General features: G+C 32.9%; 36 protein-coding genes, 2 tRNA genes and 2 rRNA genes (2 of these 40 cut by a window edge). 24 read left to right on the top strand and 16 right to left on the bottom strand.

Going from position 1 to position 57,671, the window contains the following annotated elements; all coding sequences use genetic code 11:
* Together CELLY_RS03510 and CELLY_RS03505 are read right to left on the bottom strand one after the other, a co-directional pair.
* Positions 1-203, bottom strand: the 5' portion of a protein-coding gene (locus CELLY_RS03510) for a MerR family transcriptional regulator (protein ID WP_013620277.1). Its footprint begins 127 nt before the window's first position; only the first 203 of its 330 coding nucleotides appear in the window; it begins with the start codon at positions 201-203; its stop codon lies beyond the left edge, outside the window.
* Entirely contained in the window at positions 203-1,180 is a 978-nt protein-coding gene (locus tag CELLY_RS03505) for a M23 family metallopeptidase (RefSeq protein ID WP_013620276.1), read from the bottom strand. The genes CELLY_RS03510 and CELLY_RS03505 overlap by 1 nt, the downstream gene beginning before the upstream one ends.
* Before the next feature lie 200 nt (positions 1,181-1,380).
* On the opposite strand from CELLY_RS03505, the gene alaS reads away from it, so the two are divergent.
* Genes alaS through CELLY_RS03490 form a run of 3 tightly spaced genes read left to right on the top strand, consistent with a single transcriptional unit; the run spans position 1,381 to position 5,591 of the window.
* Positions 1,381-3,996, top strand: coding sequence for an alanine--tRNA ligase (gene alaS, locus CELLY_RS03500; protein WP_013620275.1), 2,616 nt, complete (start codon positions 1,381-1,383; stop codon positions 3,994-3,996).
* A 9-nt stretch (positions 3,997-4,005) separates the two neighbouring features.
* Entirely contained in the window at positions 4,006-4,962 is a 957-nt protein-coding gene (locus tag CELLY_RS03495; protein ID WP_013620274.1) for a GSCFA domain-containing protein, read from the top strand.
* A 2-nt stretch (positions 4,963-4,964) separates the two neighbouring features.
* Complete coding sequence (locus CELLY_RS03490) at positions 4,965-5,591, top strand: DUF4230 domain-containing protein (RefSeq protein WP_013620273.1); 627 nt, start codon at positions 4,965-4,967, stop codon at positions 5,589-5,591.
* A 1-nt stretch (position 5,592) separates the two neighbouring features.
* Here CELLY_RS03490 and CELLY_RS03485 read toward each other — a convergent pair whose 3' ends face one another.
* The 3 genes from CELLY_RS03485 to CELLY_RS17040 form a co-directional block, all read right to left on the bottom strand.
* Positions 5,593-7,344 carry an aromatic amino acid hydroxylase gene (locus CELLY_RS03485; RefSeq protein ID WP_013620272.1) on the bottom strand — a complete coding sequence of 584 codons (1,752 nt, stop codon included), beginning with the start codon at positions 7,342-7,344 and terminating at the stop codon, positions 5,593-5,595.
* A gap of 154 nt (positions 7,345-7,498) precedes the next feature.
* Positions 7,499-8,053 (bottom strand): DUF4136 domain-containing protein, encoded by a 555-nt coding sequence (locus CELLY_RS03480; RefSeq protein ID WP_013620271.1) that lies wholly within the window; start codon positions 8,051-8,053, stop codon positions 7,499-7,501.
* A 79-nt stretch (positions 8,054-8,132) separates the two neighbouring features.
* A complete protein-coding gene (locus tag CELLY_RS17040) occupies positions 8,133-8,300 on the bottom strand; it encodes a C1orf53 family protein (protein ID WP_161633467.1) in 168 nt (55 codons plus the stop codon).
* A gap of 168 nt (positions 8,301-8,468) precedes the next feature.
* Between CELLY_RS17040 and CELLY_RS03475 the strand changes: the two genes are divergently transcribed.
* The 4 genes from CELLY_RS03475 to hemL are packed head-to-tail and all read left to right on the top strand — an operon-like array spanning position 8,469 to position 11,841.
* Complete coding sequence (locus tag CELLY_RS03475) at positions 8,469-8,798, top strand: hypothetical protein (protein ID WP_013620269.1); 330 nt, start codon at positions 8,469-8,471, stop codon at positions 8,796-8,798.
* Positions 8,799-8,810: 12 nt separating this feature from the next.
* Positions 8,811-9,716: a 1-aminocyclopropane-1-carboxylate deaminase/D-cysteine desulfhydrase gene (locus tag CELLY_RS03470; protein WP_013620268.1), complete on the top strand. Its 906-nt coding sequence runs from the start codon at positions 8,811-8,813 to the stop codon at positions 9,714-9,716.
* A complete protein-coding gene (locus CELLY_RS03465) occupies positions 9,709-10,551 on the top strand; it encodes a glucosaminidase domain-containing protein (RefSeq protein WP_013620267.1) in 843 nt (280 codons plus the stop codon). The genes CELLY_RS03470 and CELLY_RS03465 overlap by 8 nt, the downstream gene beginning before the upstream one ends.
* Positions 10,552-10,560: 9 nt before the next feature.
* Positions 10,561-11,841: a glutamate-1-semialdehyde 2,1-aminomutase gene (gene hemL / locus CELLY_RS03460; protein ID WP_013620266.1), complete on the top strand. Its 1,281-nt coding sequence runs from the start codon at positions 10,561-10,563 to the stop codon at positions 11,839-11,841.
* Positions 11,842-11,891: 50 nt separating this feature from the next.
* On the opposite strand, the gene CELLY_RS03455 is transcribed toward hemL, so the two are convergent.
* From CELLY_RS03455 to CELLY_RS03435, 5 genes are all read right to left on the bottom strand, one after another.
* Positions 11,892-12,404, bottom strand: coding sequence for a hypothetical protein (locus tag CELLY_RS03455; RefSeq protein ID WP_013620265.1), 513 nt, complete (start codon positions 12,402-12,404; stop codon positions 11,892-11,894).
* Between the two features lie 154 nt (positions 12,405-12,558).
* Positions 12,559-12,738, bottom strand: coding sequence for a hypothetical protein (locus tag CELLY_RS03450; protein ID WP_013620264.1), 180 nt, complete (start codon positions 12,736-12,738; stop codon positions 12,559-12,561).
* A 331-nt stretch (positions 12,739-13,069) separates the two neighbouring features.
* Positions 13,070-15,550 carry a zinc-dependent metalloprotease gene (locus CELLY_RS03445; protein ID WP_013620263.1) on the bottom strand — a complete coding sequence of 827 codons (2,481 nt, stop codon included), beginning with the start codon at positions 15,548-15,550 and terminating at the stop codon, positions 13,070-13,072.
* A 341-nt stretch (positions 15,551-15,891) separates the two neighbouring features.
* Positions 15,892-17,322, bottom strand: coding sequence for an SLC13 family permease (locus CELLY_RS03440; protein WP_013620262.1), 1,431 nt, complete (start codon positions 17,320-17,322; stop codon positions 15,892-15,894).
* Positions 17,323-17,423: 101 nt separating this feature from the next.
* Complete coding sequence (locus CELLY_RS03435; protein WP_013620261.1) at positions 17,424-18,929, bottom strand: hypothetical protein; 1,506 nt, start codon at positions 18,927-18,929, stop codon at positions 17,424-17,426.
* Positions 18,930-19,078: 149 nt separating this feature from the next.
* Here CELLY_RS03435 and yiaA point away from each other — a divergent pair, with 149 nt between their 5' ends.
* Positions 19,079-19,558: an inner membrane protein YiaA gene (yiaA, locus tag CELLY_RS03430; protein WP_013620260.1), complete on the top strand. Its 480-nt coding sequence runs from the start codon at positions 19,079-19,081 to the stop codon at positions 19,556-19,558.
* 118 nt (positions 19,559-19,676) lie between these two features.
* Here the strand turns inward: yiaA and lysS are convergent, their stop codons facing one another.
* Positions 19,677-21,368 (bottom strand): lysine--tRNA ligase, encoded by a 1,692-nt coding sequence (lysS, locus tag CELLY_RS03425; protein ID WP_013620259.1) that lies wholly within the window; start codon positions 21,366-21,368, stop codon positions 19,677-19,679.
* Positions 21,369-21,639: 271 nt separating this feature from the next.
* On the opposite strand from lysS, the gene CELLY_RS16860 reads away from it, so the two are divergent.
* Both CELLY_RS16860 and lipB read left to right on the top strand, forming a co-directional pair.
* Positions 21,640-21,798 (top strand): YqaE/Pmp3 family membrane protein, encoded by a 159-nt coding sequence (locus CELLY_RS16860; RefSeq protein WP_013620258.1) that lies wholly within the window; start codon positions 21,640-21,642, stop codon positions 21,796-21,798.
* Positions 21,799-21,813: 15 nt separating this feature from the next.
* Entirely contained in the window at positions 21,814-22,518 is a 705-nt protein-coding gene (gene lipB / locus CELLY_RS03420; protein ID WP_013620257.1) for a lipoyl(octanoyl) transferase LipB, read from the top strand.
* A 4-nt stretch (positions 22,519-22,522) separates the two neighbouring features.
* Here the strand turns inward: lipB and CELLY_RS03415 are convergent, their stop codons facing one another.
* The 3 genes from CELLY_RS03415 to CELLY_RS03405 form a co-directional block, all read right to left on the bottom strand.
* Positions 22,523-23,200: a TapB family protein gene (locus tag CELLY_RS03415; protein WP_013620256.1), complete on the bottom strand. Its 678-nt coding sequence runs from the start codon at positions 23,198-23,200 to the stop codon at positions 22,523-22,525.
* Between the two features lie 125 nt (positions 23,201-23,325).
* Positions 23,326-25,746 (bottom strand): hypothetical protein, encoded by a 2,421-nt coding sequence (locus tag CELLY_RS03410; RefSeq protein ID WP_013620255.1) that lies wholly within the window; start codon positions 25,744-25,746, stop codon positions 23,326-23,328.
* A 39-nt stretch (positions 25,747-25,785) separates the two neighbouring features.
* Positions 25,786-26,382, bottom strand: coding sequence for a ribonuclease HII (locus tag CELLY_RS03405; RefSeq protein ID WP_034646455.1), 597 nt, complete (start codon positions 26,380-26,382; stop codon positions 25,786-25,788).
* 339 nt (positions 26,383-26,721) lie between these two features.
* Between CELLY_RS03405 and CELLY_RS03400 the strand changes: the two genes are divergently transcribed.
* From CELLY_RS03400 to CELLY_RS03365, 9 genes are all read left to right on the top strand, one after another.
* On the top strand, positions 26,722-29,859 hold the full coding sequence (locus tag CELLY_RS03400) for a SusC/RagA family TonB-linked outer membrane protein (RefSeq protein ID WP_013620253.1): 3,138 nt from the start codon (positions 26,722-26,724) through the stop codon (positions 29,857-29,859).
* Between the two features lie 28 nt (positions 29,860-29,887).
* The gene (locus CELLY_RS03395; protein WP_013620252.1) at positions 29,888-31,501 is read left to right on the top strand and encodes a RagB/SusD family nutrient uptake outer membrane protein; all 1,614 of its coding nucleotides are present in this window, start codon (positions 29,888-29,890) and stop codon (positions 31,499-31,501) included.
* A gap of 434 nt (positions 31,502-31,935) precedes the next feature.
* Positions 31,936-34,683, top strand: coding sequence for a SusC/RagA family TonB-linked outer membrane protein (locus tag CELLY_RS03390; RefSeq protein ID WP_244847040.1), 2,748 nt, complete (start codon positions 31,936-31,938; stop codon positions 34,681-34,683).
* A 21-nt stretch (positions 34,684-34,704) separates the two neighbouring features.
* Positions 34,705-34,992 (top strand): hypothetical protein, encoded by a 288-nt coding sequence (locus CELLY_RS17215; protein ID WP_244847038.1) that lies wholly within the window; start codon positions 34,705-34,707, stop codon positions 34,990-34,992.
* A 5-nt stretch (positions 34,993-34,997) separates the two neighbouring features.
* Positions 34,998-36,374: a RagB/SusD family nutrient uptake outer membrane protein gene (locus tag CELLY_RS03385; protein ID WP_013620251.1), complete on the top strand. Its 1,377-nt coding sequence runs from the start codon at positions 34,998-35,000 to the stop codon at positions 36,372-36,374.
* A 395-nt stretch (positions 36,375-36,769) separates the two neighbouring features.
* Positions 36,770-40,033 (top strand): SusC/RagA family TonB-linked outer membrane protein, encoded by a 3,264-nt coding sequence (locus CELLY_RS03380; RefSeq protein WP_013620250.1) that lies wholly within the window; start codon positions 36,770-36,772, stop codon positions 40,031-40,033.
* Between the two features lie 4 nt (positions 40,034-40,037).
* Complete coding sequence (locus CELLY_RS03375; protein WP_013620249.1) at positions 40,038-41,552, top strand: RagB/SusD family nutrient uptake outer membrane protein; 1,515 nt, start codon at positions 40,038-40,040, stop codon at positions 41,550-41,552.
* Positions 41,553-42,080: 528 nt separating this feature from the next.
* Entirely contained in the window at positions 42,081-45,269 is a 3,189-nt protein-coding gene (locus CELLY_RS03370; RefSeq protein WP_013620248.1) for a SusC/RagA family TonB-linked outer membrane protein, read from the top strand.
* Positions 45,270-45,279: 10 nt separating this feature from the next.
* Positions 45,280-46,809, top strand: coding sequence for a RagB/SusD family nutrient uptake outer membrane protein (locus CELLY_RS03365; RefSeq protein ID WP_013620247.1), 1,530 nt, complete (start codon positions 45,280-45,282; stop codon positions 46,807-46,809).
* Positions 46,810-46,959: 150 nt separating this feature from the next.
* Here the strand turns inward: CELLY_RS03365 and CELLY_RS03360 are convergent, their stop codons facing one another.
* Together CELLY_RS03360 and CELLY_RS03355 are read right to left on the bottom strand one after the other, a co-directional pair.
* A complete protein-coding gene (locus CELLY_RS03360; protein ID WP_013620246.1) occupies positions 46,960-47,664 on the bottom strand; it encodes a hypothetical protein in 705 nt (234 codons plus the stop codon).
* Between the two features lies 1 nt (position 47,665).
* Positions 47,666-51,928: a T9SS type A sorting domain-containing protein gene (locus tag CELLY_RS03355; RefSeq protein WP_013620245.1), complete on the bottom strand. Its 4,263-nt coding sequence runs from the start codon at positions 51,926-51,928 to the stop codon at positions 47,666-47,668.
* 280 nt (positions 51,929-52,208) lie between these two features.
* Between CELLY_RS03355 and CELLY_RS03350 the strand changes: the two genes are divergently transcribed.
* The 5 genes from CELLY_RS03350 to CELLY_RS03330 form a co-directional block, all read left to right on the top strand.
* Positions 52,209-54,182 (top strand): putative porin, encoded by a 1,974-nt coding sequence (locus CELLY_RS03350; protein WP_013620244.1) that lies wholly within the window; start codon positions 52,209-52,211, stop codon positions 54,180-54,182.
* A 686-nt stretch (positions 54,183-54,868) separates the two neighbouring features.
* Positions 54,869-56,388 (top strand): 16S ribosomal RNA (locus tag CELLY_RS03345).
* Positions 56,389-56,502: 114 nt separating this feature from the next.
* Positions 56,503-56,576: transfer RNA gene (locus CELLY_RS03340), tRNA-Ile, on the top strand.
* A 183-nt stretch (positions 56,577-56,759) separates the two neighbouring features.
* A tRNA-Ala gene (locus CELLY_RS03335) sits at positions 56,760-56,836 on the top strand.
* Between the two features lie 214 nt (positions 56,837-57,050).
* A 23S ribosomal RNA gene (locus CELLY_RS03330) occupies positions 57,051-57,671 on the top strand; it runs 2,206 nt beyond the window's last position.
* The 16S and 23S rRNA genes sit together here with 2 tRNA genes alongside, the layout of an rRNA operon.

Raw genomic sequence — 57,671 nt, 5'->3', positions numbered from 1 at the left:
CCTCTTTCTTTAACTAAGTGATAAATTAGCTGCAAGTTTTTAATGTCTTGCGGTGTAAATTTACGGTTGCCCTTAGCGTTTTTTTTTGGTTTTAAAACATCAAACTCCTTTTCCCAAAAACGTATTAAAGACGTATTCACGTTAAAAGCTTTGGCAACTTCGCCAATACTATAATATCTTTTTTCTGGAAGCTCTATATGCATTAATCCAATGATTGATTTTCTTGAGTTGCGTGTTTTAATAAGTTTTCAAACTCTAGAGCAGAAAGGTTACCGTAGTAAAAGTTAATAGGGTTAATTCTGTCACCATCTTTCCAAACTTCATAATGTAAGTGTGGAGCTTCAGACCTACCTGTACTGCCAACAAAGCCAATAAGGTCTCCTCTTTTTACTTTTTGTCCAGCAGTAACATTGTATTTGCTTAAGTGTGCATAAAGTGTTAGGTAGCCATAACCGTGATCTATACGTATGTGTTTACCGTAACCAGTAGAGCTGGCGTCTGCTCTTGTAACTGTACCATTACCAGAGGCATATATTGGTGTTCCTCTAGGAGATGTAAAGTCCATACCCCAATGCATTTTACGAACTTTGGTGAAGGGGTCAGACCTCCAGCCATAACCAGATGCCATACGTGTTAGGTCTTCGTTACTTATAGGTTGTATGGCAGGTATTGCTTCTAAAAACTTTTCTTTTTCTTCAGCAAGTTTGGTAATTTCATCTAAAGACTTAGACTGTATTACCATTTGTTTTTGTATAATTTCTAAACGTTTAGTAGCATCAATAATCATATCAGAATTATTAAAACCTTCTAAAGATTTGTATCTATTTACACCGCCAAAACCAGCGCGTCTTTGTTCTTCTGGTATTGGGTTAGCTTCAAAATATAAGCGATAAATGTTATTGTCTCTATCTTCTATATTGGCTAAAACTTGTTCCATTTGCTCCATTTTTTTGTTAAGCAACTCAAACTGAAACTCGTAATTATGCAACTCTCTTTGTAAAGATAGCTCTTTAGGTGTGTTCACTAAATTGGTATTTAATAGGAGTAATAAACCTAAAAAACCCAATATAGCAGCACCAATAAACATTAACGCTACATTGCGAAACTTTTTAGACTTTTTATGCTCTATCTTTCTGTAAGATAGGGTGTCTGGATCATAATAATATTTAACTTGAGACATAAAGGGAATTTATCCTATTTTTGCATTTTTAATTTATCAAAACAAACAAATATAAAAATTGTTTTGCAGAAATAGTTAATTTTATAAAAAGCTTACCATTTCAGAGTGGTATAAGCCATATAATTATGTGTTATTTGCGTTAAATATAATGCTTTTTACAAAACTATAGCAGCCAATTAAATTTACAAACATAGCAACGGATGAAATCTCAAGAAATAAGATCTCAGTTTTTAGAATTTTTTAAGAATAAAACACATAAAATTGTTTCTTCTGCCCCAATGGTCATTAAAGATGATCCTACTTTAATGTTTACTAATGCTGGTATGAACCAGTTTAAAGAATTTTTTCTTGGAAATACCGAAGCAAAAAACACAAGGGTAGTAGATACCCAAAAATGTTTGCGTGTTAGTGGTAAGCATAACGATTTAGAAGAGGTTGGTAAAGATACTTACCACCATACTATGTTTGAGATGTTGGGGAACTGGAGTTTTGGAGATTATTTTAAAGAAGACGCTATCTCTTGGGCTTGGGAACTGCTAACAAAGGTTTTTAAAATAGATGAGTCTAGCTTGTATGTTACCGTTTTTGAGGGTAGTAAAGACAAGGATAATTTAGAAATGGACCAAGAGGCGCTAGATTTATGGAAAAAAATTATTCCAGAATCTCAAATTCTTTTTGGTAATAAAAAAGATAACTTTTGGGAAATGGGAGATCAGGGGCCTTGCGGACCTTGTTCAGAAATACACGTAGATATTAGATCTGCAGAAGAAAAAGCAAAAGTTTCTGGTGCAGAATTGGTAAATATGGATCACCCACAGGTTGTAGAAATATGGAATCTTGTATTTATGCAGTACAACCGTAAAGCAAACGGAGAATTAGAAAACTTACCTGCTAAACACGTAGATACAGGAATGGGGTTTGAGCGTTTGTGTATGGTAATGCAAGGTGTACAGTCTAACTATGATACTGATGTTTTTACGCCTATAATTAGAGAAATAGAAACAATTACCAACGCAGAATACAATAAAAACGAAGATACTAATATTGCAATACGCGTTATTGCAGACCATATTAGAGCTGTTGCTTTTTCTATAGCAGATGGTCAGTTGCCAAGTAATACTGGTGCTGGTTATGTAATACGTAGAATTTTAAGAAGGGCTATACGTTACGGATTTACGTTTTTAAATACCAAAGAACCATTTATGTATAGGTTAGTAAATGTATTAACCAATACAATGGGTGATGCTTTTCCTGAGCTTAAAGAACAAAAACAACTTATTGAAAATGTAGTAAAGGAAGAAGAGCATTCTTTTTTAAAGACACTAGACCAAGGCTTGGTATTATTAGACAGTGTTATTAATAGTGCGTCTTCTAAAACTATTGATGGCAGAAAAGCATTTGAATTGTATGATACATATGGTTTTCCTATAGATTTAACCGCTCTTATTTTAAGTGAGCGTGGTTATACGTTAGATGAAAAAGGTTTTGATGCAGCAATGCAAGAACAAAAAAACAGATCTAGGTCTGCTTCTGAGGTTTCTAAAGAAGATTGGGAAGTGCTTTTACAAGATGCAGAACAAGAGTTTGTTGGTTATGATGTATTAGAAACTAATGTGCGTTTAGTTAAATACAGAAAAGTAACCTCTAAAAAAGAAGGTAAACAATACCAGTTGGTGTTTAATATTACTCCATTTTATGCAGAAGGAGGCGGACAAGTAGGTGATAAAGGGTATTTAGAAGCACAAAACGGAGATGTTGTTTACATATTAGATACTAAAAAAGAGAATAACGAGATTATTCACTTTGCAAAGAATTTACCAAAAAATACTACAGATATTTTTAAGGCTGTTGTAGATGTAAAACAACGCCAAAGAACGGCAAGTAACCATACTGCTACACATTTACTACACCAAGCATTAAGAGAAGTTTTAGGTACACACGTAGAGCAAAAAGGTTCTGCTGTACACTCTAAATATTTACGTTTTGATTTTTCTCACTTTTCTAAAGTAACTACAGAGCAACTAAAAGAGGTTGAGGATTTTGTAAATGCAAGAATAGAAGGTAATTTACCATTAGAAGAAAAACGTAACATACCAATGCAAGAAGCTTTAGATGCTGGTGCAATGGCTTTGTTTGGAGAGAAATACGGAGATACGGTTAGGCTTATACGTTTTGGGCAGTCGGTAGAACTTTGTGGTGGTACGCACGTACAAAACACAGGAGATATTTGGCACTTTAAAATTAAGTCTGAAGGTGCAGTTGCCTCTGGAATACGTAGAATAGAAGCTATTACTTCTGATGCTGTTAAAGATTTTTATGCAGATAATAATGAGGTGTTAACAGATATAAAAGAAGTTTTAAACAATGCTAAAGACCCTGTAAAAGCTGTAGTTTCTTTACAAGAAGAGAATAACAAACTTAAAAAGGAGATAGAGCAACTATTAAAAGATAAGGCTAAAAACTTAAAGGGCGATTTGCTTAACGAGTTACAAGATGTAAATGGCGTGCAATTTTTGGCTAAAAAGGTGGATTTAGATCCTGCAGGTATAAAAGACTTGTGTTTTAATATGGGAGCTAATGCTACTAATATGTTCTTGCTTTTTGGAGCAGAAAATAATGGTAAAGCAACCTTGTCTTGTTACATATCTAAAGAACTGGCTGCAGAAAAAGATTTAAATGCAGGTGCAATTGTACGTGAATTAGGTAAGTATATTCAAGGTGGCGGTGGCGGACAACCGTTTTTTGCTACAGCAGGTGGTAAAAACCCAGGAGGTATTGCAGAAGCCTTAGATAAAGCAATAGCATATATTAAATAACAACAGTGTATGAAACTACAAACTAAAGTACCACTTAAGCCAAGTACGTTTCAAATAAACTATTCTAACAAATTATTGTTGTTAGGTTCTTGTTTTGCAGAACATATAGGTAATAAATTTTCCTATTATAAAATGCAAGCTGTAACCAACCCGTTTGGGGTGTTATTTCATCCACAGGCAATAACACAGCTGGTTAAAAATGCTGTTTTAGAAGAAAAATACACAGAAAAAGATATCTTTAATCAAAATGAGCGTTGGCATAGTTTCAATGCTCATTCTGTTTTAAGTACACCCTCAAAACAAAAACTAGTACAAAATTTAAATGCAGCAGTTGCAGAAACTAGGCAGGTTTTAACTAATGCTACACACATTGTAGTTACCTTGGGAACGGCTTGGGTGTACAAACATTTAGAATTAAATAAAGTAGTTGCTAACTGCCATAAAGTTCCGCAGAAAGCTTTTAATAAGCAATTGTTAACAGTTACAGAAATAGAGGCTAGTTTACAAGAGCTTATATCATTAGTAAAAAGTGTAAATACTAATGCTAAATTTATTTTTACGGTGTCTCCTGTTAGGCATATTAAAGATGGTTTTGTAGAAAATCAGCGTAGTAAATCTCATTTGCTAACCGCTGTGCATAATACCATAGAATTAGAAAAAAACAGGGGTGATGCTTTTTATTTTCCTAGTTATGAAATTATGATGGATGAATTGCGTGATTATCGTTTTTATAAAGAAGATATGGTGCACCCAAGCAAATTAGCGGTAGATTATATTTGGGAAAAGTTTAGTGATGTATGGTTAACTAAAAAGGCCTTAGAAACTACTGTAAAAGTTGGCGCTGTACAAAGAGGTTTGGAGCATAGACCTTTTAATTCGGAGTCAGAGGAGCATCAGAAGTTTTTAAAAAACATTCAAGAAAAAATTACGTATCTTCAAAAAGAATATCCTTTTATTTCGTTTTAATTATGAAGAGAATCCTTGTAGGAATTATTATTGTTTTAGTGGCTTTACTTGTATTTAAAACTTGTTCAGATAAAAAAGAAGAACAATCTATTTTACAAGAAAACTCAATGTTAATACAGCAGCAAATACAAAATGTATCTAAGCTTGTAGTAACCGAGGGTCACTTTGCAGAAGTATATAATTATAAAGATTCTCAGCAGCTTTTTGGACCGCTAATTACAGCAGAAAAAAAAGCGTTGGTTGTAGTTAATGCAGATGTTACTGTTGCTTATGATTTAAGTAAAATTGTTTTTAAGGTAGATGAAGAAAACAAAATATTACAAATTACAAGCATTCCGGAACCAGAAGTAAAAATAAGTCCAGATTATGAGTATTATGATGTTACGGCCGATTTTTTAAATCAGTTTGATGCTAATGATTATAATAAAATAAAGAAAAGCGTTAAAGCATCACTACTTAAAAAAGTTGAAAATTCTACCTTAAAAACAAATGCGCAAAACAGACTTTTAAGTGAGCTGTCTAAGTTCTATGTACTAACAAATTCTTTGGGTTGGACATTGAAATATAATGACAACCCAATTAATGAAATTGAAGAATTAAAAGCTATAAAAGAGCTAGAGTTGCAGTAAATTATACAACCAAACTTTTATCTACCAACTCTAATCCGTCATCAATTAAATGCCCAACTTTAGGGTTGTTTTGTTTTACAGTCTCTAGGTGTTCAATAATTTCTACTGCAAAATCATCATCGTTATTAGATTTGGCTAATTCATACAATTCTACAGGGAGCAACCAATCTGTTGGGTAGTTGTTTTTTACCTCTTGAAACACTTTATTTCTAGAAATTGTAATATTAGTACCTTCTCTAAACTCACGTACTTGTTTGTATAAGTTTTCTAGCTGTGTTTTAGCTTCTGTTTGTTTAGGCTTTATTGTTTCTTCGGTAATGCTGTGTGTAATTAAATCAAAACTATGCAAATCTGCTGGTCCGTTAAAAGCAGAAACAATTTTCTCGCCCACAGCCATATGGTACAATCCCCATTCTGGTTTAAATAATATAGTTTCATCCTGCGTAACCGTACAGTTTTCAAAAGTTATAAGTACAATTTCACCTTTAAGGTTACGTGTGCCAGTTATAATGCTTCCTTTAACCTTAATACCGCCAACAAATTCTAAAGTAATGGTTTGTCCTTCAAAAATATTATATGCTTTTAAGTCGCGCGGACTCATATCTTCTATGGCCAAGTTAATACCTTTTAGCTTGCCAATAGGAGAGCCAAAACCATCTGAGTGGTGTTTTGTACTGTGGCCAACTAATTCTTTTTCTCTGTAAGATAAAGCAGTTTTACCAGTAGTTTGTATGTAACTAGGTTTTCCTTTATGTGTAAGTACATTTGTAAATACACCAGATATTTGTAGGCCTGTACTAAGTTCTACAGTTCCTAAAGCTTTAGAGTCTATAAGTTTGTTTACACCATCTAAACCACCAGTGCGTAGTGCCATTGTGTTAGCAAATTCTTCTAAAACCTGACTTAAATAGGCAAAGTCTGGTGTTACAAAAAGCTGAGGTTGTGGCTGTGTAATGTCAAAAGACTTATGAGCTGCTTCAATAGAGTAGTTTAGTTTTTTAACTTGGTCTGTCATACACCAAGCACTTTCACCAATAGAAGAAAGCAAGCCTGCACCATAAATTTTAGGGTTATCTGTAGTGCCAATTAGGCCATATTCTACAGTCCACCAGTGTAAATTACGAATTAACGCCATTTCACTAGGTTCTCCCATATTTTGTTGCAAGTCTTCAACGTGTTTTTCTGCTTTTTCTATTTCTTCTTCATCAGAGTCAGCAGCCTCTTTTATAATAGATAAATGCCTAACAGCTTCATACAATTCATAATCTTTTCCACTAGAAATTGCTTTGCATCCTATTTCTCCAAATCGTCTTAAATACTCGGCGTATTCAGGATTTGCTATAATAGGAGCGTGGCCAGCACCTTCATGAATAATGTCTGGTGCAGGTGTGTATTCTATATTTTCTAATTGTCTTATGTCAGATGCAATAACCAGTACATTGTAAGCTTGGAACTCCATAAAAGCAGAAGGAGGTATAAAACCGTCTACTGCAACAGCAGCCCAACCTATTTCTTGTAAAATACGGTTCATACCGTACATATTAGGAATGTTTTCTATAGAAATGCCTGTCTTTTTTAAACCATCTAAGTAAGATGTGTGTGCAACTTTACTTAAATAATCTACATTTTTACGCATAACATAACGCCAAACAGCTTGATTAATTGGAGTGTAATCCTCATAATTTTGCGGTTTTATGTATTGCTTTAAATGCGTTGGTAGTTTATCTAATATATAATTGCTTGTGTAAGACATTGCACGTTATGTTAGGTATTTACTAATAGGCAATAAAGATACAAAATTGGAAAATAATGTACGTTTTTATTTAGCTCTAATGTGTAATTATAACGTGAAACAATTTTTTAGTGCAAAGCAAAAAAAAACCGCTATTAGTAGCGGTTTTGATTTTTTAGTTAGATGCAATTGCTGGCGGATATGCTTCTAGTATTTGAGAAACAAACTCTTTGATGCGTTGTTCCTTTTTTTCTATGTTATTTGTATTGTTTAATGTGCCAATACCGCGGCCTTGCCAAACTAGTTCCTTATTTTTAGCATCAATTAAGTCTATATATAAAGATCCTTCTGTACTGGTAGAAACATTGCTTCTGTTAAAGCCATTGCCAAAATAGTAAGGATTCCAACCCCAACCAAAGCCACCGCCCCAGTAATTATTGTAAATATCTACGCGTTCTTTTTCTTTAGTAAAAATACTAACCAAGATATCAGGAGTACTAGATTTTACAAAACCTCTAGAACTCATTTCAGCATCAATAGCCTTTAGAATTCTTTTTTTGTCTAAGTCAGATATTTGCGCCTTATCTATACCTGTTTTATAAAAAGCATACGTTTTATAAGTATTAAAGTTTGCTTCTTTATCATAGTCAGACAAAACACGTACAGAGGTACAAGAACTAAATAGTACCAATGCAAATATTGGTGCCAGTGCCATTTTTAATGCTTTCATATTTTTTGATGTTTTAGTTTAGGTTTAATATCACAAAAATTGTGCCGTTACTTTGTAATTGCTTGTTTTTGAGCAAATTTTAAGATTTTTTTCTGCTATTTGTTTTGGCATTATAGCCATAGGGACAATGCCTACATCCACTTTCACAACAATAACCTCTTCTTTTATGGTATTGCTCTGTAAATACTCTGTAGCCTTCTTCAGATAAATAATAGTCGCCTTCTATGGGTTGAAGAATTTTTTTCATACTTGTAAAATTACGAGTTTTTAAGTTAAGTATATAAATACACAATTGTTAAAAGTTAAAAATAGTTGGTAGTCGGTGTTTTATAGTTTTTAATCGTTTTAAGTCTTAAAAATGGTATAGTTTCTGTACTAAGTTGTTAAATTTGAAATTGTTAATTAATAAGTGCGTATGATTTTAGTTTCAAAACTCTTCTTTAGAAAAAATTATGTAGGCCTATCTTTGTGGCCTTTTATAATTTTAAAGAGTGATGCGCTAAGAGATGATGACTCTTTAATTAATCATGAAAAAATACACTTAAGGCAACAGCTAGAACTTTTAGTTTTGCCTTTTTATATAGTGTATTTATTTGAGTTTTTAATACGTTGTTTGTTTTATTGGGATAGTTATAGGGCTTATCAAAATCTTAGTTTTGAGCGTGAAGCCTATTTTAATGAAGATAATCCTAATTATTTAAATGAACGTAAACCCTTCAGTTTTATTAAATATCTTTGGCGCTGAAAATTATAAAACGTGAAAGTTTTAAATCAGCAAGTAGATTTACCTATTTTATCAGAAAAAAAGATATCACTCTATATTAAAAGAGAAGATACGCTACATCCTTTTATTTCTGGAAACAAGTACAGAAAACTAAAGTACAATTTACAGCACGTTAAGCAAGTAAAAGCACAAACTATAGTAACCTTTGGCGGTGCATTCTCTAACCATATAGCTGCTACGGCCTATGCAGGAAAAGAGAACAGTATTAAAACTGTTGGTGTTATTAGAGGTGAGGAGCTTGCAGATAAGTGGCAACAAAATCCAACCTTAGCTTTTGCTAAAGAAAACGGAATGGAGTTTAAGTTTGTAAGCAGACAAACTTATAGAGAAAAAAATACACCAGAATTTTTAAGCGCTGTAAAAAGAGATTATCCTAATAGTTTTATTTTGCCAGAAGGTGGTGCCAATGAGTTGGCTGTACAAGGTTGTGAAGAAATTTTAACTCCAAAAGATACTATGTTTAACGTAATTTGTAGTGCCGTTGGTACTGGAGGTACTATAGCAGGTATTATAAATGCAAGTAATGCAAGCCAAAGAGTTTTGGGTTTTCCTGCGTTAAAAGGTGATTTTTTAAAAGAAGATATTTGTAAATTTGCCAATAATGCAAATTGGGAGCTTATAAATAGTTATAATTTTGGGGGTTATGCCAAAGTAACATCAGAATTAATAAATTTTATAAACTCTTTTAAAGCAACAACCAATATACCTTTAGACCCTGTATATACAGGTAAAATGCTTTTTGGTATTTTAGATCTGGTACAAAAAAATTATTTTGCACCTAGCACTAAAATTGTGGCAATACACACAGGAGGATTACAAGGTATAAAAGGAATGAATAGTTTATTAGTTAAGAAAAAATTACCACTTATAAATGAATAAAAATACACCTAAAAATAGTTTAAGATTAGTTTATAAGACGTTCTTGTTAGTACTACTTGTTTCTTACACTAGTTGTAAATCAAAAAGAAGCGTAACCAGACAATCACATAAAAAAGTATCTACGGTTTCGCCAAAAAATAATACCAATAAGGGTAATGCTCCTTATGCTTTGCCTAAAGATGAAGGGCATTTTGTAAGTTTTGCCATAGAAAATACAGAAGATTACATAAATACATTTGCAGCTATAGCACAAGATGAAATGAAAGCTTACGGTATACCTGCAAGCATTACAATAGCACAGGGTATTTTAGAAAGTGGTTCTGGTAAAGGAGAATTGGCTCGTAAAACCAACAATCATTTTGGAATTAAATGTCATACAGGTTGGGAAGGTGATTTTGATTATCATGATGATGATGAAAAAGGAGAATGTTTTAGAAAATACAACCACCCTATGTACTCTTTTAGAGATCATAGTTTGTTTTTAACAACAAGGGGTAGGTATTCTTCTTTGTTTGATTTACATATTAATGATTATAAAGGCTGGGCAAAAGGTTTGCGTAAGGCAGGTTATGCTACAGATCCTAAATACCCACAAAAACTAATATATTTAATTGAAAAATACAAGCTTCATAAGTTTGATGGCAAGCATAAAGCAGTGCGTACAGCTCCAAAAGAATATGTTGTAAAAAAGCACAAGGTAGAAGCAGGAGAAACCCTGTACGCTATATCTAGAATGTATTTTATGGGTGTGCCAGAATTAATGAAGTTAAATAATTTAAAAAATACAAACCTACGCATAGGTCAAGAACTTATTGTAAAATATACTAAAAATTAAATCTTAAAAATGATTTATAAAAGAAGCAGTGCTTTATTTAATGAAGCAAAAAAATATATTCCTGGAGGGGTAAACTCACCTGTAAGAGCCTTTAACGCTGTTGGCGGAGAACCTATTTTTGTTAAGGAAGCAAAAGGCGCTTATTTATATGATGAAGACGGAAACAAAATTATAGATTATATAGCATCTTGGGGACCATTAATTTTAGGTCACGCTTATGATCCTGTAATTAACGCAGTAATAGAAAAAGCTAAAAAAGGAACTTCTTTTGGAATGCCAACAGAAATAGAGACAGAGTTAGCTAAACTAGCAGTTTCTATGGTTCCAAATATAGATAAAATTAGATTTGTAAACAGCGGCACAGAAGCTTGTATGAGTGCTGTACGCTTGGCAAGAGGCTTTACGGGTAAAGATAAAATTATAAAGTTTGCTGGTTGTTACCACGGTCATTCAGATTCGTTTTTAATACAAGCGGGTAGTGGTGCGGTAACTTTTGGTAGTCCTAATAGTCCGGGTGTAACACAAGGTACAGCCAAAGATACATTGTTGGCTAATTATAACGATTTAGCAAATGTAACATCATTGGTAGAGGCAAATAAAGGCGAAATAGCAGCTATTATAATAGAGCCTGTTGCAGGTAATATGGGCTGTATAATACCGTCTAAAGAATTTATAACAGGTTTAAGAGAGCTGTGTACAAAAGAAGGTATTTTGCTAATTTTTGATGAGGTTATGACTGGCTTTCGTTTAGGAAGAGGTGGGGCACAAGAAATTTTAGGTATAGATGCTGATATTGTAACGTTTGGAAAAGTTATTGGAGGTGGTTTACCTGTAGGTGCTTTTGCAGCTCGTAATGAAATTATGGATTATCTAGCGCCAAATGGTCCCGTATACCAAGCGGGTACGTTAAGTGGTAATCCTTTAGCAATGAGCGCAGGTTTGGCTATGTTAACAGAGTTAAATAACAATCCAGATATATTTAGAAGTTTAGCAGATAAAACAGAGTATTTACACAAAGGATTAAAAAAGGCTTTGGATAAAAAAGGAATTGCATACCAAATAAATAGGTTTGGAAGTATGATTTCTGTTCACTTTACAGATGAACCTGTTGTAGATTTTGCTACTTCTGCAAAAGGGAATAATGATACATTTAAAAAGTATTTTCACGGAATGTTAAGTAAAGGGGTGTATTTGCCACCTAGTGCTTTTGAAAGTTATTTTTTAAACGATGCATTATCATATAAAGATTTAGATGATACCATTGCTGCTCTTGAAGACTTAGAGCTGTAATAAATTAAAGCATATAAAAAAAAGGAGCCGTTAATGGCTCCTTTTTTGTTTTAAGACTTCATAGTCTTATTCTTTTTCATCATCATTTGTCTCCTGTGCATTTTTCTTTTTTCAGGAGAATGAGATTTTCTTTTGTGCATTTTACTCCACTGTGCATATTGGTCTTTAGATAAAATTTTCTCTAAAGCTTTCTTTTGAGCAATTTGATGGTCCAATTTTTCATTTTCCATTGCAAATCTTTCTTCAGAAGTTAATTTTTTGTCAGCTTCTTTTTTTGCTTTTCTTTTTTCCATCTTTTCTTTGAAAAATTTTGCATTTTCTAAATTCAATTTTTCAATTTTTGATTGTTGATCTTCAGATAAATCTAAAGCAAGGGTCATTTTTTTGGTTTGTAAAATGGCCATTTGTTCTGGAGTAAATTTTGCCATTCTGTGCATAGCTCTTTTGCTATCCTTTCTCTTATGCATTTTGTGTTTTGCATCTTTAGAATTCTCCTTACTTTCTTGTGCTGATATAGTTAAAACGCTTAGCATTAAAACCATTACAAATGTTATTTTTTTCATATTACTATTTTTAATTGTTTGTTATTTTGACAATCATTTTTATAAATAGTTTAATCTGTAGTTGTTTTTTAGGAGCATTTTAACATTAAAAATAGGTCAAAAAAAAAGTCTGAAACCATAAAGTTTCAGACTTTTTCTGTATTATAAAATACGTTTACTCTTCTTCAGATAACTGTACAATTAAGTCGTTACTGTTTGTGTTCTCTTCAATATTTTGAAGCTCTACCGTGTTGTTATTTTCCTCTAAAACGTTTTCGTTGTCAACTTGCAAATAAGCAAAAATTGCAACAACTAAACAAGAAAAATAAACTAAGCTTTTAAGTTTGTATGACATAAGATTTGGGGTTTTTATATCGGTTCTATATCAAAGATACCTAGGTTAATTAATTTATTATAACTCTTGTTGTGTAACAACCATTTTTTAGTTGTGAAACACTTATTTTTTGTTGTTTGTTACCTGCAATATATTAAAAAAAATGAATAAACAAGATAAAATGCATAATTTTATAGATGAAATACACACTTATTTGTAGTTTTTATTCCAGTTTGTTGTAAAGTTGTTGTGTAAATGTGGTAAACTGTAGTGTGTTGTTGTTAAGTATATTACATAAAAAAGGCTGTAATGTACTATACATTACAGCCTTTAACTTAAAAGGTATTTTTTTTTATTTAGGATCTAAAATTGCTTCTATTCTTTCTTGTATATCTTTTAAGTGTGCTCTTCTAATACCAGAAGAATTTGCGGCAGCAGATTTTACAGAACGTACTAACGTTTGCAATTCAGCTCTTACTACAGCTCTAATATCAGACTGACTAACATTTACGGCAGTACCAAATCTAGAAGCTTTTGGATCTTCTGTCATTAAATATTCCATACGGTCCACATAGGCACGTTGTAAATTACGTCTGTAGGTGTCTATAGATCTTCCTGTGCTTAACTCTTTCCAAATACCTTTTCTAACATCAGACATCATTGTGGTTAGGTTGTAAGCTTTAGAGCCATTTAATGCTTCATTTTCAATCATACGGGCCATTCTGCCTGTATTTAATAGATTGTTTAATGTTCTAGACTGTGTACTTCTAATGCGTTCTACAGCTCCAGCATTTTCAATTTTGTTTAAAATATTATTATCTATTAGCCAAGTAGGTGTAGAAAACAATTGTTTGTGTAAAAATTGCACTGCTCTTTTTTGTTTTTCTTTTGGTACGTGCGTGTATACAGCACCTTCTTGGTCGTATGTTTTGTAGTTTTCATAAACACCACCAACATTGTTAGATACGTGCCCCATATACCTGTTGTATTGTCCTAAAACTTGTCCGTATAGCTCATCTAAATCATCATAAGACTTGCCGTCTTCTGCTGTCCATTTAATTAAGTTAGGAACAATTCTTTTTAAGTTAGCAATACCATAGTCACTAGCTTTCATAGCATCATCACCTAAATCTTCGGTTTGTGAGCTTGGGTCTATTACACTAAATTGTTGTTTTCCAAAACGGTAAAGAGGATCACCAGCGTGCTTTAAAATCCAGCTATCTAAAGTTTTCTTTTCTTCCTTAGCAGATTTATCTAAAATAGGACGGTAACCCCAGCTAATAGAATATTTATCATAAACACCAATGTTAGGCATTAATGCAACACCTTCATCACCAGGCTGTGCTACGTAGTTAAAACGTGCATAATCCATAATAGATGGTGCTGTACCATATTTTTTAGTAAAAGAAGCAGAGCGTAAAGAGTCTACAGGGTATGCAACACTACTTCCCATATTATGAGGTAAACCTAAGGTATGGCCAACTTCATGAGAAGATACAAAACGTATTAATCTACCCATAACCTCAGTTTTAAACTCAACACCTCTTGCATCTGGGTTAATAGCTGCAGTTTGTACAAAGAACCAGTTACGTAATAAAGTCATTACATTGTGGTACCAGTTAATATCAGATTCTAAAATTTCTCCAGTTCTAGGGTCACTTACGTGAGGACCATTTGCGTTTGGAATAGGAGAAGCTAAATACCTAACAACAGAATATCTAACATCCTCTGCAGACCATTCTGGATCTTCTTCTGGAGTAGGAGGCGTTTTAGCAACAATTGCATTTTTAAAGCCTGCAGCTTCAAAAGCAACTTGCCAATCTTCTATACCTTGCTTAATAAAAGGTACCCATTCTTCTGGTGTAGCTCTGTCTATGTAATAAACTATTTGCTTTTTAGGTTCTACAAGTTCACCTCTTTTAAACTTTTCTACATCTTCATCTTTAACTTCTAGTCTCCAACGATCTAAATAGGTAACAGATTTGCTTTTTTGAGCATCCAAACCATAATCTACTTGGCTACGAGCAAACCAACCTACACGTTCATCAAAATAACGTCTTTTCATTGGGTTGTTAGGAAGTAAAATCATAGAGTTATTTATCTCTATTGTAATAGATCCTAAAGCTGAGTTAGATGGTGGGTTGCCAGCAAAGTATGTTTTAACGTGTCTAGCTTCAATATTTAACGGGTAACTTTTTACGCTTTCAATATAACTTCTACTATCATCTAAACGGCTAACTTTATATTGCTTTCTGTTGCGTTCTGGCAAACCTAGAGTTTTAACGTCTTTCTGAAAAAAGTCATTTATTTGTATAACTGTAGTAGGGTTTAGAGAATCTTTTTTTAGCGCTTTAATATCAAAAGAATATAAAACTGGCTCTAAATTAGAGTTCATTACGGCTTCATGTACAGGAAGTTTTTCATCTGCAACAATGTTTGTAGACATAATACGTAGAAGAACTTTTTTATCTTTTTTCTCCCAACGTAGCATTTGAGTGTTAATTTTTCCACCGCCAAAACCTAATCCGGTTGCTGTTTTTGCTATTCTGCTTACCATTAACATTTCTTTGTTAAACAAAGAGTCAGGAATTTCATAATAACGTTTGTCGTCTACGGTGTGTACGTTAAACAAACCAGTGTCTGTTTTAGCATCTTTTGTAATTACCTTGTTATAAGGTAAAATAGCTCCTTTTTTTGGCTTTGCAGCAGGAGTTTCTGTTTTAGCATTCTTCTTGCTTTTCTTGTTCTTCTTTTTAGATTGAGCTTCTAAATTGGTAAGGGAGCCAAATAGAAAAACAACTAATAGAAGTTTGGTGAGTAAATTTTTAATCATTGTTAGTTTGAGTTAATTTTTTTGAATAAAAACAAATAACCGCAAAAAAATCCTAATTCTATGTTAATAATATCATAACAAAATAGCAGGTGTATTAAAATTGCATTGCATTTATGTTATTGATTTACAGCGATTTAATTTAAAAATTAACATAACTTAACATTTGTTAATTAAATTGCGATTTAATTGTTATTATGTTAAAATTTTGCATTTATTGTAACTTTTGCAATTTTTTTTCGTCTATTTATATAACAATCAACAACAAAAAGGAATTACGATATCTCTTTGTAAGATTGAATTAGTCGATTGAATAGCCTTTGCATTGCAGAGGCTATTCTGTTTTAAAAAAGTATAGGAAGTACAAATTGGAATAGTAATATTAGTAATGCTACAGCTATTAGGTTTAAAATAATACCAACTCTTGCCATTTGTTTTACTTTAATATAGCCGCTGGCGAATACTATTGCATTTGGTGGTGTAGCCATTGGTAGCATAAATGCACAACTACTAGCTATTGTAACTGGTATAAGTATATGTAACATTGGTATGTTTAAACCAATTGCAATACCAGCTACAATAGGAGCTAAAACAGTTATTAAAGCAACGTTGCTCATAAGCTCTGTCATAAACAACATTAGTAATATTAATAATGAAACTGTAAAAAAGATATTAATGTTGCTGTTAGATATTGCTTCTGTAACAGTAGTAACTATACCTGTTGTAGCCATACCATTTGCTAATGCTAAGCCTCCGCCAAAAAGTACTAATATTCCCCAGGCTAACTTTTCTGTGTCTTTCCATTTTAAAATAAAATCTCCTTTTTTTAAGTTGTAAGGCACAGCAAATAAAGATACTGCAGCTATCATACTAATTACAGTATCTGACAATCCTATGCTTGGAAAAACGGAATTAATTAGGGTTCTAAAAATCCATAAGAATACTGTAATTGCAAAAATTACCAGTACCATTTTTTCCTTTTTACTAGTTGGTCCAAGTTTTTTTAATTCAGAATTGATAACGTCTTTTGATGCAGAAAACTCAAGTTGCTTGTTAGGAAACATCCACTTTACAAGCACAAAGTAAATAACAGTTAGTAATACAATTGAAAAAGGTAAACCAATAATCATCCACTTTAAAAATGATATCTCTATGTTATATTGTTCTTCTAATAGCCCTATTAAAACAGAATTTGGAGGTGTACCAATAATGGTAGCAATACCGCCTGCATTTGCAGAAAAAGCAATACCAAGCATTACGCTTAAGGCAAAGTTTTTATCGCTTTTTGTAAAACCATCTTTATCATTAACTAATAATTTTATTACAGATACAGCTATTGGTAGCATTACAACTGTACTTGCAGTGTTACTAATCCACATACTTAAAGTTGCAGTAGCAATAATAAAACCCAGTACTACTTTATTGGGTGTAGTGCCAGTAATTTTTATAATGTTTAAAGCTATACGTTTGTGTAAGTTCACTTTCTCTAGGGCAAGTGCTAAAATAAAACCTCCAAAAAATAAAAAAATAATTTTATTACCATAGTTAGCACCTACTGTATTTAAAGGCATTATTTTTAATATAGGAAACAAAATTAAGGGTAGTAGTGCGGTAACAGAAATAGATACAGCTTCTGTTATCCACCAAATAACCATCCAAAGAGCTATTGCTATAACAGCATCTGCATTTGTAGATAGTATTGTAGTAGGTAGTAGTAAAATGCATAAAAAAACTAGAGGTCCGGTTACTAGTCCAATTTTTTTGCTTAATGCCATAATGTATAATGCTTATAGTTATACAAATATATAATTTGCAAGCAAACTATAAAGTTTTAGCAGGTACAAGCAAGTATTTAATAGTAAAATAACAAGTTAACTTAATCTTCTTTTGCTAATTGTACCATTTCTAAAGTTGTTTTGTAAAGCGGTTTATTTTCCATTTTACTTTTTAGCCAGGCATAAAAACTCATTACAAAAATGTCTTCTTTTTCTTTTCCTACCCACTCAAAAGAGTTTTCTACTTTTGCTTTAAATTTATCCGTAACTAGTTGTGATGGATTTTTATAGTAAAGTTCTATAAAAGATAAATATGTAATTGCTCGGTGCTGATTTATTTGTTTTAAATACTTAAAGTAATTTCTTTTAAAGCTAAGTAATCTAGACTCTACAAGGTTTATGTTATTTAGTTCTATATGTAAAATAATCTCAATTAAATTCTTTTTTATTACCCAATCTTTACCAGCTTTACTCTCATAATATTTATCTGTATGGTAAAATTTAGAGAATATTTGCTGTGCGTCTTTAAATCTGCCTCCTTGAATGTAAAAAGTGCTTAAACCTAAATGAATTTTTAGTAATGAATCTATATCACTGTGTTTACTATTAATGTGTTGTTCTAGTATACCAATGGCCTTGTCTTGTTGGTTGCTGTAGTTGGTGTTTAAAGCAAGTAAAAATTGGTGTTTTAATTTAAAAGTATTGTAATATTTTTTGTTGTTTGCTAACATTTGCGTTTCCATTAGCTTTAGATAGTGAAGTGAGTCGTTAAACTTTTTATTTCTAAACAGTGTGTTGGCAATTAAAAACAAAACTTCTATATGGTAAAACAATTGCTTGGTAGCGCTTTTATGTGTTTTTAAAATAGCGTAGGTTTTTATAATAAAAGGTTCTGTTTTTAAATAGTCATTGGTAACAAAAGCAGGTATACTAACTAAGGTTATTAGTTGGTATAAAGATTTAAACGATAAAGATTCTGTTATAGTTATTTTATGGTCTTGTAGTGTGTTTTTTAATAAGGTTTCTATATCTATAACATCTCCTTTGTAAGTAATGTTATTTAGTGTCTGCCTCATTTTAGCATATACTATATTTAGTTGGTCTTCTAATAATAAGTTTTTTTGGTTGCTTTTAAATTGAGTAATAAGATTGGAGATATTTATTTCTGGAATTGCATATGCATACTGAATTTTAGTATGGTATATTTCGTTTAAAATGGCAAATAAATAATGAGCCTCTGCTAATACTTCTGCTTTGTCTAGTATTTTATAGGCAACTTTATAGTGCTTATTGTGTAAAAAAGACCTTGATGCTAATATGTACTTTATAATTTGCATATCAACAGAATTTTCTTCTTCCAAATTAATATTAGCTATAAAATCTATTAAAGAGTTGTACAGGCGTTTTCTTAAAGCGTGGTATGCATTTTTTTTGTTGCTGTAAAGTTGTTTGCAAATTTCTGCAGAGGACAGCTTGTTTTGTTGTAGTAATTTAAAAAGCTGAATGTTTTTAGTGTCGTTACGTTTGTTCTTTTTCTTTAAAAAAAGTACAAATTGTTGTTGCTCTTCTACTGTAAGTGTGGTTACAATTACGTTTAAATCTGTCATTTAATCGTCATTAAAAATATGAATAACTTATTAAATATAATGTATTTTTATTTATAGTATTAAATTATATCGTCAGTTTTGTACGTAAGTTGTGTTGTTACAGGTTTTAAATCGCTACATATTTGTACCGTAATCAAAACACAAAAATTATGGATTATCAAACAAATGTTTCAGTAGAAAAAGAATTGAAATCAAAAAAGAAGAAAAGTAAAAAAGTGTATGATCAAAAACCAACAGCAGCATTTATAGGTGCAGCTTGGACTTCTTTATTTGTAGGTATGGTTGCTTTTTGCATTGGTTTGTGGAACGCAGATATGCTATTAAATGAAAAAGGATATTACTTTACAATTTTACTTTTTGGACTATTTTCTGTAATATCTGTACAAAAAGCAGTGCGAGATAAGTTAGAAGATGTACCTGTAACAGATATTTATTATGGTATAAGTTGGTTTGCTGCAGTAGCATCTATTGTGCTGTTGGTAGTTGGTTTGTGGAATGCAGATTTATTGTTAAGTGAAAAAGGGTTTTATGCAATGTCTTTTTTGCTAAGTTTATTTTCTGCTATTGCAGTACAAAAAAACACAAGAGATGTGCAGTATATAGACCGTAATGATAAAAATGAAGATTAATTTAACAATACTTAAAAATTAAAACAAACAAGGTTATTTGTTTTGATGATGGTTATCTTTTAACCAAAAACAGCGTTACTTAATAGTAACGCTGTTTTAAATTTATAAGAGTTTGGCATTATACTATTTCTACAAATAAACCATCATCAGTTTTATTCACTTTAGCAACACCATTTTTGGTTAATTCTTTAATAGTTTTATCCCATTTTTTATTGCTTAAACCAGATGAAGATTTTAATTCATCCAAAGGTAGTTTTTCAGCCTTTTTTAAAAGAGCTAAAACAGTTTTTCCTTCATCACTTAAAGCAACAGCTTTACGCTCTGGCTTCATTTGAGGAAAAAACAATACTTCTTGTATAGATTGGTTGTTGGTTAAAAACATAATTAACCTGTCCATTCCTATTCCCATACCAGATGTAGGAGGCATACCGTATTCTAAAGCACGTAAAAAGTCCTCATCAATAAATTCTGTAGCTTCATCATCACCTTTAGCAGCAAGTTTTAATTGGTGCTCAAAACGTTCTCTTTGGTCTATTGGGTCATTAAGCTCAGAGTATGCATTTGCAATTTCTTTACCACAAACCATTAGCTCAAAACGCTCTGTAAGTTCTGGGTTATCTCTATGCTCTTTACAAAGCGGACTCATTTCTTTTGGGTAGTCTGTAATAAATGTAGGTTGTATATAATTGCCCTCACATTTTTCGCCAAAAATTTCATCAATAAGTTTTCCTTTACCCATTGTGGCATCAACTTCTATCCCCATACCTTTAGCAGCTTCAAAAATTTCAGCTTCAGTTTTACCAGTAATATCAAAACCAGTAAAATGTTTAATAGAATCTGCCATAGTTACACGTGCATAAGGAGCTTTAAAATCAATTTTATGCTCACCAAATGTAGCTTCACTTGTACCGTTAACAGCAATTGCACAATGTTCTAATAATTTCTCACAGAAATCCATCATCCAATTATAATCTTTGTAAGACACATAAATTTCCATAGCTGTAAACTCTGGGTTATGTGTTTTGTCCATTCCTTCGTTTCTAAAGTTTTTAGAAAACTCATAAACTCCATCAAAACCACCAACAATTAAACGCTTTAAATAAAGCTCGTTAGCAATTCTCATATACAACGGAATATCTAAACTATTGTGGTGAGTAATAAACGGCCTTGCAGCAGCACCACCAGGAATAGGTTGTAAAATAGGAGTTTCTACTTCAAAATAACCAGCGTCGTTAAAAAAACTACGCATAGCATTAAAAAGCTTGGTACGTTTAACAAACACTTCTTTAACGTGCGGATTTACAACTAAATCTGCATATCTACGACGGTAGCGTAACTCTGGGTCATTAAATTCGTCAAAAACTTTACCTTCAGAATCTACTTTTGGTAACGGTAATGGACGTAAAGATTTACTAAGTATTGTAAACTTTTTAACCATTACTGTTTTTTCGCCAACTTGTGTTGTAAACAAATCACCTTCAATGCCAATAATGTCTCCAATGTCTAATAATTTCTTGTAAACATCGTTATACAAAGTTTTATCATCACCTGTACAAATTTCATCTCTGTTAAAGTAAACTTGTACTCTGCCTTCACCATCTTGTAACTCTGCAAAAGAAGCTTTTCCTTGTATTCTTCTAGACATTAATCTACCAGAAATTACCACCTGTTTACCCTCTTCAAAATTTTCTTTAACTTGTTTAGAGGTAGTGTTAACTGGGTATAAATCTGCCGGATATGGGTTAATGCCCATTTCTCTTAGCTTGCCTAATTTTTCCCTTCTGATGATTTCTTGTTCCGAAAGCTGCATATATCTATAATTAAGGCTGCAAATATAGTTACAAACTAGTAATCTATCAAAGTAGAAAGTACATTAGCATACAAAGGTTTTTAAATTTTTACATTTTGATGTTAGTATGTTGTATATCATTAGTGTTAAATGTATTGTTTTTGGTTGATGAGTATTTGGTTATCAACCTTATAAAAGAAGCTTAAATAGAGTTTTTTAAGAAAATTGAAAAAAATAGTAACAAATAGTGTTTTGTTACGTCTTATAGGTACATCAATCAAAATAATAGTAAATGAGTTTTTGGAGAGTTTTATTAGCTATCTTATGTCCGCCTTTGTCTGTAATAGGTAAAGGATGCGGATCTATAGTTATTGTATTTTTATTATGGTTATGCGGTTGGGTTCCTGGTACAATTGCCGCGCTTATTATATTGAATAATCCGGACAGATAGTTGTATCTTTGTGGTATGAACAAAGAAGTATTTCTACAAGATTTAGGACAGAAAGATTATAAGGAAACTTGGGACTACCAAGAAGATCTTTTTAAAGAAACTTTAGATATAAAAATTAAAAACAGGCGAGAAGATGCAGGTTTAAAAACACCTAATCATTTTTTGTTTGTAGAGCATCCGCACGTGTATACTTTAGGTAAAAGTGGTGATATGGCTAATTTGTTAATAGATGAAGAACAATTGGCTAAAAAAAATGCGACTTTTTACAAAATAAATAGGGGAGGAGATATTACGTATCATGGCCCTGGGCAAATTGTAGGATATCCAATTTTAGATTTGGATAACTTTTTTACAGACATACACAAGTACTTACGTCTGCTAGAAGAAATGGTAATTTTAACCTTAGCAGAGTATGGCTTAAAAGCGGAACGTTCTGAAGGAGAAACTGGAGTTTGGTTAGACGTAGGAACGCCTTTTGCGCGTAAAATTTGTGCAATGGGTGTGCGCGCTAGTAGGTGGGTAACAATGCACGGTTTTGCCTTAAATGTAAATGCAGATTTAGGGTATTTTGATCTTATGATTCCGTGTGGAATAAAAGATAAAGCAGTAACATCTTTAAATGTAGAGCTAGGTGAAAAAGAAGTAAATATAGCAGAAGTAAAAGATAAATTACTAAAGCATTTTACAGCATTGTTTGAAGCTGAAATGGTTTTAAAATAGGCTGCTAATTTTTAAACTTGGTTAAAATATTTGTAGAGATGAGTTTTCCGTTTTTGTTGTAATCCTCGCTCTTTACCATACCTATACCTTCTGCAATCCATTGTTTGTATTTTGTGGTACTTTTTATGCCCATTTTTATTTCGGTGTCATTAGTTAAAATAACGCAGTCAAATGTGCCTGCAGGGGTAGTAACAGTTTCGTTGCCTAAAACCTTTCTGTTTGTCATTTTAATAAACATTTTAAGTTTTATTGCGCCGGTTTTTACAACCATATCTAGGTTTGCATCTGGTAGGGTTGTACCAGGAGTTAGGTTGTTAGGTAAGTTAATATTATTGCCAGTTAGCTCAAGGTCCATATCTTTATACTGTTTTAAAAGTTGGTTGTTAAACATAGATTTAAAGTCTATACTAATACCTTCCTCTGTACACTCTATATCATATTCTGTATTGGTAATAAATTCTCCTTTTTTGTCATAGAGCTCTGTAGCAATGGTAGCAATGTTATTATTTACGCTTTTTACAGTGTAATTTACAGATGTGGTTTTTTTTCCTTTTTTATCATATGAGGTAATTTCTGCTTTAACATCAGAATTAAAAGGATAATATTTACTGCAGTCACCTTGGGCAAAAATTGCAGTAGAGCACGTTAATATAAGAGCGAGTATAATTGTATATGTTTTCATAATCTAACAGTGTTTTAGTGTTCTGTTCTTTAATAAAAATGAACGCTTGTAAATATACTGTTTAAGATATAAAAGGTGTAGTTAAATTGTGTAAAGTGCTGTAAATGATGTATTAATGGTGCTTTTTAGTTTATTTTATACACAATTATAGAGTTGTCTAGGTCTTTAGCAACTAGCTCTAACTTTTTATCATTGTCTATATCAGCTAAATCAATTAATGAACTCCCGTAAACCGGAAAGTTTTGTATTGGAGCTGCATTACTATCAAACAAATATATTTTCTGATTTTGTAAATCGGTAACGCTAACATATATTTTATTGTTGATGTAAAATATCTTTGGTTTGCTATACATACCTAAATCAAGGCTTACTTTTTTTCCTTTTATACTAATGGTGTTTTGGTCCATTAACACCAAAGTATTTGTAGTAGCATCTAAACCGTGATCTTTAATAAGGTTAAACTTTGTTGCCGCTGTTTTTCCGTTTGTAGCTATTTGGTGTAATATTGCTGTGGTATCTGTAACTGTAAATTTGTTTTTAAATAAGACTACATCATTGTTAGAAAATGCAATTTTATTAGTTGTTTTAACGCGTACTTTGCCAACTCTGTTTAAAATTTTAAGCGAGCCGTCTTCAAGCATAAAAACCAAATAATCTTTATTGCCAACCACAAAATGCTTTGGTTTTCTAACAATAGAACCACTTGCTTCTGTATATGTAAAGCCATCTACTATTTTGGCTTTAGAGTTGTACATAAATACTTTTTTGTCTTGGGTGACAACAAATCTGTAGTTTTTGTTGTTTTCATAGTCAAAAACAGCTAAATCGTTTAAGTTTCCACCATCATAAGTTATAGAGAATGGTTCTACTGTTTCTCCGTTTCTGTCTAAAATTATAAACTGGTTATTTGTTGTAAATGCAAATTGTAATCTTCCGTTTTTGTAGAGGTCTACTTGGGTTATTTCTCCTTGTATTTTACTGTCTAGCTGTTTTTTCCATAATACTTTACCATCAGTAGAAATTAAATATAAATTGTTTTCAATATCCTGAACAATAATTTCTTTTTTATTTGTTCTGTGGTTTTTTACAAACTGTGGGTTTGTTGCTAAATCATTATCAAGCTGCACTGTAAAAATAGGGGCAGTAGTATTTGCTTCTGTTTTAGTGTTTATTTTTTGAACCGTAATGTTGGTGTGGTAAAAATTAGCATCTGCTACTAGTTGGCTAGCGTAAAAGTAGTTGTTTAGCTTAAGTTTATTGTTTTTTGTAAAATTAGAAGCAATTATTCCTTCAAGCTTTTTAGAATTAGAAATTTGTAAAACTGAAGATTGTTTTGCCATAGTTTCTGTAGCAGATTTGTAAAGTGGTGTTTTATTAAAAGTAGTACCTGCTTTGTAGTTGCTAATAATGTCTTGTAAAGTCTCAATTTCTTCAGTAAAAATAAAAGCATTACCTAATATAGTATAGTAATTTGCTTTAAAAGAATTTACTAAAGGACTAAATAAAGCTGATAAGATAGTATTGTTATTTAGTGCAACTATAGGATTGTCTGTACTAATATTTTTTTTAAACGTACTTAGGTATTCATCTATATTATCTGCGCCAAAGGTTTGCAGTAAAACTGCTTTTTTAGATTTTGTTGTAATTATAGCTATTTCTTCAACAGTAGTAAAAATTGAGTCAATTTTAGTTTCTTCACCTAAATACTCTAATCGGTTTTTTGCAAATGTTGCATAGTTTGTAAAAGTGTAAGACGTAATTGCTTCTGTTTGTAAAGGAGCATATTCTTGCACTCTATTGGCCACAGCTTTAGTATTTTTAAATAAACTTAAAAAGTTGGTAACACTATCATTAGTTGTGGTTATACCTGCTAAATTTAGTAGGTTTTGTTTTGTGTTAATATCTAAAGAAATCCAGTTTGTATTTTCGTTATTGTGTAAACTGTCTATAGGAAAAATGTTTTTTAAAAATGTATTACTGTTTTTACGAGTATACAGTGTAGCAGTTTTGTTGTTAGATGCATTGTATAACTTATATATATTGTTGTCTATTTTAGTATTGTTGCCAAGAACGTCTGCTATTAAACTTTTATCAGAAGAAAACAGCGTAAAGGGTTTGCTGTTTGCTACAAAACAGGAAGTGCTATCTACTTTGTATTTTTTATAATTAATATTGTTAGAAGATGTGGTGCTGTTTGTGTAAAGGCTATCAAGATTATTAAGGTTTACAGAGTCTTTGGTAATGTAAAAATAATTGTGTTTAATACTATCTTTAGCAATAAAGGCTAAAAGACCTTTAGTGTTGGGTTGTATATGATTTAGGATTTTGCTTGCGTCATAAAAGCTTTTTAATTGCTCAGAATTTTTTAATGAACTTAATATGTCATTGTTTTTTATACTGCTAGTTAGGCTATTGTAGTCGTTTATTTTTAGCACAGTAGATGCGCGGTTAGGGAGGTAATCTAAAATAACGGTTTTAGTTTGTTGCTTGTTAGTGCAACTAAAACAGCATATAGTAAGTAAACCAATAATAATTTTTAACTTCATACAAATACAACTTATAGTAACAAAGTTAAATTAATTTACTTATAGCGGAAACTTTAATTGCTCTGGTAATTGTTTAAAGCTTTTGCGGTGGTATTTGGTTAGCCCAAATTCTCTAATAGCTTCTCTATGTTCTTTGGTAGGGTAGCCTTTGTTTTTTTTCCAGTTGTACATAGGAAACTCTTTGTGTATCTTTTCCATATATGCATCTCTATATGTTTTTGCTAATACAGAAGCAGCTGCAATACTCAAAAATTTAGAATCTCCTTTAATAATACACTCGTGCTTAATTTTTTTATAGGGTTTAAAACGGTTGCCATCAACAATTATAAACTCTGGTTTGGTAGTTAATTTATCTATACTTTTATGCATAGCAAGTATAGATGCGTTTAAGATGTTTATTTCATCTATTTTTTTTGGGTAAATATGAGTAACCCCATAGCAAATAGCTTGTTCTTCTATAATGGGTTTTAAAAGTTCTCTTTTTTTTTCAGAGAGTAATTTGGAGTCGTTTAATATATCATTTTTAAAATTCTCTGGTAAAATAATTGCAGCAGCGGTAACGGGGCCAGCCAAACAGCCACGGCCAGCTTCATCAGTTCCTGTTTCATTAATTAATTTGTAGTAAGATTTTAACATAAAAGGAGTATTATCTAATTGATAATACAAAATTAGTATTAATAATTATTAGGCTGAATAAAATTTATTGGTAATAAATAATTTTAGTGTTACTTAAATGATTAACAATTTATAATTTTTATATTATATATTGATACTTTATATGAGTACTTAAATTTCTTACAATGTTAGCATATTGTCAGTTAAAAGTGTCTTTTGATATAGTATTAATAATATTATTTTTTGATCTTAATGACTTTACTTGTTAAAAAATAAATATGAAACATTTTAGCTGTTTTTTTGTTTTTTATTAAGATAAAATTATGATTTTAGCGTCTTACTAACTCAAAAAATAATTAAATGAAAACAAAAGTAACTAGATTGTTAGTGCCTATTTTGGTGCTTATTTTTAGTAGTTTTTCTTATGGACAGGAAAAAACTATTACAGGTACTGTAACAGACCATGAAGGTCTAACTTTGCCTGGGGTTTCTGTGTTAGTTGTAGGTACAACAACAGGAACGCAAACAGATTTTGATGGAAACTACACTATTAAAGCAAGTGTGGGTCAAATTTTAAGATTCAGTTATGTTGGGCAAAAAACAACTGAAAGAAAAATAGGAGCATCTAATACTATTAACCTTCAAATGGAAGAAGATGCAGAAGCTTTGGATGAAGTAGTAGTAGTAGCATATGGTACAACTACTAAAGAAGCATTTACAGGTTCAGCTTCTGTTATTGGTTCTAGCGATTTAGCTAAAAGAAGTGTTACTTCTCCAATTGCGGCTATTGAAGGAAAAGCTACAGGTGTTCAATTTACTTCGGCTTCAGGGCAACCAGGTTCTTCACCTGGAATAGTTATTAGAGGTGTTGGTACTTTAAATGGTGGTTCTACACAACCTTTATATATTGTAGATGGTATTCAGTTTGAAGGAGCTTTAACAAGTTTAAATCAAAATGATATTGAGTCTTTAACAATATTAAAAGATGCAGCCTCTACTTCATTATATGGTTCTAGAGCAGCTAATGGTGTTGTGTTAATTACAACTAAGAGCGGAAGAAAAAATTCTTCTTTATCAGTTAATTTATCTACGCAGTATGGTGTAATAACTAAAGGTATTGGCGAATATGACGCTGTTGGACCAGGTCAATATTATGAATTAATGTGGGAAGCTTACAAAAACTCACTAGGAGGTTCTAATCCAGAGGTAGAAGCTTCAGCTTCAATTTTTAATAGATTAGGTTATAACCCTTTTAATGTTGCTAATGATCAAATAGTAGGTACAGATGGTACATTAAACCCTAACGCTCAGGTTATATACCAAGGATTAGATTGGTATGATGCTTTAGAAAGAACAGGCAGTAGAGTAAACCACTCTATTGATGTTTCTGGAGGTGGTGAAAATCATCAAGTTTTCTTTTCTGCATCTTATTTAAGTGAAGATGGTTACGTTATAGAAAGTGATTATGACCGTATAACATCTAGATTAAATGCAGACTTTTCTCCAACTGATTGGTTAACGTTAGGTGGTAGCATGAACTTAGCAATTACAGATTCTCACGGCCCTACAGGTGCAGGTAGTAGTAGTATCGTAAACCCTTTCTCATGGGCTAAGGATTTGGGGTCTATTTATCCTGTATATGTAGTAGATAACAATGGAGATATAGTGTTAGATGAAGCAGGTAAACCTCTTTATGATTTAGGTGAAGGTTATGCAGAGTATGGTATACAATCAAGACCAAGTAATCCAGGTCGTCATGGTATTGCAGAAGCAATTTACAATGAAGAGTCAACAAAAGTAAATAATATCGGATTCAGGTATTTTGCAGAATTTAAACTTTTAGATGGTTTAAAAGCAAGATTTAACTATGGTCAGGATATTCAGGATTACATAAATAAAAGTTACGAGAATAATATTGTAGGAGATGGTGCTCCAACTGGTAGATACGGAGAAACTAGATACCGTAGAACAACAGAGAACTTTAATCAAATTTTAACTTATACAAAGTCTTTTGGGTTAAACAACTTTGATGTTACTTTAGGTCATGAAAGTTTTGATAGACATTATTCAGAAAATAGTGGTTTAGCAAACACACAAACTGCAGCAGGGATTTATGAGTTTGATAACTTTTCAGTAGTATCTAGCTTAGGTGGCTATAGTTCTGATAAAACTTTAGAAGGGTATTTTGCAAGATTAAACTATAATTTTGACAACAAATACTACATTAGTGCTTCTGCAAGAAGAGATGGTTCTTCTGTTTTTAGTAGTGATGTTCGTTGGGGTAGTTTCTACTCAGTAGGTGCTTCTTGGAGAATAGATCAGGAAAACTTTATGAAGAATGTTTCATTTGTAGACAACTTAAAATTAAGAGGTTCTTACGGTGAAGTAGGTAATGATAATTTAGGAGATTTTTATATTTCACAAGCTCGTACAACATTATACTCTAATGCAGGTGCACCAGCAATTTATTTCTCAGATTTAGGAAATAACGATTTAAAATGGGAAACATCAGAAAGTTATGATGTTGCTTTAGAGTTTGGTTTGTTTGGAAATAAAGTTGAAGGTTCTGTAGAATACTACAAGAAAAATACAACAGATTTACTTTACAATTTACCAATACCTACATCAGAAGGTTTAAATGAGGCGCCTTTTAATATTGGAGATATGTATAATTCAGGTTATGAATTTGGTATTACAGGTCACTTTTTTAGAGGTAAAGAGTTTAAATGGGATTTAACTTTACAGGCTTCTACATTGAAAAATGAGATTACATCACTTCCAGATCCAAGTATAAACGGATCTAAAAGATGGGCAGAAGGCCGCTCTCGTTATGATTTTTACTTGTATGATTTTGCAGGTGTAGACCCAGCTAACGGAGATGCATTATATAATATGTATGAAGAAGATGCTGAAACTGGTGAATCAGTTCCTGTACTAAATGAAGATGGTAGCCAGGCAACTACAAATGATTTTCAAGAAGCTGGTAGAGCATATGCAGATGCTAGTTCTGTTCCAGATTTAATTGGTTCTGTTTCAAATAGTTTTACATATAAAGGTTTCGCCTTAGATTTCACAGTAGTTTATGGTATTGGCGGAGATATATTAGATTACGGTTATGCTGCTATGATGCATGAAGGGGATTATGGTAGTTCATTACATCCAGATGCCTTAAAAGCATGGCGTCAGCCAGGAGACATTACTGATGTTCCAAGGCTAGAAAATGGTGCGGTAAATCAATCACAATCTTTATCTACTAGATTTTTAACAGATGCATCTTATGTAGCTTTAAGAAATGTTAATTTATCTTATACCTTAGGTGGTGATATCTCAGATAAATTAGGAGTTAATAGTTTAAGGTTTTTTGTGTCGGGTGAAAACCTATACTTAAAGAGTAAAAGAACTGGTTTAAATCCGCAGTACAGTTTAGCCGGAACACCTTCTGGAAATGATTATAACCCTGCTAGTGTTTTATCATTAGGATTAAACGTTTCTTTTTAATTAAGATATAAATAAAAAAATAAAAGTTATGTTAAGAAAAACATATATAATGTTAGCGGCAGTATCGTTTATTGCTCTAACAAGTTGTACCGAAGATTTTTTGGACAATAAACCAACAAATGCTATTTCAGCAGAAGATGCTTTGTCTACTCCTGCAAATATGGATTTATTATTAAATGGCTTGCATAGGCAAATGTATGCTCAGAACCCTTTACCGGGTACTGCATCGTCTAGGTCTGGTCAAAGTTATTATATGCCTTCTTTTGATGCTATTGGCGGTAATATTATTCACTCTTCTAGAGGTAATGGTTGGGGTAGAGCAGATTTACAATGGTTAGCTCATACAAACGCAAATTCCACTACAGTAGATAATTTATGGTATGAGCGTTATCACTTTGTTTTTACGGCAAACTCAATTATTAATAGAGTAGCTGAAGGAGATTTGCCAGAGACTGCAGAGTTAAATAATATTTTGGGTCAGGCTTACGCTTATAGAGCTTGGGCTTATCATCAATTAGTGACTACCTTTGCTAAAGGTTATCTTATAGGTAGTCCTTCTACAGATTTAGGGGTTCCTTTAGTTTTAGATACAGGAGCGCCTTATACAAGTGCGCCAAGAGCAACTGTAGAAGCAGTTTATACGCAAGTTGAAGACGACATTAAAAAGTCTATAGAGTTTTTTGAAAATGCTACAGCACCTGATAATAAGTCTAATATTTCTATAAACGCAGCATATGGTATACAGGCACGTATTGCTTTGTCTAAAGGAGATTGGCAAACAGCTGCAGATGCTGCTGTATCAGCAAGAGATGGTTTTGAGTTGCTAGATGAAAGCGATTGGTTATCTGGTTTTAATACTACAGATCTTTCAGAAGTAATTTGGGGAGGTCATGTGATAGATACCGAAACAAATTATTTTCAATCTTATTTCTACTTTATTTGTTCAACTTTTAACGGAAGTCAAAACAGAAGTAACCCTAAGATAATCAATAAAGAAGTTTATAATAATATTCCAGACACTGATTACCGTAAAAAAGCGTGGTTACCTTTAGCTCCAAATACTAATTCTAGTGCGTCTAATGGTCAAGGTGGTAGTTTTGAAACTGACCCTAATTATGATAATGCAGATGATTTTTGGGATGAGTGGGAATCTATTATTTCTCAGTACGGAATGACAACAGGTCATAATACACATCCGTATATGTCTATGAAATTTTTGCAGAAGAACCCAGGTACTATAGATCCAGATGATGTTATTTATATGAGAGCATCAGAAATGGTTTTAATTGAAGCTGAAGCTAAAGCAATGATGAATGATATTACTGGAGCACAAGATGCTTTAGCTCTTTTAGGTGAAGCAAGAGATTCTGCTTTTGATAAAACAGCTTTTGCAACTCAGGCAGACCTTATGGATCAGATTAAATTTCAACGTCATGTAGAATTATGGGGAGAAGGATTTAGTTATTTTGACCACATTCGTTGGGATGAAGGTTTAGACCAAACTAATTCTGGAGCATCAGAAGTTTTATATGGCGATGGTTTTATGCAAGAAAAACCATCATTAAACGATGCTTGGATATGGAAAATTCCACAAGCTGAAATTAATGCTAACCCAAATATTAGTGAGGCAGACCAAAATTAGTAATAGCTTGTTTTAAAATTTAAAAGCCTATAAGTGCATTATGTATTTATAGGCTTTTTTAATTAATTATACTACGTATGATTGCTTTATGTTTTCTTTAACTTTTTCAATTATCTAAAACTACGCTTATTAATAATAAAAAAATAAACAGTTATTCCACTATATGTAAACAAGGTATAATTATTACAATTATTGTTGTTTTTTTTGATGTTTTTGATTATCATTTATATTAATTAATCAGTAACAATTTGTTATTTTTTTCTCCAATTATAGCTTTTTTATTGAGACATTAGCTGCTTGTTGTTTATTAAATTGTTAATTATTCATTTTTGATGTTTTTTTTAACATATGCTGTTTTCGTTAACACTAAATTCTTGGAATGTTAACTATTAATTAAGAGTTTTGTGGGGTACTAACTCAAAAATTAATAATAAATGAGAACGAAAGTAGCTTGGATTTTAACACCCTTGTTGGTGTTATTTATGAGTTTCTCTTACGGACAAGAGAAAACAATTACTGGTAATGTTACAGACCAAGATGGTTTGCCTTTACCAGGAGTTTCTGTATTAGTTGTGGGTACAACAACAGGAACTCAAACAGATTTTGATGGTAACTATACTATTAAAGCAAATGTAGGGCAAGTATTGCGCTACAGCTATGTTGGACAAAAAACAGCTGAAAGAAAAGTTGGTTCTTCAAGCACAATAAATATTCAGCTGGCAGAGGACGCTGAGGCTCTTGAGGAGGTTATTGTACTAGGTTACAGTACTAAATCTGTAGATGAGGTAACTGGTTCTTCTGTGCAGGTTAGTTCAGAAGATATCAAAGATGTTCCTGTTCTATCTGTAGATCAGGCTTTACAAGGTAAAGTTGCAGGTTTACAAATATCTACAACTTCTGGTACTCCAGGAGCACAACAGGATATTAGAATACGTGGTGTGGGTTCTATTAATGCAAGTAACTCTCCACTATACGTAATTGATGGAGTTCCTGTAGTAAGCGAGAACTTCTCAGGTAGTGCTAACAGAACTTCTCTTAGTTCACTTGTATCTCTTAACAGTAAGGATATTGAATCAATGACTGTTTTAAAAGATGCATCTGCAACTGCAGCTTATGGGGCTAGAGGTTCTAATGGTGTAATTGTAATTACAACAAAAAGAGGTAAATCTGGAAAAGCAGTATTTAACTTTTCATCAGTTTTAGGTTTTCAAAACAATGCTTACAATAAAAGAAATCCTTTAACAGCAACACAAAGAGCTTCGTTAATTGATGAGGCAACCTTTAATGCTTATGGAGAAAGTTATGATTTCGAAATAGATGAAGCTAGGGATTTTGCAATAGCTAATAATTTAGGAAATATAGCTAATTGGGATGGTAGTGAGTATGATTGGCCAGGTCTAATTGAAAATAAAGACGCATTAATACAAGATTATAATTTTTCTGCATCAGGTGGTACAGAAAAAACAAATTATTATGCATCTCTTGGGTATAATGAAACTGAACCTACAGTTATTGGTGATTCTTTCAGAAGAATATCTGGTAAGTTAAGTTTTCAAACTTGGCTTAGAGACAATGTTAAGTTAGATAATTCTATAAACGTATCTAACTCTAGACAAAATCCAGTATTAGAAAATGGGGCTTTCTTTAATAATCCACATTTAACTAGATACTATATGAATCCTTTTGCTAATCCTTACAATGCAGATGGGACTTACAATATAAATAGCTTAGGAACTTCTGTATTTAATACATTATATACTAATGAGAACGATGAAGTTTACAATAAGTACACTAGAGCAACTACTAATACTAAATTAGATTGGGAGTTAATTGAAAATTTAACTTTTTCTTCTCGTATAGGTTTAGATTTTTCATTATCAGAGTATAAATCTTATAACAACAGGTATCATGGAGATTCTGATGGAGATGTTAATGGTAGTAGTACTGCTTCAGATGAGAAAAACTACAATTGGGTTTCTCAAAATTCATTAAACTATCAGTTTAAATTAGGTTCTAAACATAATTTTGATGTAACTGCTTTATTTGAATATCAAAAAAATAATTATACATACTTATACGCTTACGGTGAAAACTTTTCTACTGATGGTTTAACAAATATCGCAAGTGCAGGATCTAATTTTGATGCTTCTTCATCTTTTACAGATTGGACTAATATTTCTTATTTAGGAATGTTAAATTATAACTTTGATGGTAGGTACATCTTAGATGCAACTTTCAGAAGAGAAGGTTCTTCAAGATTTGCAAATGGTCATAGATATGGTAATTTTGGATCAGTTGGTTTAGGTTGGAATGTTCATAGAGAAGCTTTTTTAGAAGGGTCAGTTTTTAACGAATTACGTTTAAGAGGTTCATGGGGTGTAACCGGTAACTCTGGTATTGCTACAAATACATATCAAGCATTTTTAGCTTATGATGCAGATTATGCTGGTAACGGTGCAGTTTATCCAAGTCAGTTAGGAAATGAATTTTTATCTTGGGAAAACGGAGAAACTGTAGATGCTGGTTTTGATTTTGGAGTATTTGACAACAGATTATCAGGTAGCTTTGCTTACTTTAACAAAAGAACTTATGATCTATTACAAAATGTTCCATTGTCACCAACAACTGGTTTTACTTCTCAAAACACTAATGTTGGAGAAGTAGTAAACAAGGGTATAGAGGCTCAACTTAATTATGATATTTTTAGAGGTGAAGATTTTAGTTGGAGTATTTCAGGAAACTTTGCAACTGTAAACAACGAGGTTACTAAATTAGCTTTAGATAGTACAGGTGAAGATATTAATCCAAGTGCTACGAGTACATATAAAACTACAGAGGTAGGCTTACCTATTGGAGCTTGGTTTATGCGTACTTGGGCAGGTGTAGATACTGAAACAGGTGAACCTACTTGGTATGTAAATGGAGTAGATGGTGAAGTTACATCTAACTATGCTTCTGCAGCAAGGGTAAATCAAGATGAAGCTAGTGCATTGCCTACTTTCTCTGGAGGTTTGTCAACTCATATAGAGTACAAAGGTGTTTTTATTGATGCTAGTTTATACTATGCTGGCGGACATAAAGTATATGAGCAATATGCGCAGCACTATTTTAGAACTAATAGCTTTACTTTAGGTTCTTACAATGGTGTAGAAGAACTTTTAGAAAGATGGCAACAACCATGAGATGTTACAGATGTACCTAAATTGGTTTATAATGGAGCAGACAACTTCCATGCTACTTCTTCTAGACACTTATATGATGGAGATTACATTAGATTAAAAGATTTAACATTCGGTTATAACTTACCTTCTAAATTTACTGAGGGTATTGGTCTAGATGCAATTTCATTTACAGTTAAAGGTACTAACCTTTACACATGGGTTAAGGATGATGGATTAAAATTGGATCCAGAAGTAGGAGCAGCTGGTTACACAGGATTGGTAACTCCTCCAGTAAAATCTGTTGTTTTTGGTGTTAACGTTAAATTTTAATTAGAATGAAAAAAATATTATATACAGTAATGGCTTTTGCCTTACTAATAGGAAATACTTCTTGTTCTGAAGATGAACTAGATCCTACAGTTTCTCAAGAAAAAGACTTCAATTCAAGTATAAATACAGAAGAAGATTTAGAAGGTATATTGGCTGGTGCTTATAACAGATTATCTATTGAAACATACTACGGTAGAGACTATATAGTTTTTAATGAAGTAAGGAGTGATAATGCATTTTCTAATGCTAATTCTAATAGATTTGTTACGGCTGGACAATTAGAGGTTTTACCTTCTGATGCTTATCCAACTGATACGTGGTTCAGAATATACTCTGTAATAGGTTCTGCAAATATTATTATTAATGCAGAGAATATAGAAGGAGATGCAGCTTACATTAATCAAATGAAAGGTGAAGCTTTAGTTCTTAGAGCTATGGCGCATTTTGATTTAGTAAGGCTATTTGGTCAACAACATGTTACAGGAGGTACTTCTCCAGGTGGTGTTCCTTATGTTACCACATTTAGAGATGAGGAAAACTTTTTTCCAGCAAGAAATACTGTTGAAGAGGTTAAGAATTTAGCTATAGCTGATATTGATGCAGCTTTGGCAATAATGTCTCCAGGTTTAGATGGTTCTAAAGAATTCATTACAACTAGTGCTGCAAATGCAATTAAGGCAAGGATAGCTCTTTATTTTGGTGATATGACTACAGCTGCTACAGCTGCAAAGGCAGTTATTGATTCTCAGAATTTTTCTGTAGCGAGTGAATCAGATTTTGCATCAACTTTTTCTACAGATAATGCTGTTAATTCTATTTTTGAAATAGCAATGTCTCCTACAGATAATAGAGGTATTAATGGTTTAGCTAATATATTTTTAAATACATCTTACGGTGATGTTGTAGTGTTAGATAATTTCTTAACTATTTTTGATGATGATGATATTAGAATTGGTGAAGATTTTATTGAAGTAGATGGTGCCGGTTTCACAAGAAACATTGGGAAATACCCTTCTAGTACATTCGATGATAATATTAGTATTATTAGATATGAGGAAGTAATTTTAACATATGCTGAAGCTATGTTAACAGTAGATCCTGCGGTTTCATTACAATATTTAAATATGATACCTGCTCAAAGAAATGCTAGTCTTTATACTGAAGCGACTCTTGATAATATATTACTTGAGAGAAGAAAAGAATTAGCTTTTGAAGGTGCTCGTTTTCACGATTTGGTAAGAACAGGTCAAGGTATTCCGTTAATAGATGAATTACAACAAACACACAAAGGTGTTCCTTACGGATCATTTAATTTAGCATTTCCTATTCCAAATAGTGAGGTAGATGTTAACTCTAATGTTTCGCAGAATAAAGGTTTTTAAAATAAAATAAAAAATATTTATTTTATTTAACCGCCAAGAGCAATTGCTCTTGGCGGTTTTTTTGTTTTATTAAATTAATATTTAATAATGTAACCTTATTTAATGTTGCTTTTAAGGGGTGTTTTTTCTCTATAATTACTCTTTTAGTGATTAGTTTTTATGTTTTTCACTTGTATTATTTTCTTTTTTTTTAATTACTAACAAGTAGTATTTTACTTAATAATTTACGCTTGAACAAGGTTAACACTTGTTTTGTTTATATTAACATATATGTGGGTAATTACTTTAATTGTACACTTTTATATATTTCTTTGTTAATTTAATTAACAATTATTGTTTGTTTCTTTAACTTAAATTTAAGATTTTTGCTGTAACTAACTCAAAAATCAAAATAAATGAGAACAAAAGTAACTTGGATTTTAACACCCTTGTTGGTGTTATTTATGAGTTTCTCTTATGCACAAGAGAAAACAATTACAGGTAACGTTACAGATCAGGATGGTCTTCCGTTACCAGGTGTTACTGTCTTAATTGTAGGGACATCTACAGGGACAGAAACAGATTTTGATGGAAACTACACCATCAGCGCAAAAGTTGGACAAGTATTACGTTACAGTTATATTGGTCAAAAAAATACAGACAGGAAAGTTGGTGCTAGCTCAACTATAAATGTGCAAATGGATGAAGATGCTGAATCTTTAGACGAAGTAGTAGTTACAGGTTTTGGTAACGTATCAAAAACTTCTTTTGCAGGATCTGCAAAAGTAGTTGCAGGAGAGAACATTTCTCAAAAATCTTTTACTAACGTTTCTCAAGCTTTAGCTGGTGAAGCAGCTGGTGTTTCAGTATTTAATACTTCTGGTCAACCAGGTAGTACATCTACAGTAAGAATTAGAGGTTTTGGATCTGTAAATGGTAGTCAAAATCCTTTATATATAGTAGATGACGCTCCATTTAGAGGTAGCTTAAATGATATCAATCCAAATGATATTAAATCAGTTACAGTTCTTAAAGATGCTTCAGCTACTTCACTTTATGGTGCTAGAGGAGCTAATGGGGTTATTGTAATTACCACTAAAAGAGGATCTGATACTGGTAATGAAATTAATGTATCTATTAAAACTGGAGCTAACTTTCAGGGTATAGGTAGGTATGAAACTATTGAGTCTCCAGAGGAATACATTGGTATAGCCTGGGAAGGAACTTACCAAAGAGGTTTGTTAGAAAATAACGGAGATGAAATTGCAGCTATAGATTATGCAAATGCAAATTTATTTGAAGGTGATAATGCAGATGTTTCAGATATTTCTCCAGTTTATAATATGTGGAATGTTAGTGATAGCGGTGCTCAAGGTGTTTCTGAATTAATAGATCCTGCTACAGGAATGGTTAGACCAGGAGTAACTAGAAGATATACGCCAGAAGATTGGGAAGATTTTGCTTTTCAAAGTGCTAACAGAATAGAAGGTAATATATCATTAGCTAATACTGGTGAAAATTCTTCAGTTTATACATCAGTTGGTTTTATTGATGATCAAGGTTATGCAAGTAACACAGATTACCAAAGATTAAATGCTCGTATTTCTGCAACAAATAAGTTTAGAGATTTCATAAAAATGAATACTTCTTTAAACTATGCGCAAAGTGAAACAAACAATAATGGTACAGGTAGTTCTTCTTCTTCTCAATTTTGGTGGATAGATAATTTACCTTCAATATACCCTTTGTTTACAAGAGATGCAAACGGAGCTAAAATTGAAGATCCAATTTATGGTGGTTTCTTATATGATTATGGTTTAGAAGATGGTCGTGGTTTTGGTTTTGCTACAAACGGTGTTGCAGATTCTCAAATTAATATTAGTAGGTCTAAAGACAACTCAGTAAACTTCACAAATGACTTAAAAATTACATTAGTAGAAGGTTTAACTTTAGATAACAACTTCTCGTATCAGTATTTTATGAGTGATGATATTCTTTTAAATGAACCATTTTATAGTCCTTCCAAAGGTCAGGGTGGTGTAATTAACAGATCTAGATCTGAAACTAAAAACTATACAATTAGGACAGGACTTAGATATAACAAATCTTTTGGCGCAACAAATTTATCAGCTTTTGTATCTCACGTAGCAACTGCTTATGAGTTCAATTATTTAGAGGCAGAGCGTTCTAAATTAGTTACTCCTTTCGGAACAGATATTTCTAATGGTGTTGTAAATGCACCTAGTGATGGTTTTACTAGAGATGAAAGAACAGAAAGTTACATAGCTAATGCTACTTTAGATTTTTCTAGTAAATACTTTTTAAATGCTACTTTTAACAGAGATGCTTCTTCTAGATTTGTAAATGAAAAATGGGGTAATTTTTATTCTGTTGGTGGTGCATGGGTAATGTCTCAAGAAGATTTTATGTCTGGCTCTAAGTTTGTAGACTTTTTAAAGTTAAAGGCTAGTTACGGTGTTCTAGGTAATTCTGGTGTGTTAAATGGTACAGCTAATAACTACTATCCTGGTTACAATTTATATTCTGTTAACAACTTAAATGATAATATTTCTTTAGCTTTTGCTACAAAAGGTAATCCAGATCTTACATGGGAAAGTTCTAACCAATTTAACGTTGGTGTAGAGTTTGAACTTGGTGGTTTTGTTGATGGTTCTATTGAAGCATATAGAAAGTCTACTACAGATATGTTTTTTGACAGAAGAGTTGGCCCTTCAGTAGGTTATGCTTTAATATCAGTTAATGACGGTGAATTATTAAATTCAGGTGTAGAATTTGATTTAGATTTTAAAATAGTGGATAATGATAAATTCAATTTATCATTTGGAATTAATGGTTCTACATTTAAAAATGAATTGCAGGCAATGCCTATTGATCCGGCAACAGGAGAGCAGCAAAAGCTTGATATAGATGGAAATTATGCTCGTACAGTTGGTCGTTCATTATATGATTACTATATGCCAGTTTACGCAGGTGTTAATGTAGATACTGGTGCAGCTCAATGGGAACGTAGTTTTAATGACTTAGATGGTGATGGTGTTTTTGGAACAGGAGACGAAATCATTACTAATTTAACATCATATATGAATGATAATCCTGATGCTACAATAGTTCAAGATATCACTGAGGTATATTCTGAAGCAGCAGATAAGTTTATCAATAAAACAGCTATTCCTGATATAACAGGTTCATTTAGATTAAATGCTTCATATAAGAATTTTACTTTAAGTACTTTGTTTAATTATTCTTTAGGTGGTTATGCATATGATACTGCTTACGCAAACTTAATGGATAACGATTATGCAGGTACTAATAACTTCCACGTAGATATTAGAGATCGTTGGATGCAACCTGGTGATGTTACAGATATACCAAGGCAAGATGCAAGATTTCAAATTCAGCAAAATGCTACATCTACAAGGTTCTTAGTAAAGTCTGATTATTTAGCTTTAAATAATGTTAGATTAGGATATACATTACCTAACGACATTAGTGAGCAAATAGGTCTAAAAAAATTAGACTTTTATATTACAGGTGATAACCTTGCATTTTTCTCAAAGAGACAAGGATTTAATCCATCTACATCTATAACTGGTGGATCTAGTATTTACAGATATAATCCATTATCTACAGTTGTTTTAGGTGTTAATTTAAAATTATAATAGTATGAAAACAATAAATAAAATAATTTATGCAGGAGCTTTATTATTTATGAGCTCATGTAGTGAAGACTTTTTGGAGGTATATCCAACAGAAACCTTATCTCAAGAACAAGTGAGTGAGGCTTCTAAAATTAATCCAGATGTTTCTAAAGCTACATTATTAGGTATTTATGAAAACTTATACCGTAGAGGTAGTGGTGGTACTGGTAGTCAGGAAGATTTTGGTATTACAACACAGTATATTCAGTTGGATATGTTTTCTGCAGATATGGCTCATTTAGGTAAGAGTTATAATAGACAAACACAAATTTCTGAGTTAACAGCCACGGTAGATCCAGATTCGGAATATAATTACAGACCATGGAGATTTCTTTTTAGAATTATTAATCTATCTAATTTAGTTATAGATGGTGCAGGTGGTAATGATGTAGTGCCAGAAACTGAAAACCTTAGATATACAGTTGGTCAAGCAAAAGCTCTTAGAGGGTATGCTTATTTCTTTTTAGCACATGTTTTTGTTAATGATATAACAAATATGTCTCAAGAAGTACTTCCTATTTATACAAGTGCTGAAGATATAGATCAGCCAAAATCTACTTTGCAAGAGGTTTTTGATTTGGTTATAAAAGATTTAACAGATGCAGAAACTTTGTTAGAAGGTTTTGTTAGAGAAGATAAAATTGAAATTAACCAAGATATTGTTAGAGGTTTATTAGCAAAAACTTACGGAGCATTAAATAACTGGCCTAAAACTGAAGAGTATGCTGCATTAGTAGTCAACTCTGGTAATTATCCAATCATGACTGCAGATGAAGTTGCTTTATTGCCAGATGAAAGTGGAGCAGTAGGTGGTTTTAATGATATTAACTCTATTCCTGGTATTATGTGGGGTATTGATATTACACCAACAGGTCAAGGTTTAGCATCTTTATTTTCTTGGTGGGGTTTTATGGACGTGTACAGTTATAGTTATGCTGCCGTAGGTAATTCTAAAGGAATGGATGCAGATTTACATGCTAATTTTAGAGATGATGATATTAGATTAAATCAGTTTTCTGCAAGTTTACAACCTTCTGGTAAATTTTACTATAAGGGAGCAGAGCTTAATGGTTTTGCAGCCTTTTCTGGCCCGCAATCTAATATAGATTCAGATTCTCATTATATGAGAATAGCAGAAATGTATTTATTACACGCAGAGGCTGCGGCAGAAAATGGTAATGATGCAGCTGCAAGAACTAGTTTAAAAGCTTTATTAGATTTAAGATTAGATGACAGTTCTTATATTGATGGTTTATCTGGTGCTGCTTTAGCAGAGGAAGCTGCTTTACAGGCTCGTTTAGAATTGTTTGCAGAAGGTCAATCTTATTTTATAATGAAGAGAAGACGTGAAACTAGAACTAGGGGGTCTAACTGGTTAGACTTTTCAGGAGATTCTTTTAGTCATGATGATGAGCGTTTAACTTATGAAATTCCTCAAGAAGAGATTTTATTTAATCCAAATATTAATTCTCAGAATTAACATTTAAATATTTATTTTATTTAACCGCCAAGAGCAATTGCTCTTGGCGGTTTTTTTTGTCTTTTTTTCTCTAACCATAATACCTTTTGTTCAGTAAGCTATGTTTTTAATGAACATTTGTACGTGTTAAATTAACAGTTAATTATCTTACTTTATAGAATTAAATTTCTTCTTTTTTTGCGTCTGAAAAATACGAATATGATAAGAAATAGCTCGTTACATTGATTTTTAATTAATAAAAAGCAACTTTTTTTAAAAAATTCTGTAATTAACAAAGTTTTAATACGACAAAGTGCTTTATAGATACTTTTTAAGTTGCTGTTTTCTTATTTATAAAAGTTTTTTGGGTAGTACTAATTCTTTGTAGGGCACTGAATTTACTAAGTATCTATTTTTTTATTAAATAATTTTTAGCCCAGTTTAATCACTTGTTATAAATCTAAAAATGCTAAAAAAATGTTAATAGTATTTTTTAAGGTGTATGCAAATAGTTAAAGGAAAGCTAAAGCTAACTCAAAACTAAATTAAATGAGAAAAAAAGTAACTTGGATTTTAACACCCTTACTGGTGATGTTAATGAGTTTCTCTTATGCGCAAGAGAAAACAATTACAGGTAATGTAACAGATCAAAATGGTTTGCCTTTACCTGGTGTTTCTGTGTTAGTTGTTGGTACAACAACAGGTACACAGTCAGACTTTGACGGTAACTATACCATAAATGCAAAAGTAGGTCAGGTTTTGCGTTACAGTTACATTGGTCAAAAAACTACACAAAGAACCGTTGGTGCTTCAAGCACAATTAATCTTCAAATGGAAGAAGATGCAGAGGCATTAGAGGAAGTTGTGGTAACTGCTTATGGTACTCAAAAGAAAGAATCTCTTACGGGATCAATAGCAGAAATTAAATCTGAAGAAATCACTAAGGTTGCTTCTGGTAATGCTGTAACAGGTTTAACGGGGAAAGTTTCTGGTGTTCAAATTTTTTCAAATTCTGGCCAACCAGGTACTGCGCCTACAGTTAGGTTTAGAGGTATTGGATCTTTAAACGGATCTTCTGCGCCTTTATATGTTGTAGACGGTGTTCCTTATAACGAGTCTATTACATCATTAAACCCTAATGATATTGAGTCTATTTCATTTTTAAAAGATGCTGCAGCTGCTGCTTTGTATGGAAATAGAGGTGCTAATGGTGTTATTATTGTAACTACAAAAAAAGGTAAAGCTGGTAAAGTAAGTGTAAACTTAGATGTTAGAACTAGCTTTACTAGTAGAGCAGTTAAAGACTATGACGTTATGGATGGTGCAGGTGAGTATTTAGAGGCTTACCATAAAATGCTAAAAAGTAACGATATTGTAGAGAATGGTACAGATGAGGCAACAGCCGGCATAAACGCATCTGCAAATTTATTTGATGGAGCACAAGGCTTGGTTTATAATCCTTTTGGAGGCGATAGAACAACTGTTGTAGACCCTACAACGGGTAAATTAAGATCTGGTAACCAGTTATGGACATCAGATTGGGAAGATGAGTTGTTTAATAACGGTAGTGGTATACAGTCTTTATACGCAAGTGTAGCCGGAGGTACTGAAAAAGCTAAATACTTTTTCTCTGTAGGTAATGAAGATAATACAGGGTATAACATTAATACCGGCTTTAAAAGGTTAACCTTAAATATGAATGTAAACTCTCAAGTGAGTGATAACATTAAATTGGGGATGTCTGCTAATTATGCTAACAGAGAGCAAACAGGAACTTTAACTAATAATATTACAGGTAATTTTGCTTGGGTTAGAAATATAGCGCCTATTTATCCTGTTTTTGCTGTAGATCATGCTACAGGTGAAACAGTTTTAGATGATAAAGGAAATCCACTTTGGGATTGGGCAGATGTTACATCTCCAAATGCAACTGCAGGTAGGCCATTTAATGGTTTTTCTAATCCGCACGCTCTACAAACACTAAATGTAAATAAATCTGTAAGAGATAATTTAACATCTAGAGCATTTGCAGAAATCAAATTCTTAAAAGACTTTACATTTACGTATAATTTTGGTTTAGATCTTGCCTTTTATAACACTACCAATTATACCAATAAAATTGTAGGTAGTGCATCTCCTGCAGATGTTAATGGTAGATTGTCTGAGCAATTTGGTAGAGGTACAACTTATACCAATCAACAATTATTAGGTTGGAAAAAAACAATAGGAGAAGATCATAACTTAGATATTTTGTTAGGTCATGAAAATTCAGACTACAATTTTAAATTCTTAGATGCAAACAAAAAAAATCAGTTTATCTCTAATGATATTTCTGCTAGTTTATTTGCAGAGAATGATGGAGCAGGTAATGTTACAGGAGGTCCAACAGAGTACCTTTTAGAAGGTTTCTTTGCTAGAATGTTGTATGATTTTGATAACAAATATTATATAAATGGTAGTTTCCGTAGAGATGGTTCTTCTGTTTTTGCCGATGAAAATAGATGGGGTAATTTTTGGGGAGCTGGTTTAGCTTGGAGAGTTTCTAAAGAATCTTTTATGGATAATGTAAACTGGATTTCTGAGCTTAAACTTAAATCTAGTATTGGTCAGCAGGGTAATGACTATGTTGGTTACCCAGACAATACTGCTGTTAGAAATTATGCTCCTTATTTAGATCAGTGGGATGTAACTACAGATGGTGAAGAGTTTAATTTAAATAAAACAGTTTTAGGTAACAGAGATTTAAAATGGGAGACATCTACCAATTTTAATGTTGGTTTTGAACTTAATATGTTTGATAATAGAGTGAGAATTGAATCTGAATATTTTGAGCGTAAAATAACAGATTTAATATTTAACAGGCCTTTACCTAACTCTTCTGGTTTACCTTCTATTCCAGAAAATGTAATGGATATGCAGAACGTAGGTTTTGAGGCAAGTATTTCTTATGATATTATTAGAAATCAAAATTTAAACTGGACCGTAAATTTAAATGCAACTCATTATAAAAACGAGATAACTAAACTTGCTCCTGGAAGAGAATTTATAGATCCAGGTACTGTATATAGATGGGAAAAAGGTAGTAGTGCTTTTGATTATTACATTAGGGATTTTGTAGGGGTTAACCCAGAAAATGGTAATGCTATTTGGTATACTTCTAGCGAGTTTGAGGCAGACGGTACAACACCAATTGTAAACAACCAAACTGAAGATTACTCTGTAGCGTCAGAAACTAGTTTGGGAAAATCTGCTTTGCCAGATGTTAACGGTGGTTTTACATCATCGCTTACTTATAAAAACTTAGATTTTAGTTTTGCACTTTCATACCAATTTGGAGGTTATGCTTATGATGCTATTTATAATGATGGCTTTGGAGGCGGTATTGGAGAAAATTTCCACAGAGATTTTAATAAGTCTTGGACGTATGATAATACAGACGCTCAGTTGCCTAGAGTTATAGATGGGACTAGAAATTATAGTGTGTCTGATTTGTTTTTACAAAAATCAGATTTTATTAGTCTTAATGATGTGTCTATAGGGTACACTTTACCACAAGAGGTTTCAAATAAAATAGGTTTAAGCAAAGTTAGAATTTATGGTTTAGGTAACAACTTAGCTTTATGGACAGCATCAGATGTTCAAGGTTTTGATCCTAGAGCAAGTGTAACCGGAGGTAACAACTCTGTTAGATACGCAACATTAAAAACGTTTACGTTAGGTTTAAATGTTAATTTTTAAAAGTAAAAAAATGAAAAAAATATTAGTAATAGCTACAATGTTGGCAATATCAGCTAGCTGTAGTGATGATTATTTAGAGTCAGATTTAGAAAACATAGTTACAGACGAAACTATTTCAGAATTAGCTGAAGAATCACCAGAAGCTTTGTTGTCTACTGCAAGTTCTTTTGATACAGGTACAATTAATAACATGCGTACATTTAACGTAGCTGGTTCTGGTGGAAACCATAATGATTACGGACAAAAATCTATAGATTTAATGATGGATATTATGTCTAATGATATGATAGATTCTAACAATGGTTGGTGGTATGATGATTTGTACAAATACATTGGTAGAACTCAAGAATCTGGTACAGAAACCAACACAATATGGGATTATTACTATGAGATAATTAAAGGTGCCAACCAAACAATTACACTTATAGGTGGTTTAGATGAATCTGTTTTAACGCAAGATTTAACTTATGTTTTATCTAGATCTAAAGTGGTAAGAGGATTGGCGTATTTGCAATTAATACAAATTTATCAAAAAGGAAACCCTGCAATGTCTGATGCTGGTGTGCCAATTATAGACCCTACAGCAGATTTAGTTAATGGGCCTGGTTTTGGTAGATTAACTGTACAAGATGTTTATGATCAAATAGAGTCTGATTTAAAAGAAGGTTATGATGGTCTTGAAGGATTTTCTAGACCAGATAAAACTGTAATTAATCAAAACATTGCAGCAGGTTATTTAGCTCGTTTTTACTTATTGTCTAAAGATTATACAAAAGCAATACAATTTGCAGAAATAGCAAAATCGGCAGGTTCTTTAGCAGCAGATCAATTGTTAGATGGTTTCCAGTATATATCTAATCCAGAGTGGTTGTGGGGAGCAGATATTAATGGAGATACGTCATCTATTTATGCTTCGTTTTTTGCACAAATGCAATCGTATTCACCTGTGCAAAAAAGTGCTATTGGTGTAACACCAGGTTATACAGGACAATTAGGGCACCACAGAACTGTAGATGTTAGGTTGTATAATGCAGTAGCTTCTACAGATGTGCGTAGCAATTGGTTTGGACCAGATAACGGTTTTATAGATCAGCCTAAAGAGGGACAAATTTATAATTACAAGTTTTACGATGATACGTTTTTTGAAGCAGATTACGTATATATGAGAGTTGCAGAAATGTACTTAATTATTGCAGAAGCTAAGGCATCTAGTGGTGATGATGCAGGAGCGGCACAAGAATTATTTGATTTAGTTTCTACTAGAGATAATGCATACACACGTTCTACAAATTCAGGTAGTAGTTTAATGGAAGAAATTAGACTGCATAGACGTATAGAACTTTGGGGAGAAGGTTTTGGTTTATTGGATATGAAGAGATGGAATGTTGGTCTTGTTCGTGATTTTGAAGGTACAACACATCCTAATAGTCCTTCATCTTTCTTTAATATTCCTGCAGGTGATGCTCGTTTTACTTTTCAGATTCCAGAAACTGAAATTAATTTAAACGATGCTATTACGCCAGCAGATCAAAATCAATAATAATACAAATAGTATTAACATTGATTTTAAAAACTAGCCCAGATTATCAACTCTGGTATTTGGGCTTTTAATTTGTTTTAGTCAACATATAAAAAAGCTCTTAGGTTTATTTCTAAGAGCTTTTTTTGTGTGCTATAATGTTAAAGTTTTTTACTCTACTTTAAACTCAAATATTTCAGAGGTAGAAGTATTGTTTTCACTGTCTTTAGTAATTACTCTCCAATAATAAATAGTATTAGTTGTAACATTTGTGTTCATAGTAGTTTCTGTAGTTACTCCTATACTTGTAGTTGGTGTGTCATCCGTTCCAAATAATATTTCATAATCAACTATATCATCATCTACATCTTCACCAGACCATTTTAATGATACTTCATTAGTTGTAGCAATAGTTGCTCCTCTAGCAGGATTAATTGCGTCTGCAGGAAAAGGAGCGTAATTTTCTGTGCCAATCCCTTGGTTGTAAAATTTCCATATAGCACTGGTTGCAGTTTCTGTTGTGCCAGATGCTTTAGATATTACAAACCATTCATAAGGTGTACCCCGATCTATAATTACCGCTTCAGAGGTAGTTGTAACTGTTTTTGTTATGCTGTTGCCAGTGTTTAAATTTTTAATATTTATCTCATAGCTATCTGTATCAACTGCATCACTCCAGCTAAACTCTACAGAGCTTTGCCTGTTACTAACTATTGTTCCTTCATTACATTCTGTGTTGTTTTCAGGAAAAACTAAAGTGGTTGATTTTGGTGCTGCAATTGGTTCTGGAGTATCTGCACCACCATCATCACCGCCACCGCCACAAGACGCTAGCATTAAAGCACTAATACAAGTAAGTTTATATATTGTTTTCATTTTATTTTCTTATTATTTTATAGGTAAGTATGGTATGCTGTGTTTTTATGTTTAGTACATAAATGCCTCTTGCTAAAGAGTCTACATTAAATTGTAAAGCGCCATTATTGGTTTTATGGTCTTTTTTGTAAACTCTGGTGCCGTTTATGGTGTATAAAGCAAGTTCTACTTGTGTTACATTTGGTTTGTTTAACTCTATAGTTAAATCTCCTCCTTTAATAGGATTAGGATAAATAAAAATATCGGTGCTAGAAATAATTCGTTCTTCATAAATTCCTTGGCAGTCTTTATCAGTTTTTATACTTATTTTATTTTCTATTTTATCTAATGGTAGGGTAATTTCATTTTTGGTGGTAGTATATGTTTTATTATTTATGTTGATGTTATAGACTTTACCTCCAGTTAAATTAAATGTTACACTATTAGAAACAGAGTTTACCGCAGTTGATACAGCTAGTGGTTCTGGTTCTGAAATAGATACTGTAAAACAATTTTGATATTCTGGTTGTCCTTCAACAGTAATACAAATAGTGTAGTTACCTAAGGCCAAATCATTAAAAGATACTTCATTGGTAAATGTTTTAGATTCATTTACATTGCCACTTATTGTAGCTGTATAATTTAGTGCTATTTCTGCTGTAATATCTATAGCTCCATTGTTGCTAGAAATACAACTTTCTGCTGTTGTTTTTATTCTAAAGTTAGAAGAAGGTAGTGAGAAGATTTCGCATCCATTTATGTCAACAATAGTATTTTCTGGAGTTGCAGGGCACAAGTCTAAACTATCAATAACACCATCATTATCATTGTCGTTATCACAAACATCGCCAATGTTGTCGTTATCTAAATCTGCTTGGTCTGGGTTGGCAATTAAAACGCAATTATCATCTACATCTAAAATATCATCGTTATCATCATCAGTATCACATACATCTCCTATGCCATCACCATCGGTATCTAGTTGGTCTGCGTTGGCAATAGTAGGGCAGTTGTCGTCTACATCTAAAATGCCATCATTGTCATCATCGTCATCATCTAGTTCACCTTCTAAAACAAAATCATCTATAACAACACCTTCTTCTGATACACCTGGGTCTGAATGAAAAACTATTCTGAAAATAATACTTTCTTCTAAGCTTAAATTTGGCTCCCCTAACGCTGCATTTGTATTAAAGTTGTAGCTATATTCTGTTAGGGTTGCATTGGTACCTGTCCATTGTTTTCCAGGGCAATTTTGGCAATCGTCAGCAACACCAGATATTGCATTTGTTCTGTCGCTGTTGTACCAGTTGGGTTGGCTATTAATGTTGCCCAAAACATTCCAATCTATACCTTGGTTTGTAGAGTATTCTACATAAACAACATCCCAATTTTCCTCTAACTCATAAGCCATTTTAAACTTTAAAATAGGATTTGCTATACTGGCTATATTGTAGCAATTACTAATTAAGTACGCTTTAGTGTTATTTGGGTGATCACCATCTAAGTTAGTAGCATAAACATTAGCTCCAGAGCTGGCAGTATTTAAAACCAAACCATTAGGAACTCCCTTTTCCCAAAGAGGTGTGTCGCCAGACTCATTATAGGTTAATAAGGATTCTTCATCACTATCAAACGTATTTACAATATTAGCATTTCCGTCTCTGTTTATATATAATGTGCTGTTTTTAGAGTTGTTTGTGTTAAAAGTGTCATTTGTTATTGTAGCAGTTATTTGTAAAGTAACCTTGCCAAAATCTGTAGTACCTATGTTAGGTAAACTTATTGTGGCAGTTTCTTCAAAATCTAAAGACCCGGTCCATATAAAGCTTAAATTTGTATTGTTTAATCCGTAGGCAAACGTAACTTCTGTTATAGTATTGGTTCCGTTATTTTTAATAGTTGCTACAGGTGTAATTTCACCACAAAGAACTGAGTTTATGGCTGGTGATATGGATATTAAGCTAACATCATTATCAGGATCTTTAATTGGCAATGGGGATTGCCAAACACCTCTTCCGTATGTAGCAGCTGTAATAATATTATCTGTTGTATTAATATCAATATCGCCTATAGCTACGTTTGGCAAGTTTGTGTCGTACTCCTCCCATTCAGTAAGTGTATCATCTAACCTGTAAACACCTAAACTTGTACCTACAAAAATAGGGTTGTCTTGGTGTAAGCCTTGGTGAGCAATGCTAAAATAAGCTTGGTCTGTAGGTAAATTTAAAGTAATATCTTCTAAAGTAACATCTGTGCCATCTGTTGTAATTTTATAAACTCCACGGTTAAATGGTTGTCCAGATAATGCTATGCCTACTCTGTTAGATGTAGTAGCGTAAAGTATAGAGCTATCTAAATTGTTAACTGTTACATCTGATATGTTACCGGGTAAAGAGATATAAGAAGTAAAGTTTACTCCGTTATCTTCACTTTTATAAATAACATTATTGTTAACGGCATAAATTACATCGGCATTAATAGGATCTGTTTCTAAATCTTCAATTTTTCCAAACCCTACAGATGTGCTAATTTTTACCCAATTGATGCCTTCTAATTTATAAATGGCATCAAAACCAGCAAAAACTTCCCCTCTTTTATTAATAGCAAGTGGGGTAATCCAATTACCATCTATGTCTTCATCATCAGCGTTTTTAGGCGGACCTAATTGAGCAATGTTTTCGCCAGAATTAGATGAAATGTTTAGAGATCCTCCATTTTGAGTAAAACCATATATTAGATTATTATTGTTAGGGTCTATTACATTATCCATACCGTCTCCACCGTGGTAATTATTCCATTGGTTGTTGTTAAAAACGTTTCCACCATTATCTTGTAAACCACCAATCATTTTAGCAGAATCATCTTCTGCAACAGATATTCTGTAAAATTGCCCAATAGACATTCCGTTAGTTACATCTGTAAATGTTGTTCCATTATTCTCAGAAACATACAAGCCTCCATCACTACCACAAAAAAGCTTAGAGTTAAACATTTTTAAGGTATGTATATCTGCGTGGGTATAAGCACTATTATTAATGCCCCAATTATTTAGTTTTCCAAAGCTATTGCCTCCATTTGTGCTTCTCCATACATTTAGGCAACCTGTAAATAAGGTGTTTTCATCTGTTGTAGATACTTCTAAGGCTAAATCAAACCAAGCTTGGTTAGACTCCAAAATGTCTGTAGTGTTAGATGTTTTTGTAAAAGTTGTTCCGCTATTTGTAGATTTGTAAATGCCTTGAAATGTATAGTCTGTATTTGCACTTAACACATATACAAAATTTTCATTAGCGGGTGTAACACCTAAAACCATCCTGCCAGAGCTTGTTGGTAAATTACTGGTAATAGTGTTAAATGTTGTACCACCATCTGTAGATTTGTAAAAGCTGTTAAAATCTACCGCATAAACGGTGTTACTATCGTTTGGTTTAAGTTTAAAATCGGTAATGTTTTCTTGTAATGTATTTACCCACGTTACACCACCATCTATAGTTTTATATAATCCGTTATTAGATGCTACCCAAACAATATTGCTATTTGTAGGGTCTATGGTAATTTCATTAGTTAAAAATGATATTCCAGATGTTATTGTACTAGTGTTTAAACCTGTTTCATTCCAAGTATTTCCGCCGTCTGTAGACTTAAAAACTCCAATACTGTATGAGTCTGCAGCATCATCATCTCCGGTAGAAATATAAATAATGTTAGAGTTATTTGGGTCTACTGCAATACCAGATACACCAATTTGTAGAAAATTAGAAAAAAGGTTTGTCCAACTTGCTCCAGCATTTGTAGATTTCCAAATACCACCAGCTGGTGCGCCTGCATACCAGATATTTTCGTTATTAGGATCTACTGTAATAGCATTAATTCTCCCGTTGCCGGGTAATCTGCCAGCAAACACATTACTTGTAGATGGTCCTACAGACGTCCAATTACTAGTTGGGTTTACTTTGCCCGAGGTATTGTTTTTAGATTTCCAGGCATCATAAATTTCTTTTGAGGTTGGTATGTATCCGTTACTGTTTTGGTAGTAACTCCAATAATTTTGCCACCTCATAAAAGGTTTGTATCCACTACCTTTTTCATTTTTATTTCTGGTTTTCCAATAATCGTCAAATGAAGACCTTAAATCTTCTATAGTGCTATTGTAATTACTATTTTTTGCAGCTGAGTTAGCCTTATTTTTTCTTAGATCTTTCATCCAAGGGGCGGCTTCATTAAATTGAGCAAATGAAAAGGAGCAGCTCAATAAAAATAGCACAAGTAGTTTTTTTGTCATTTTTAGTTTGTTTGGTAGTTAAGTTTAAAAGTGTTTTTTTTGGTTTTATTTAACGTTTTAGCAAAAGAAAAGTGCTAAATATCTTAATTAATAGTAGTAAACACAAGAAAATAGCACTATTTTGTTAAGTAAATCTTAAAATATGTAATTTATTTATGAGATGTACATTTGTTAATTTTTTATTGCAACCTTGTTATATAGTGGTTGGTCTGTAAAACGTAACAAAACTTTCACAGATATTTAAATGTAAAAAATTACCTTTGCTTATATTTTTTTATAAATGAGATATATTGTATTTGTATTTTTACTTTGGGGATCAGTTGCCTTTGCGCAAAATCCAATATCAACTAAAAAAGATTTAGGTTCTAAAGGAGAAGAAAAACCAGGTAAGGTTTTAGCTAAAGGTGAAGAAGAAAAACCAAGTGTAGAAGAGTATAAAATATTTACTATAAAAAAAGATACAACCTTTTTAGATACAACACTAACCATACAAAAAGAATATAAGTATAATTATCTGAGAAGAGATGGGTTTGAGCTTATGCCATTTGCAAACATTGGAAAACCATCAAATAGGTTAGGAGTAGATTTTGATAGTGAATCAATGTATCCTTCTTTAAGTACATCTGCATTAACAGATAATTATTGGAGTGTAAACCAAATTAAGTATTATAATGTGCCAACGCCTTTAACAGAGTTAATGTTTAAAACAACAATGGCACAAGGGCAATTGTTAGATGCTATGCTAACATTTAATATGTCTCCTCAGCTAAATATATCTTTAGGATACAAAGGGTTTAGGTCTTTAGGGAAGTATAATTATGATCAGGCAGAGTCTGGTAACTTTACCGTAACATCTAATTATACATCTAAAAATAACAGATATCAATTGTTAGCACATATTGCTGCGCAAGATGTAACTTATCAAGAAAATGGAGGTTTAACAGACGGTGATACTCAGTTTGAAACCGGAGATGATGAATTTACCACAAGAGATAGGTTAGACGTTGCTTTTATTGATGCAGAAAGTATTGTTTTAGGAAAAAGATATTTTTTAGATCAGCAATATAAGTTAATTAAAAAAGATGAAGATTCTACAAGCAGTATTATAGCTACATCAATAGCGGTTGGACATCAGTTTAGTTATGAAACAAAATTCTCTAAATTCAATCAAGATAACCAATATGATTATTTTGGAGATACCTTTTTAGATGAGACAAATGATAAAGCTCATTTGCAAACAACCTACAATCAATTAAACACTACGTTTTCTAACAAATTATTAGGTGAGCTAAAAGGCTTTGTAGGTATTTATAATTATAACTACTTTTTTAAAAGTTTATTAATTACTCCAACAGGTACAATAGATAATCAGTTAAGAGGAACGGAAATATCTTTAGGTGCTGCTTACAGCAAAAAAATAGGAGAATTTAATTTAAAAGGAGAAGCTGCTTATAATGTATCAGGAGATTTAGGAGGTAGTTTTTTAAATGCAGAAGCTACCTATATATATAAGGACAAACATAAATTTAAGGCAAGTTTACATAATGAGTCTAAAATGCCTAATTTTAATTTCTTGCTTTACCAAAGTAATTATCAAAATTACAACTGGCAAAATACGGCAAGTTTTGACAAACAAAATATAAACAGTTTAAATTTTCAGTATAGCTCCAAGCCATACGGAACATTATCTGCTAAGTATACAAACATAGATAACTATACTTATTTTAAATCTACGGCTACAGAAGAGCAGATTAATAATGGTCAAGAAAACGCATATATAAAACCGTTTCAAGAAAGTGCTTCTGTTGGATATTTAAAAGTAAAGTACAGCAAAGAATTTAAATTTGGTCGCTGGGCATTAGATAATACAATAATGTATCAAAATGTATCACAATCTAACTCCGTATTAAATTTACCAGAATTTGTAACTAGAAATACGCTTTATTTCTCTAAAGATGTGTTTAAAAAAGCAATGTTTATTCAAACAGGGGTTACATTTAAATATTTTACAGCTTATAATATGAATGCCTATAACCCAGCTTTGGGTGAGTTTTACGTACAAAACCAACAAAAACTCGGGGCATATCCTATGTTAGACTTTTTTATAAACGGAAAAGTAAAACAAACAAGGATATATTTAAAGGCAGAACATTTTAACTCATCCTTTACAGGCTATGACTTTTATTCCGCACCTAACTACCCTTATCGTGACTTTGTAATACGTTTTGGTTTGGTATGGAACTTCTTTTCTTAATATTTATAACTGTACGTTATAGTATAATAGCTTTTATTCTTTAACCCTACAATCGCCTTTTTAGCGGTAAAGTAATATTGTTTTAGGTTAGTTTTTAATGATAAGCTTAGGCTTGGTAAAAAATAGGTTAAAAGTGTGTTGTTTTAAGTGTTTGAAAAATAGGGTTCTAAAGCATAAAATAAAAATACTTTAAAAAAAGAATCAAAAAAGCCTTGTGGTGTTTAAAAATGGGAGTATATTTGCAGCCGCTAACGGAGAAACAAGCAGTTGTAAAGTTAGTAGAGTTCATTGATTCAGTTGTAAAATTAGTATAATATAAAGGTTAAAAAATAAGTAACTAAAAGCTTGTTTTGTAGCAATTAAAAATACTATTTTTGCATTCCCAATTTGCTAGGGTTGTTAAAGCGAAACAAACAGTAAAATAAATTAAATTTTTATTTTGTCAGTTTAAAAAAACGTTTTACATTTGCAACCGCTTTCAGAGAGGGTAAGGCGATAAGAAATTTTGGAATGATTTGTTATTAAAAATCAACTAGTTCGAGTCTAGTATTTCTACAAGAATTAAAAGTTCATTTGACATATTGAAGAGACAGCAAAATAATGCTACTTGTAGTATTATTGGATTAAAAAAAGAGAATGAGTTTAGTTTAGGACGATTTTAGGTTGTTAAGAATATTTACAAAACAACGATGAAGAGTTTGATCCTGGCTCAGGATGAACGCTAGCGGCAGGCTTAACACATGCAAGTCGAGGGGTAACAGAGGAGCTTGCTCTTGCTGACGACCGGCGCACGGGTGCGTAACGCGTATACAATCTGCCTTACACTAAGGGATAGCCCAGAGAAATTTGGATTAACACCTTATAGTTTATTTTTATGGCATCATTTAAATAATAAAGTTTACGGTGTAAGATGAGTATGCGTCCCATTAGTTTGTTGGTAAGGTAACGGCTTACCAAGACTACGATGGGTAGGGGCCCTGAGAGGGGGATCCCCCACACTGGTACTGAGACACGGACCAGACTCCTACGGGAGGCAGCAGTGAGGAATATTGGACAATGGAGGAGACTCTGATCCAGCCATGCCGCGTGCAGGAAGACGGTCCTATGGATTGTAAACTGCTTTTATACAGGAAGAATAAGGACTACGTGTAGTCTGGTGACGGTACTGTAAGAATAAGGACCGGCTAACTCCGTGCCAGCAGCCGCGGTAATACGGAGGGTCCGAGCGTTATCCGGAATTATTGGGTTTAAAGGGTCCGTAGGCGGGCTGTTAAGTCAGGGGTGAAAGTTTGCAGCTCAACTGTAGAATTGCCTTTGATACTGATGGTCTTGAATTATTGTGAAGTGGTTAGAATATGTAGTGTAGCGGTGAAATGCATAGATATTACATAGAATACCGATTGCGAAGGCAGATCACTAACAATTGATTGACGCTGATGGACGAAAGCGTGGGTAGCGAACAGGATTAGATACCCTGGTAGTCCACGCCGTAAACGATGGATACTAGCTGTTTGGATTTCGATCTGAGCGGCCAAGCGAAAGTGATAAGTATCCCACCTGGGGAGTACGTTCGCAAGAATGAAACTCAAAGGAATTGACGGGGGCCCGCACAAGCGGTGGAGCATGTGGTTTAATTCGATGATACGCGAGGAACCTTACCAGGGCTTAAATGTAGATTGACAGGTTTAGAGATAGACTTTCCTTCGGGCAATTTACAAGGTGCTGCATGGTTGTCGTCAGCTCGTGCCGTGAGGTGTCAGGTTAAGTCCTATAACGAGCGCAACCCCTGTTGTTAGTTACCAGCACATTATGGTGGGGACTCTAGCAAGACTGCCGGTGCAAACCGTGAGGAAGGTGGGGATGACGTCAAATCATCACGGCCCTTACGTCCTGGGCCACACACGTGCTACAATGGTAGGTACAGAGAGCAGCCACTTAGCGATAAGGAGCGAATCTATAAAACCTATCACAGTTCGGATCGGAGTCTGCAACTCGACTCCGTGAAGCTGGAATCGCTAGTAATCGGATATCAGCCATGATCCGGTGAATACGTTCCCGGGCCTTGTACACACCGCCCGTCAAGCCATGGAAGCTGGGGGTACCTGAAGTTCGTCACCGCAAGGAGCGACCTAGGGTAAAACTGGTAACTAGGGCTAAGTCGTAACAAGGTAGCCGTACCGGAAGGTGCGGCTGGAACACCTCCTTTCTAGAGAAAGACGACCGTTACATATTAGTTTATGTAGTAAGAATTTAGTTTATCTAGATTTATTTTCTTTTTTCGCTGTCACTTCAAAATATTAAGATACAACAACTAAGATTGAGTCCCATAGCTCAGCTGGTTAGAGCGCTACACTGATAATGTAGAGGTCGGCAGTTCGAGTCTGCCTGGGACTACTAAGTAAAGCTTATCAAGAGTAAGTGTTACAAAAGTAGTCAAGGTAAAACAAGAGGCTATAGTTATTTTAGTTTGGTTGTATTGAGATAGCATTATAAACGTAATGTAAAAAGGAAATTCTGGAAGTTGAGTAGTAGTTGGCAGTACTAACTACAAGCTACTATATACTACTTTTAGTATATGGGGGATTAGCTCAGCTGGCTAGAGCGCCTGCCTTGCACGCAGGAGGTCATCGGTTCGACTCCGATATTCTCCACCAGGCAATTTCTGGAGATAATTAATATTATCATCCAGTGTATTGTAATCGAGAGCATAGATAATTTAATTGTCTGTTGCGATTCGTAATAACGTTCATTGACATATTGGGACATTGTGTATAATTACCACAGGGGTAATTATCACGATAAGAAATAAAAAGAATACGAAATAGAGAAGAGCAAGAGGCTATTAGATGGTATGTAAAACATCTAGTAGTGACAAGTTACAAAAGGGCGTATGGGGAATGCCTAGGCTCTCAGAGGCGAAGAAGGACGCGATAAGCTGCGAAAATCTGCGGGGATCAGCACATATGATATGATCCGCAGGTATCCGAATGGGGCAACCCGGCATATTGAAGATATGTCATCTCGAAAGAGAAGCAAACCCGGAGAACTGAAACATCTAAGTACCCGGAGGAGGAGAAAACAAAAGTGATTCCGTTAGTAGTGGCGAGCGAACGCGGATTAGCCCAAACCAATATTGTTTCGGCAGTATTGGGGTTGTAGGACCACGATATTTGGTGTGTTATGAATTAGAATACGTTGGAAAGCGTGGCCATAGCAGGTGATAGCCCTGTATAAGTAAAGACCATTACCGATAGTGGTATCCTGAGTAGCACGGGGCACGTGAAACCTTGTGTGAATTTGGCGGGACCATCCGTTAAGGCTAAATACTCCTGAGAGACCGATAGTGAACCAGTACCGTGAGGGAAAGGTGAAAAGAACCCTGAACAAGGGAGTGAAAAAGATCCTGAAACCATACGCTTACAAGCGGTCGGAGCCTTTAGGGGTGACGGCGTGCCTTTTGCATAATGAGCCTACGAGTTACTTTTACCA

This window comes from Cellulophaga lytica DSM 7489 (genome assembly GCF_000190595.1).
Classification (GTDB): Bacteria; Bacteroidota; Bacteroidia; order Flavobacteriales; family Flavobacteriaceae; genus Cellulophaga; species Cellulophaga lytica.
Note: the sequence above shows the minus strand (reverse complement) of the source record. Positions and strands in the feature narration are given on the sequence as shown.

Bases quoted from the DNA above. Each gene is read 5' to 3' on its own strand.
- CELLY_RS03480 (WP_013620271.1), bottom strand. From the start codon at position 8,053: ATGAAAGCATTAAAAATGGCACTGGCACCAATATTTGCATTGGTACTA.
- CELLY_RS03440 (WP_013620262.1), bottom strand. From the start codon at position 17,322: ATGGCATTAAGCAAAAAAATTGGACTAGTAACCGGACCTCTAGTTTTT.
- CELLY_RS03435 (WP_013620261.1), bottom strand. From the start codon at position 18,929: ATGACAGATTTAAACGTAATTGTAACCACACTTACAGTAGAAGAGCAA.
- alaS (WP_013620275.1), top strand. From the start codon at position 1,381: ATGAAATCTCAAGAAATAAGATCTCAGTTTTTAGAATTTTTTAAGAAT.
- lysS (WP_013620259.1), bottom strand. From the start codon at position 21,368: ATGCAGCTTTCGGAACAAGAAATCATCAGAAGGGAAAAATTAGGCAAG.
- CELLY_RS03445 (WP_013620263.1), bottom strand. From the start codon at position 15,550: ATGATTAAAAATTTACTCACCAAACTTCTATTAGTTGTTTTTCTATTT.
- CELLY_RS03385 (WP_013620251.1), top strand. From the start codon at position 34,998: ATGAAAAAAATATTATATACAGTAATGGCTTTTGCCTTACTAATAGGA.
- CELLY_RS03490 (WP_013620273.1), top strand. From the start codon at position 4,965: ATGAAGAGAATCCTTGTAGGAATTATTATTGTTTTAGTGGCTTTACTT.
- CELLY_RS03410 (WP_013620255.1), bottom strand. From the start codon at position 25,746: ATGAAGTTAAAAATTATTATTGGTTTACTTACTATATGCTGTTTTAGT.
- CELLY_RS03350 (WP_013620244.1), top strand. From the start codon at position 52,209: ATGAGATATATTGTATTTGTATTTTTACTTTGGGGATCAGTTGCCTTT.
- CELLY_RS03365 (WP_013620247.1), top strand. From the start codon at position 45,280: ATGAAAAAAATATTAGTAATAGCTACAATGTTGGCAATATCAGCTAGC.
- CELLY_RS03415 (WP_013620256.1), bottom strand. From the start codon at position 23,200: ATGAAAACATATACAATTATACTCGCTCTTATATTAACGTGCTCTACT.
- CELLY_RS03360 (WP_013620246.1), bottom strand. From the start codon at position 47,664: ATGAAAACAATATATAAACTTACTTGTATTAGTGCTTTAATGCTAGCG.
- CELLY_RS03390 (WP_244847040.1), top strand. From the start codon at position 31,936: ATGAGAACGAAAGTAGCTTGGATTTTAACACCCTTGTTGGTGTTATTT.
- CELLY_RS03485 (WP_013620272.1), bottom strand. From the start codon at position 7,344: ATGTCTTACACAAGCAATTATATATTAGATAAACTACCAACGCATTTA.
- CELLY_RS03380 (WP_013620250.1), top strand. From the start codon at position 36,770: ATGAGAACAAAAGTAACTTGGATTTTAACACCCTTGTTGGTGTTATTT.
- CELLY_RS03495 (WP_013620274.1), top strand. From the start codon at position 4,006: ATGAAACTACAAACTAAAGTACCACTTAAGCCAAGTACGTTTCAAATA.
- CELLY_RS03400 (WP_013620253.1), top strand. From the start codon at position 26,722: ATGAAAACAAAAGTAACTAGATTGTTAGTGCCTATTTTGGTGCTTATT.
- CELLY_RS03465 (WP_013620267.1), top strand. From the start codon at position 9,709: ATGAATAAAAATACACCTAAAAATAGTTTAAGATTAGTTTATAAGACG.
- CELLY_RS03455 (WP_013620265.1), bottom strand. From the start codon at position 12,404: ATGAAAAAAATAACATTTGTAATGGTTTTAATGCTAAGCGTTTTAACT.
- CELLY_RS03355 (WP_013620245.1), bottom strand. From the start codon at position 51,928: ATGACAAAAAAACTACTTGTGCTATTTTTATTGAGCTGCTCCTTTTCA.
- CELLY_RS03395 (WP_013620252.1), top strand. From the start codon at position 29,888: ATGTTAAGAAAAACATATATAATGTTAGCGGCAGTATCGTTTATTGCT.
- CELLY_RS03450 (WP_013620264.1), bottom strand. From the start codon at position 12,738: ATGTCATACAAACTTAAAAGCTTAGTTTATTTTTCTTGTTTAGTTGTT.
- CELLY_RS17040 (WP_161633467.1), bottom strand. From the start codon at position 8,300: ATGAAAAAAATTCTTCAACCCATAGAAGGCGACTATTATTTATCTGAA.
- CELLY_RS03375 (WP_013620249.1), top strand. From the start codon at position 40,038: ATGAAAACAATAAATAAAATAATTTATGCAGGAGCTTTATTATTTATG.
- CELLY_RS03505 (WP_013620276.1), bottom strand. From the start codon at position 1,180: ATGTCTCAAGTTAAATATTATTATGATCCAGACACCCTATCTTACAGA.
- CELLY_RS03405 (WP_034646455.1), bottom strand. From the start codon at position 26,382: ATGTTAAAATCTTACTACAAATTAATTAATGAAACAGGAACTGATGAA.
- yiaA (WP_013620260.1), top strand. From the start codon at position 19,079: ATGGATTATCAAACAAATGTTTCAGTAGAAAAAGAATTGAAATCAAAA.
- hemL (WP_013620266.1), top strand. From the start codon at position 10,561: ATGATTTATAAAAGAAGCAGTGCTTTATTTAATGAAGCAAAAAAATAT.
- CELLY_RS03370 (WP_013620248.1), top strand. From the start codon at position 42,081: ATGAGAAAAAAAGTAACTTGGATTTTAACACCCTTACTGGTGATGTTA.
- CELLY_RS16860 (WP_013620258.1), top strand. From the start codon at position 21,640: ATGAGTTTTTGGAGAGTTTTATTAGCTATCTTATGTCCGCCTTTGTCT.
- CELLY_RS03475 (WP_013620269.1), top strand. From the start codon at position 8,469: ATGATTTTAGTTTCAAAACTCTTCTTTAGAAAAAATTATGTAGGCCTA.
- lipB (WP_013620257.1), top strand. From the start codon at position 21,814: ATGAACAAAGAAGTATTTCTACAAGATTTAGGACAGAAAGATTATAAG.